Below are 56,102 nucleotides of genomic sequence, written 5' to 3'. Positions count from 1 at the left end.
GATCGCGGACGTCTGGCGGCAGGTGCTGCGCGTCGACCGGATCGGCATCCACGACAACTTCTTCCACCTGGGCGGCCACTCCCTGCTCGCCACCCGGGTCGCCATCCGGCTGCGCGCGGTCTTCGGCTGCGAGGTGGCCGTCCGCACCCTCTTCGAACAGCCCACCGTGGCGCGACTCGCGGTGGCAGTCGAGGACCGGCTGATGGCCGAGATCGCCGCGATGAGCGACGAGGACGTCGAGCAGGCACTGAAGGAGCAGCAGGCATGAGCACCATCCACGGCTTGGTCGAGGCGCAGGTCCGGCGTACCCCGGACGCGGTCGCCCTGGAGTTCGAGGGCGCGGAGCTGACCTACCGCGAGCTGGACCGGCGGGCGAACCGGCTCGCCCACGCCCTGCGCCGCCGCGGCGCCGGGCCCGAGACGGTCGTCGCCGTCGGCGCCCAGCGGTCCCTGGACCTGCTGGTCGTCCTGCTCGGCGTCCTCAAGAGCGGCGCGGCGTACCTGCCGCTGGACCTGGAGCTACCCACCGACCGGCTGACCTACATGGCCGGTCAGGCAGCCGGCGCGGTGGCAGTGGTCCGCGGCCCCGGCATGGACGTCGACCTGGGCCTGCCCGGCCTGCCGGAACTGACTGTCGCCGACACGGCCGGCGAGTCCGCCGAGCCGTGCGACGTCGCCGTGGACGAGCGCAACGCCTGCTACGTCATGTACACCTCCGGCTCGACCGGGCGGCCCAAGGGCGTCGTCGTCGAGCACCGGGGCGTGGTCAACCGGCTGCGCTGGGGCCAGCACGAGTACGGCATGACCTCCGACGAGCGGGTGCTCCAGAAGACCCCGTACGCCTTCGACGTGTCCGTGCACGAGCTGTTCTGGCCCCTGACCGTCGGCGCGCGGCTGATCCTCGCCCGGCCCGGCGGGCACCGGGACACCCGGTACCTGGTGGAGATCATCCGCAGCCGGGAGATCACCAGCGTGCACTTCATCCCCACCATGCTGGCGCTGTTCGCCGGCGAACCCGGCGTCGCCGGATGCCACAGCCTGCGCCGCATCCTCGCCAGCGGCGAGGCGCTCCCCACCGACCTGCAGAACCGGGTGCTGCGCGTCCTGCCCGACGTCGAACTGCACAACCTGTACGGCCCGACCGAGGCGTCCATCGAGGTCAGCGCCTGGGCCTGCCGGCCGGAGTGGACCGGGGCGAGCGTGCCGATCGGCGCGGCCGTCGACAACACCCAGCTGCACATCCTCGACCCCGAACTGCGTCCCGTGACCGGCGACGACCCGGGAGAGCTGTACCTCGCAGGTGTGCAGCTCGCACGCGGCTACGTCGGCCGGCCGGGCCTGACCGCCGAGCGTTTCCTGCCCGACCCGTACGGCGAGCCGGGCGGGCGGATGTACCGCAGCGGCGACCTGGCCGGCTGGCACCGCCCCGGCGTGGTCGACTACCTCGGCCGGGTCGACGAGCAGGTCAAGCTCGCCGGCAACCGGGTCGAACTGGGCGAGATCCAGGCGGTGCTCGACGACCAGCCCGGCGTACGCGCCTCAGTGGTGGTAGCCACCGGCGAGGCCGCCGAGAAGCGCCTCGTCGCCTACGTCGTCGGGGACCGTCTCGACGTCGGCGAGCTGCGGGACCGGCTGGCCGGACGGCTGCCCGGCTACATGGTGCCGTCGACGTTCGTGCCGCTGGCCGAGCTGCCGCTGACCCCGAGCGGCAAGCTGGACCGCAAGGCGCTGCCCGCACCGGACCGTCCGGAGATGGCCGTGGCGTACCGGGCCCCGGAGAACCCGGTCCAGGAACGCCTCGCCAAGGTCTGGACCGACGTGTTCGGCGTCGCCCGGGTCGGCGTCGACGACACGTTCTTCGCCCTCGGCGGGCACTCCCTGCTGGCCGTACGGCTGATCGCCCGCCTGCGCGAGGAACTGGGCGTGGAGGTGTCGCTGCGCGACCTGTTCGAAGGACTGACCGTGTCCGCCCTGGCCGAGACCGTCGCGGACGCGCCCGCCACCGACCCGGCGCCGGCACTGGTCGCCGGAGCCGACGACGCCCCGGCCGTGGCGTCGTTCGGCCAGGAGCGGCTGCTGTTCCTGCACCGCATCCACCCGGACAGCCCCAGCTACGTCATCCCGGTCGCCTGGCGGGTCGACGGGCACCTCGACGAGGACACGCTGCGCCGGGCCCTGCACCGGCTCGCCGCCCGGCACGACGCGCTGCGTACCCGCTTCGCCGGTGACACCCCGGTGGTGGACCCGGAGCCCACAGTCGCGCTGACCCGGCTCGACGCCGCCGCCTGGACCGACGAGGCGGCCGCCGCGCTGATCCGCGAGCCGTTCGACCTGGCGGCCGGGCCGCTGTGGCGCGCCACGCTGGTCCGCCTGCCCGGGCACGACGTGCTGCTGCTCGTGCTGCACCACCTGGTCGCCGACGGCTGGTCGCTCGGCGTCGTCGCGCGCGAGCTGGCCGAGTCGTACGCCGGCGCGACGCCGCCCGCGCCGCCGGTGCGCTACGCCGACTTCGCCCGCTGGCAGCGCGCCGACCTCCGCCCGGACCGCGTCGCCGCCGAACTGGACTGGTGGCGCGACACGCTCGACGGCGTACCCGCGCTGGAGCTGCCCACCGACCGGCCCCGGCCGGCGGTGCTCGGCGCGGACGGCGCCACCCACCGCTTCGCGCTGCCGCACGACGCGCTGCCCCGGCTCGCCGCGCTGGCCCGGGAGCAGCGGACCACAGTGCACACGGTCCTGCTGGCCGCGTTCCAGGCGCTGCTCGGACGGTGGAGCGGCCAGCACGACTTCGCCGTCGGCACCCCGGTCGCCGGCCGGACACGCGGCGAGCTGGAGAACGTCGTCGGCTTCTTCGTCAACACGCTCGCGGTCCGCGCCGACCTGACCGGCGACCCCACGCTGGCCGAGCTGGTCGGGCGGGTCCGCGCGGCCACCCTGGGCGCCTACGACCACCAGGACGTGCCGTTCGAGCAGGTGGTCGCGCAGCTGCGGCCCGAGCGGGACCTCAGCCGCACCCCGGTCTACCAGACCATGTTCGCGCTGCGGGACACTGCGGTGACCGCGCTGCGGCTGCCCGGGCGGACCGTGACCGAGCTGCCGCTGGGCTGGCGCACCGCCAAGTTCGACCTCACCCTCTTCGTCGACCAGGCACCCGACGGCACCCTCACCGGCCTGTTCGAGTACGCCACCGACCTGTTCACCCCGGCCACCGTGGAGCGTCTCGCCGGCGCGTACGCCCGGCTGCTCGACGCGCTGGCCGACGACCCCGGCGTCCGGCTCGGTGACTGGCCGGCCGTCGACCCCGCCGAGTGGGACGCGCTGCGCGCGGCGGGCACCGCCGCGACACCGGAGCTGCCTGCCCGGCCGCTGCACCACCTCGTCGCCGACCGGGTCGCCACCGGCGGCGACCGTCCCGCGGTGGTCGACGGCCCGGTCGTCTGGACGTACGCCGAACTGGACCGGCAGGCGAACCGGCTGGCCCACCACCTGATCGCCCTCGGCGTGGGCCCGGAGACCGTGGTGGCGGTCAGCCTGCCCCGCGGCGCCGGCCTGGTCCGCGCGCAGCTCGCCGTGCTCCGGGCCGGCGGCGCCTACCTGCCGCTGGACGCCGACCAGCCGGCCGGGCGCAGCCGGCACATGATCGCCGACACCGGCGCCACGGTGCTTGTCACCGCCGACGGCCACCACGACGGCGCGGGCCTGGGCTGCCGCGTCGTGGACCTGGTCCGCGACGCCGCCGAGGTGGACCGGCGGCCGGCGACCGACCCGGCGATCCCGGTCGACCCGGAGCAGCTCGGCTACGTCGTCTACACCTCCGGCTCCACCGGCCGCCCCAAGGGCATCGGGATCACCCACCGCGGTCTGGTCCGCACCGTCCACGACGGCGGGTACCTGACCCTCGGGCCGGACGACCGGGTGGCCTTCGCCGCCAACCCGGTCTTCGACGCGGCCACCTTCGAGGTGTGGGCCACCCTGGTCGCCGGTGCGACGCTCGTGGTCACCCCGCCCGACGTGGCGCTGTCCACCGCCGCCCTGGCCGCGCACCTGGCGCGGCACCGGGTCACCACGCTGTTCCTCACCACCGCGCTGTTCCACCAGGTCGCCCGGGAACGCCCGGACGTCCTGGGCGGCCTGCGGCACGTGCTGTTCGGCGGGGAGGCCGCCGACCCGGCCGCGGTGGACGGCCTGCTCGCCCACGGCGGCCCCGGCCGGCTGCTGCACATGTACGGCCCGGCCGAGTCCACCACCTTCGGCACCTGGCACCCGGTCACCGCGCCGGCCGGCGCGGGCAGCGTCCCGATCGGCCGGCCGATGCACCACACCACCGCGTACGTGGTGGACCCGGCGCTGCGGCCCGTCCCGGTCGGGGTGGTCGGTGAGCTGCTGCTCGGCGGCGCCGGGCTGGCCCGCGGGTACGTCGGCGCGCCCGCCCGCACCGCCGAGCGGTTCCTGCCGGACCCGTTCGGCGCGCCCGGTGGCCGGGTCTACCGCACCGGTGACCTGGTGCGCTGGACCGCCGACGGGGTGCTGGAGTTCGTCGGCCGGGCCGACGGCCAGGTGAAGGTCCGCGGATTCCGGGTCGAGCCCGGCGAGATCGAGACGGCGGTCCGCCGCCACCCGGCGGTCCACGACGCGGTGGTGCTCGCCCGTCCCGACCGGGCCGGCGTGCTCAGCCTGGTCGCGTACGTCGCCGCCGACCCGGCGGAACTGGGTGACCTGCGGGCCCACCTCGGACGGACGCTGCCGGCGTACCTGGTGCCGGCCGCCGTGGTGGTCCTCGACGAGCTGCCGCTGACCCGCAACGGCAAGGTCGACCGGGCCGCCCTGCCCGAACCGTCGTACGCCGCCGGCGCGGGCCGCCGCGAACCGGCCACGGAACTGGAGCGGCACCTCGCGGAGATCTTCACCGAGGTGCTGGGCGTCGCCGACCCGGGCATGGACGACGACTTCTTCGCCCTCGGCGGGCACTCGCTGCTGGCCATCAAGGTGGTCGGCGCGGTCGCCGCCCGCACCGGCCGGGAACTCACCTTCCGGGACCTGTTCACCGCCCGCAGCATCGCCGGGCTGGCCCGCCTGCTCGACGACGCCGAGCCGCTCGTCACCCCGATCGGCAGGGGCTCCGCCACCACCGGGCTGCCCGTCTCCTTCGGGCAGGAACGGCTGGTCTTCCTCGACCGGCTGGAGGGCGCCGGTCCGGCGTACACGATCCCGCTGGCCTGGCGGCTGACCGGACCGCTGGACGCCGGCCGGCTGGCCGCCGCGCTCGACGCGCTCGTCGACCGGCACGAGTCGCTGCGTACCCGGTTCACGCTCGCCGACGGCGTGGTCCGCCAGGACGTGGTGCCCGGCTGGGACGGCCTGGACCGGCGCGTCGCCGCCACCGAGGCCGAGGCGGCGGACGCGCTGGCCCGGGAGGCCCGGCGGCCGTTCACGCTGACCACCGGGCCGCTGTTCCGGGCCGTGCTGTGGCGCGCCGGTGACGTCCACCTGCTGCTGCTCGCCATGCACCACGCCGTCTCCGACGGCTGGTCGGCGGCGGTGCTGGTCCGAGAGCTGGAGGCCGGGTACGACGGGACCGCAGTGCCCCGGCCGCCGGTCCGCTACGCCGACTTCGCCGCCTGGCAGCGGCAGCGGCTCGCCGGTGACCGGCTGCGCGGGGAACTGTCCCACTGGCGGCAGCGGCTGGCCGGCCTGCCGACGCTGGAACTGCCCACCGACCGCCCTCGGCCTGCGGTGCGCGACGGCGCCGGCGCGAGCGTCGGCTTCCACGTCGCGCCGGACACCGTGGCCGCGCTGGAACGGCTCGGCGCCGCGCACGGCGCCACGCTGTTCATGACGCTGCTCGCCGCCTACCAGGTGCTGCTGGGCCGGTGGAGCGGCCAGACCGACTTCGCGGTCGGCACACCGGTGGCCGGGCGGGACCGGCCGGAGGTCCGCGACGTGGTCGGGTTCTTCCTCAACACGCTCGTGCTGCGGGCGGACCTGACCGGCCGCCCCACCTTCACCGAGCTGCTCGGCCGGGTCCGCGACGACGCGCTGGCCGCGTACGAGCATCAGGAGCTGCCGTTCGGGCGGCTCGTCGAGGAGCTGAGCCCGGACCGGGACCTGAGCCGTTCGCCGCTGTTCCAGGCGCTGTTCAGCTACAACGACTGGACGCTTGACACGCTGCGGCTCGGGTCCGCCGCCGGCGCCGCCCACCCGGTCGACCGGGGCGCGGCGAAGCTCGACCTGACCCTGGAGCTGGTGCACGGCCCGGACGGGCTGACCGGCTCGCTGGACTACACCACGGACATCTTCGACGCGGACACGATCCGGCGGATGGCCGGGGCGTACCAGCTGGTGCTGCGGGCCGTGGCCGCCGACCCGGCGGCCGCGATCGGCGACCTGCCGCTGGCCGACCCGGTCGCGCCGACGGCGGTGACCAGGCCGGCCGCGCCGTTCCGGTCGCTGCCCGACCGCATCGCCGACCAGGTACGCGCCACCCCGGACGCCACCGCGCTGGTCGGCCCCGGCGGCGAGCTGACCTACGCGGAGCTGGACCGGCGCGCCGACCAGCTGGCCCACCACCTGCGCACGCGGGGCGTCGGCCCGGAGGACCGGGTCGGCCTGCGGCTGCCCCGCGGCGTCGACACGGTGGTCGCCGTGCTCGGCGTCTGGAAGGCCGGGGCGGCGTTCGTCGGACTCGACCCGGACCTGCCGCCGCGCCGCCTGGCGCAACTCGCCGACGACGCCGGGGTACGGCTGGTCCTCGACCCGGAGACGCTGGCCCGGAGCCGGGCCGACGTCCTGCCGGCCGACCCGCCGGCCGTCGCCGTCGACCCGGCCCGGCTCGCCTACCTGGTCTACACCTCCGGATCCACCGGACGACCCAAGGGTGTGCTGGCCGAGCACGGCGCGGTCACCGCGTACCTCGACACCATCCTGGCGCACTACCGGCTGGGCGCCGACGACGTCGTCCTGCAACGGGCCTCGCCCGCCTTCGACGCGTTCCTGCGCGACTGCGTCGGGCCGCTCACCGTCGGCGCGACGGTCCTGATCGCCGAACGGTCCGACCTGTCCACGATCGCCACCGACCTGCCCGGCCGGCCCGCGCCGACCGCGCTGCTGAGCATGGTCCCGTCGCTGCTGCACCAGCTCCTCGACACCGGTGACGTCGCCGCGGCGACGCTGCCCGCGCTGCGGCTGCTGGTGCTCAGCGGCGAGCCGTGCACCCCGGAGCTGCTCGCCAAGGTGCACACCGCGCTGCCCGCGCTGCGCCGGGTCGTCAACCAGTACGGCCCCACCGAGGCCACAGTCACCACCACTGTCGCCGACCTCGACCCGGGGACGCCGCACGAGTCGGTCACCATCGGCGTGCCGATGCCCGGCACGTACGTGCGGGTGCTCGACGAGGCGATGCGCCCGGTGCCGGTGGGCGTCTTCGGCGAGGTGCACATCGGCGGCACCGGGGTCAGCCGCGGCTACCGCAACCGGCCCGGCCTGACCGCGGCGGCGTACCTGCCGGACCCGGCCGGACCGCCCGGCGCGCGGATGTACCGCACCGGCGACGCGGCCCGCCTGCTGGCGGACGGGACGCTGGAGTTCCGGGGCCGGCTGGACCGGCAGGTCAAGGTACGCGGCGTCCGGGTCGAACCGGCCGAGGTGGAGGCCGCCCTGGCCGCTCACCCCGGGGTCGGCGCGGCGGCCGTGGTGGCCCGCCCGGACGGACCGGACGGCTGGCGGCTCGCCGGCTACGCCCAGCGGATCCCGGGCGGCGGCGTCACCGAGGCGGACCTGCGCCGCCACCTGGAGGACCGCCTGCCGTACGCGATGATCCCGGCCGAGCTGCTGGTCCTCGACGCCCTGCCGCTGCTCGGAAACGGCAAGGTCGACCGGGCGGCGCTGCCGGAGATCCGGGTCGAGCGGCCCGCCGTGGACCGGGTGGCCCCGCGCACCGACACCGAGCGGGTCGTCGCCGAGATCTGGGCCGAGCTGCTGGACCGGCCCGACATCGGCGTCGAGGACGACTTCTTCGCCCTCGGCGGCCACTCGCTCACCGCCCTGCGCGTCATCTCCCGGCTGCGCGACCGGCTGGCCGCCCCGATCACCCTGCGCGCCTTCTTCGAAGCCCGCACCATCGCCCGGCTCGCCCGGAAACTGGAGGAGACCCGATGACCGCCCTCACCCCCGCCCAGCACGAGCTGCTCCGCCGGCGGCTCGCCGGAGCGGCTCCCGCGACCGCCCCGGCCGGGATCACCCGGGGCAGCGGCACCCGTGACCTGCCGGTCTCCTTCGGACAGGAACGCCTGGTCTTCCTCGACCGGCTCGACGGCGCCGGCGCGGCGTACACCATCCCGGTCGCGTGGCGGCTCACCGGGCCGCTGGACCGGGAGCGGCTCGACGCGGCGTTCGCGGCCCTGGTCCGGCGGCACGAGTCCCTGCGCACCCGGTTCACCGTCGTCGACGGGGTGGTCCGGCAGGACATCGTGGACGGCTGGGCGGGCGTCGACTGGCGGGTCGCCACCGACGCCGCCGAGGTCGCCGCCGCGGCCCGGGCGGCGGCGGGGGAGCCGTTCGACCTGGAGACCGGCCCGCTGTTCCGGGTCACCGGGTGGCGGCTCACGCCCACCGACCACGTGGTGCTGCTGACCCTGCACCACATCGTCGCCGACGGCTGGTCGATGGGCGTGCTGGTCCGCGACCTGGAGGCGTTCTACACCGGCGACCCGTCGCCCGAGCCACCGGTGCGGTACGCCGACTACGCGGCCTGGCAGCGCCGCACCGCCACCGAGCAGCGGGTGGAGCGGGACCTCGCGTACTGGGCCGACCGGCTGGCCGGGCTGCCGCCGCTGGCGCTGCCCACCGACGGCGACCGCCCGGCCGGACGCTCCACCGCCGGGGCCACCTGCGACTTCACCGTCGGGCCGGAGCTGGTGACCGCGCTGGAGCAACTCGCCAAGGAGCGCGGCGCCACCCTGTACATGGTCCTGCTGGCGGCGTTCGAGGTGCTGCTGTCCCGGCTCTGCGGGCAGGTCGACTTCGGTGTCGGCACCCCGGTCGCCGGCCGGACCCGGCCGGAGGTCGAACAGGTCGTCGGCTTCTTCGTGAACACGCTCGTGCTGCGGGCCGACCTGGCCGGGAACCCGTCCTTCGGTGACCTGCTCGACCGGGTCCGCGCCGACGCCCTCGGCGCGTACGACCACCAGGAGACGCCGTTCGAGCGGGTCGTCGACTGGGTCGGCGCGGACCGCAGCCTCGACCGCACACCCCTGTTCCAGGCCATGTTCAGCCTCGACGACGACGCCGACGACCGCCCGGTACGCCTCGGCGCGGTCAGCGGCGCGCGGTTCGACCTGGACCTCGACGCGGTCAAGTTCGACCTCATGCTGCAGACCGCGCGCCGCCCCGACGGGCTGGCCGCCGCCTTCTTCCACCGGGCGGACCTGTGGCGCCCGGAGACCACGCGGCGCTGGGCGGGGCAGTACCTGCGGCTGCTGGAACAGGCGGTCGCCCACCCGGACACCCCGCTGGCCGAGCTGGACCTGCTGCCCGCCGACGAACGGCACCTGATCGCCGGCTGGACCGCCCCGGTCCGCGCGTACCCCTCGCCGGACCTGCTGCACGAGCGGTTCGCCCGCCACGTGGCCGCCGACCCGCACCGGGTCGCGGTGGTGGCGGGGGAGCAGCGGGTCGACTACGCCGGCCTGAACGCGCGGGCGAACCAGCTCGCGCACCGGCTCCGCGCGGCCGGCGTCGGGCCGGAGACGACTGTGGCGCTCTGCGTGCGCCGCGACGCCGACCTGGCCGTCGGCATCCTCGGCATCCTCAAGGCCGGCGGGACGTACGTGCCGCTGGACCCGGAGCACCCGCGGGACCGGCTCGCGTACGTGGTCGCCGACGCGAGCGTACGCCTGGCCGTCGTCTCACCGGACCTCGCCGACCGGGTGCCGGTGGCGCCGGCCGGGGTGCTGCGCCTGGACACGCTCGACGGTGAGCCGACGACGGATCCCGAGCCGGTCACCGACGCCGACCACCTCGCGTACGTCATCTACACCTCCGGCTCCACCGGCCGGCCCAAGGGCGTGGGCGTCGCGCACCGGCAGGTGGTCCGCCTCCTCGACTCCTGCGTGGACGCGCTGGACCTGCCGCCGGGCGGGGTGTGGAGCCTGTTCCACTCGTACGCCTTCGACTTCTCGGTCTGGGAGCTGTGGGGCGCGCTGACCCGGGGCGGCACCGTCGTGCTGGTCGACCGGGACACCGCCCGCGACCCGGAGCGCTTCGCCGGCCTGCTGGCGCGGGAACGCGTGACGATGCTCAGCCAGACCCCGGGAGCGTTCCGCAACCTGCGCGCGGCGCTCGGCGACCGGCCGCTGGCCGGCCTCGGCGTGCGGCACGTGGTGCTGGGCGGCGAGAAGCTCGACCTGCCCGAGCTGGACGGCTGGCTGGACGGCCCGGGCGCCGGGGTGCGGCTGGTGAACATGTACGGCATCACCGAGACCACAGTGCACGTCACCCACCGCCTGGTCACCGCCGCGGACCTGACCGGCGACGCCGTCTCCCCGATCGGGCGGGCGCTCGGCGACCTGACCGTGCACGTGCTGGACCGGCACCTGCGGCCGGTCCCGATCGGGGCCACCGGCGAGATGTACGTCGGCGGCGCCGGACTGGCCCGCGGCTATCTGGGCCGGCCGGGGCTGACCGCGGAGCGGTTCGTGCCGGACCCGTTCTCCGCCGTCCCGGGGGCGCGGCTCTACCGCACCGGCGACCGGGCCCGCCACCTGCCCGGCGGCGAACTGGAGTACCGGGGACGCGCCGACGACCAGGTGAAGATCCGGGGGCACCGGATCGAGCTGGGCGAGGTGGAGGCCGCGCTGCTGCGTCATCCCGCCGTCGCGCAGGCCGCCGTGGTGGCCCGGGGCGCCCGCAGCGGCGAGCACCGGCTGCACGCGTACCTGGTGGTCGGTGCCGGGCTGACCGGTGAGGAGCTGCGGCGCTGGCTGCGCGACCGGCTGCCCGAGGCGATGGTGCCCGCCACGTTCACCGTGCTGCCGGCGCTGCCGCTGACCGCGAACGGCAAGGTGGACCGGCGGGCGCTGCCCGACGCCGACGGTCCGGCGCTGGACGCCACCCGTGAGCACGTCCCGCCGGCCACCCCCACCGAGCGGGCGCTGGCCGAGGTGTGGTGCGCCGCCCTCGGGGTGGACCGGGTCGGCGTCACCGACCGCTTCTTCGACCTCGGCGGTGACTCGATCCTCGCGCTGCGGGTGGTGGGGCTCGCCGAGCGGCGCGGTCTCACCGTGGCGCTGCGTGACGTCTTCGCCCACCAGGCGCTCGGCGAGCTGGCCCGGGCGGTCGACGCCACCGCCGACGGCGACTCCGCCGTGGCCGGGCCGGTGGAGCCGTTCGCGATGGTCGCGCCGGCCGACCGGGACCGGCTGCCCGCCGGCCTGGCGGACGCGTATCCGCTGACCCGGATGCAGCAGGGCATGCTCTACGAGCTGCTCGCCGACGCCGGCAAGGGCGCGTACCACAACGTGACCAGCTTCCGGGTGCAGGAGCCGGCCGGGTTCGACGCCGCCGCCATGCAGGCCGCTGCGGACGCGGTGGTCGACCGGTACGAGATCCTGCGCACCGGCTTCGACTGGAGCTCCTACGAGGAGCCGCTGCAACTGGTGCACGAGCGGGCCGCGCTGCCGGTCGGGGTGAACGACCTGCGCGGCCTGACCGGTGCGGAGCAGGCCCGGCGGGTCCGGGAGTACCTGCACAGCGAGTCGGTGCGCTGGTTCGAACTGGCCGAGCCGCCGCTGATCCGGCTGCACGTGCACGTGCTGAACGACGCCGAGTACCGGCTCACCATCACCGACTGCCACGCCGTCCTGGACGGCTGGAGCCTGACCTCGCTCATCGCCGAGCTGGTCGACCGGCACCGCCGCGCGGTCACCGGCGCGGGCCCGGAGCCGGCGGCCGGTCCGGTGCCGCGCTTCGCCGAGTACGTGGCGCTGGAACGCGCCGCGGTGGACGACCCGGCGGCCCGGGCGTTCTGGGACGACATGGTGGAGCGGTTCCCGCCGGTACGGGTGCCCCGCTCGGTCGGCGCGGCGCCCGCCGACAAGTCGACGTGCGAGGTGGTACGCGACTACGCGCACCTGCGCGACGGCATCGACGCGCTGGCCGCCCGCGCCGGGGTGCCCCGCAAGACGGTCCTGTTCACCGCCTACTACCACCTGATGGGCCAGCTCGCCGACGGCGAGGCGTACTCGACCGGCTTCGCCACGAACGGGCGGCCCGAGCGGGCCGGCGCGGAGGGCATGCGCGGCCTGTTCCTCAACGTGGTGCCCTTCGGCGTCCGGTCGTCCGCGACGACCTGGCTGGGGCTGCTCCGGGACGTGTTCGCCGCCGAACGGGACCTGCTGCCGCACCGCCGGTTCCCGCTCGCCGAGGTGCAGCGTGGCCGGTGGGCCGGTGAGGTGCTCGTCGACACCGCCTTCAACTACGTGCACTTCCACGCGCTGGGCAGCGAGCACAAGCAGGAGATCGAGGAGATCGCCCGGACCAACTTCGGGCTGATGGTCACCACCGGCCCGCAGGGCGTGTCCGTCGAGGCCGACGCCGGGCGGATGGCACCGGGGGAGGTGGAGCGGATCGCCGACGCGTACTGCGCGCTGCTGGCCGCGATGGTCGCCGACCCGCAGGCGGCGCCGGGCGTACCGGCCGCCGACGGCGCGACCCGGACCCCGGCCGCGGCCGCCGGGGCGGACCCGCGCAGCGTGGTCGACGTGCTGGCCGCCCGGGTCGCCGCCGGGCCGGAGCGGGTCGCGCTGGCCCTCGACGGGACGACGCTGAGCTACGCCGAGCTGGATGCGCGCGCCAACCGCGTCGCGCACCACCTGCGGCGGCACGGCGCCGGTCCGGAGCGGGTCGTCGGGCTCTGCGCGGAACGCTCGGTGGACCTGATCGTCGGCATGCTCGGCATCCTCAAGTCCGGCGCGGCGTACCTGCCGCTGGACCCGCGCGACCCGCGCGCCCGGCTGGAGCTGCTCGCGGCGGACGCCGGGGTGGACCTGGTGCTGGCGCAGCCGGCCTGGCGGCACCTGGTGCCGGCCGGGGCCGTGGTCACGCTGGCCGAGGAGACGTTCGCCGGGGAGCCGGCCGGGCCGCCGGCGCCGGGGCCGGACGCCGACAACGTGGCCTGCGTGCTCTACACCTCCGGTTCCACCGGACGGCCCAAGGGCATCGCGGTGACCCACCGGGCGATAGTGGACTCGTTGCTGGGGCAGGACTTCGCCCACCTCGGCCCGGACGAGACGGTGCTGCACCTGAGCAGCGTCAACTGGGACGCGGCGCTGTTCGAGATCTTCGGCCCGCTGCTGCACGGCGGCACCTGCGCGCTCTATCCGGCGCAACCGCTCACCCCGGCCGGCATCGTGGCCGCGATCCGCCGGCACGGCGTGACCACCGCGTTCCTCACCACCACCCTGTTCAACCTGGCGGTCGAGCAGGTGCCGGCGGAGCTCGGCGAGCTGCGGCAGATCGTCTTCGGTGGGGAGGCGGCGTCCGCGCCGCACTGCCGGGACCTGGCCGCGCGCTGGCCGCACCTGCGCCTGGTGAACGGGTACGGCCCGGTCGAGACGATCTTCGTCGTCACCGCGCACCAGGTCCGTGACCTGCCGGCGGACGCGGTCAGCGTGCCGATCGGCCGGCCGCTGGCCCGGACCACGGTGCTGGTGCTCGACGACGCGCTGCGCCCGGCGCCGGTCGGCGTGGCCGGCGAGATCTACCTGGGCGGCGACGCGCTGGCGCGCGGCTACCTCGGGCAGCCGGGGCTGACCGCCGACCGGTTCGTGCCGGACCCGGCCGGTGGCGGGCGGCGGCTCTACCGCACCGGCGACCGGGGACGCCTGCGGGCCGACGGCACGCTGGACTTCGGCGGGCGGGTCGACGGACAGGTCAAGATCCGCGGCCGGCGCATCGAGCTCGGCGAGATCGAGGCGGCGCTGTCGGCGCGTCCCGACGTGGCGATGGCGGCGGTGGCCGCCCGCGCCGACGAGCCCGGCGACGCCCGGCTCGTCGCGTACCTGGTGCCGGTTGCCGGGCTGGACCTGCCCGAGGCCGACGTGCTGCGCCGCTGGCTGCGCGAGCGGCTGCCCGCCTACCTGGTGCCGTCCGCGTTCGTCGCGCTGGACGCGCTGCCGGTGACCGGCAACGGCAAGCTCGACCGGGCCGCGCTGCCGGAGCCGACGGCGGCGCCGGAACGCCCGTACGTGGAGCCGCGCACCGAGGTCGAGGCGACGCTGGCGAAGCTGTGGGCGGAGACGCTGCGGCTGGACCGGGTCGGCGTGCACGACGACTTCTTCGACCTCGGCGGGCATTCGCTGGCCATCGTGCGGCTCGCCGCCCGCGCCTGCGACCTGGGCCTGCCGGTCGGGGTGGCGGACCTGGTCGAGCATCCGACCGTCGCGGCGCTGGCCACCGCGATCGCCGCCCGCGACCGCGGCCCGGAAGGAGCGGCGGTACGGCACGAGGGCGGCGTGGTGGTGACCCTGCGCGACGGCGACCCCGGCCTGCGTCCCCTGTGGTGCGTGCACCCCAGCGGCGGCAGCGTCGCCTGGTACCTGCCGCTGGCGCAGGCGCTGCCCGCCGGCCGGCCGGTGCGCGGCCTCCAGGCCCGGGGCATCGACGGCGGCGTCGACGCCGACACGATGACCGGTCTCGCCGACGACTACCTGCGCGAGCTGCGCGCGCACCAGCCGCACGGCCCGTACGCGCTGCTCGGCTGGTCGATGGGCGCCAACATCGCCCAGGAGATGGCGATCCGGCTGACCGCCGCCGGCGAGCGGGTGGACGTCCTCCTGCTGCTCGAACCGGCGGTGCCGGACGAGACCGGCATGTTCGCCGTCACCGAGGCGCTGGACCTGCTCGACCGGGCGGTCGCGATGCGCGCGGCGATCCGGGAGCTGACACCGGGCACCCCGGCCCGGCTCAGCCAGGAGCGCGAGCTGGTGGCCACCCTGCTGGCGGCCGGCGTCGACGAGTCCGAGGCGGCGCTGGGCGCCGACTGGCCGGTGGCGATGTGGACGGCGCTGCTCCGCGCCGCCGCCGGCTACCGCCCGCAGCCCTACCGCGGGCCCGCGCACCTGCTGGTCACCGCCGAGGCGGCCACCGCCGGACCGGGCCGCCCCTCGGTGGTCGCCGGGGAGAACGGGTCCGCCTACGAGCGGCGCTGCCGGGAGATGTTCCCGGACGCGCTCACCGTCCACCACCTGCCCGGCACCCACCGGAGCATGGTCACCGAACCGGGCGTGGCGGCCGTCGCCGCCCTCGCCGCCGAGCTGCTGGAGCGTACGGCATGAGCACCGCGATCCTGACCGACCGTTACCTGCTGGACGACGACCTCGTCGCCGACCCGTACCCGTACCTGGCCGCGCTGCGGGCCGCCGAACCGGTGCACTGGAGCCCGGTGCACCGGGCCTGGCTGGTCACCGGATACGAGCCCGCCACGGCCTGCTACACGATGCCGGAGATCTCCGCGGACCGGATCAGCCCGATGCTGGCCCAGACGCCGCTGGAGCTGCTCAGCCCCGAGGCGGCCCGGGCGTTCTCCATCATGGCCGGCTGGATGGTCTTCGTGGACCCGCCCGAGCACCGCCGGCTGCGCAGCGTCTTCCGGGGCGCGTTCGGGGCCCGGCAGGTGCGCCGCAACCGCCCGATGGTGCAGGAGGCGGTGAGCCGGCTGGCCGCCCGAGCCGGAGGCGGCGAGGGTGCCATCGACCTGGTGGCCGACTTCGCCCGCCCGCTCCCGGCGACCGTCGCGGCGGCCTGGATGGGCGTACCGGCCGAGGACACCGCGATGTTCCAGCGCTGGGCGATCGAGGTGGGCGACCTGGCCCTGGGCTCGGTGCAGTCGCCGGAGGAGCACGAGCGCTCGCAGCAGGCGCTGCTGGACCTCTTCGACTACCTGCGGGTGCTGGTGCGGGCCCGGCGGGCCGCGCCCCGCGAGGACCTGATCAGCGCGGCGCTCGCCAACGGCCTGGTGGGCGAGTCGGTGAGCGAGGACGAGTTCGTCGCCATGCTCACCCACGTGGCGTTCGCCGGTGGCGAGACCACCAGCAACCTGATCGCGGTCGGCACCTGGAACCTGCTGCGCCACCCCGGCCAGCTCGCCCTGCTGCGGGCCGAACCGGAGCTGGCCGCGCTGGCCGTGGAGGAGCTGCTGCGCTTCGACGGGCCGTCCAAGATGTCCATCCGGCACGTCAAGGACGACGTCGAGCTGGCCGGGCAGCGGCTGCGCGCCGGCCAGCGGCTCTACGTGGTCACCGCCGGGGCGAACCGGGATCCGTCCCGCTTCGACCGCCCGGACGAGCTGGACCTGCGCCGGCACCCGAACCCGCACCTGGGTTTCGGGCAGGGCGGGCACTTCTGCCTGGGCGCCCCGCTGGCCCGGCTGGTCGCCGGCGCCGCGCTGACCGACCTGCTGGCCGCGGCGCCCGGCCTGGCGCTCGCCGGCACCGAGGTGCGGTGGCAGCCGTCGCTGCTCAACCGCAGCCTCGCCGCGCTGCCGGTCCGGCTCTGACACCGCGGGCCACCCGGGCCCGCGCCGCACACCCCCCGGCCGCCCGGCCGGGATCCGTCCCAACCGAGGAACCGAACGAGAAGGAGAACGGCGATGGCCGTCGACGACGATGACCGCACCTACCGCGTCGTGATGAACCACGAGGAGCAGTACTCGATCTGGTTCGCCGACCGCGAGCTGCCGGCGGGCTGGACCGCCACCGGCTTCGAGGGCAACCGCGCGGACTGCCTCGCCCACATCGACGAGGTGTGGACCGACATGCGTCCGAAGAGCCTGCGCGAGCGGATGGCCGCCGCGCAGGGCTGAACCGCCCACCGGCCGGGGCGGGTCCGCACGGATCCGTCCCGGCCCGGCCGCCGACCGGCGGCCACCCCTGTCCCATCCCGCTGACAACGAGGCGACGGTGATGAAGGTCTACTCCCACGAACGTCTGGCGCGGCTCGCCGGCGCGCGTGGCATGCCCGAGGAATACCTGCACGACCTGCGGGTCGTCTCCTCGGTGCTGCCGTTCAAGGTCAATCAGTACGTCGTGGACGAGCTCATCGACTGGTCCGCCGTCCCGGACGACCCCATCTTCCGGCTCACGTTCCCGCACCGGGACATGCTGCCGCCGGAGATCTTCGACCACCTGTCGGCGCTGCACCTGTCCGCCGCCGAGCCGGGTGTGATCCGCAAGGCGGCCCGCGACGCCCACGCCCGGCTCAACCCGAACCCGGGCGCCCAGCTCGAGGCGAACGTGCCGACGCACCGGGGACGCCGGCTGCTCGGCGTGCAGCACAAGTACGCCGAGACGGTGCTGGTCTTCCCGTCCCAGGGGCAGACCTGCCACTCCTACTGCGGCTACTGCTTCCGCTGGGCGCAGTTCGTCGGCAACGCCGAGATCCGGCAGGCCGCCTCGGACGTCGGCGACGTAATCGCGTACCTGGAGGAGAGCCGGGGCGTCACCGACGTCCTGTTCACCGGCGGCGACCCGATGATCATGAGCGCTGCGGTGCTGGAGCGCTGGGTGTCGCCCCTGCTGGACCCGGCCCTCGACCACATCCGCACGCTGCGCTTCGGCACCAAGGCGCTGTCGTACTGGCCGGCCCGGTTCACCACCGACCCGGACGCCGACGACCTGCTGCGCCTCTTCGAGCGGATCACCGCCGCCGGCCGGCACGTCGCGGTGATGGCCCACTTCTCCCACCCCCGGGAACTGGCCACCGACGAGGTCCGCCGGGCGATCGCCCGGATCCGGGCCACCGGTGCGGTGATCCGGGCACAGGCGCCGCTGATCGCGCACGTCAACGACCGGGCGGGGGACTGGGCCACGATGTGGCAGCGCCTGGTGGAACTGGGCGTGATCCCGTACTACATGTTCGTGGAACGTGACACCGGCGCCCGCAGCTACTTCAGCCTGCCGCTGACCCGGGCCTGGCAGATCTACACCGACGCCGTACGGTCGGTGTCCGGCCTGGCGCGGACGGCCCGGGGGCCGGTCATGTCGGCCGCCCCGGGCAAGGTGCTCGTGGACGGCGTCGTGCGCGTCGGCGGGACCGAGATGTTCAGCCTGCGTATGCTCCAGGCCCGCGACGCGGCCCACGTCGGCCGACAGTTCTTCGCCCGGCACGACCCGGCGGCCGAGTGGTTCGACGACCTGCGTCCCGCCCCCGGCTCCTGGTGGCCGGCATGACCGCCGCCGCCGAACCGGCCCTGACCGCGACCGACGAGGAACAGATGCCGACCGTCACCGATCCGCCGGTGACCGGGCCGGACCGCCCGGTCAGCCTCTGGCGCAACCGCGACTTCAACCTGCTCTGGATCAGCCAGTGCCTGTCCGACCTGGGCACGGCGATGTCGAACCTGGCGATGCCGCTGCTGGTGCTCTTCCTCACCGGCTCGGCCGCGCAGGCCGGTCTGGTCGGCAGCCTGGGGCTGCTCACCACGCTGGCCTGCCGGCTGCCCGCCGGCGTCGTGGCCGACAGGTTCTCCCGCCGTACGCTGCTCATCGTCTGCGACGTGGTCCGGCTGGTGGCGTACCTGGGGCTGGCCGGCGCGGTGCTCGCCGGGGTGGCCGGGCTGCCGATGATCATCGTGGTCACCGTTGTCGGCGCCGCGGCCAACGCGGTCTTCGGCACCGCGGAACACGCGGCGGTCCGCAACCTGGTGCCCGCCGAGCAGCTCACCACCGCTGTCGCGCGCAACGAGGCCCGCTCCTACGGAACTCAGCTCGCCGGGCCGCCGCTCGGTGGCCTGCTCTACGGGCTCGGCCGGTCCCTGCCGTTCGTCGGCAACGCCGTGTCCTATCTGCTCTCGCTGCTGGCGGTGCTGCTCATCCGCCGGCCGATGGAGCAGCCCCGCACCGAGCAGGCGCCGCAGTCCGGCGGCGCGGCGATGGCCGAGGGCATCCGGTTCGTGCTGGCCAACCCGTTCCTGCGGGCGCTGCTGGTGATCGCGGCGCCGCTGAACATGGCCTTCACCGGCATGATCTTCACGATCATCGTGGCCCTGGAGCGGGCCGGCACCGCCTCGGTGGTGGTCGGCCTGGCCAGCACGATCTTCGGTCTGGGCGGGTTCCTCGGCGCGCTGGCCGCGCCGGCGGTCCAGCGCTGGCTGCGGCTGCCGACCCTGGTGATCGTGCTGTGCTGGGCCACCACCGTCCTGATGGCGGCGAGCGCCCTGGTGCCGTCGAGCGTGCTCGCCGCGGTGCCGTTGGCGGCGGCGGTGTTCCTCGCGCCGACCGCCAACGCGGTGCTCTTCGGCTACCAGGCGGCGATCACGCCGGACCGGTTGCAGGGCCGGGTGGTCAGCGTCATCTTCCTGGCCGCCACCTCGGCCGCCGCCCTCGCCCCGGGACTGGCCGGGCTGCTGCTGGCCCGGTTCCCGGTGGCCGTGACCATGCTGGTCTTCGCCGGGCTCGTCGCGGTCTCGGCGGTGACCGCGACGCTGAGCAGCGGGATCCGGTCGATGAACACGCAGGAGTCGCCGTAACCGCACGGGCGCCCGCGGCCGGCGGCCCGCCGGGAGGCAGGATGGCCTCGGGCCGGCCGTCGGCCGGACGGAGGTGGGGGCGGCGTGATCGAGGGGTGGCACGGCTGGTTCGGCACGATCAACGGGGTCGTGCTGCTCACGGTGGCCGCGTGGCCGGCGGCGGCGCTGGTGGTGTGGGTGCTGGCCCGCCGGCGTGGCGGCGGCGGTCCGGCGTGGCGGCGGTCGCTGGCCGAGGTGGGCATCGTCTACGGGACCGTGCCGTGGGTCTGGATGATCATGTTGCCGGGCGACGGCGCCGGTGTGGTCCCCGGCCGGGTGAGCCTGGTGCCGCTGCGGGACCTGCTCACCGTCCTCGCGGGCGGGCCGCTGACGGTGACGGTCCAGATCGTCGGCAACCTGCTGGTGTTCGCGGCGCTCGGGTTCTTCGGCCCGCTGCGGTTCGCGGCGCTGGCGTCGGTGCCGCGGATCCTGGTGCTCGCGGCCGGCTGCTCGGTCCTGGTCGAGGTCGCGCAGTACGCCCTGCGGCTGGACCGGGTGTCCTCGGTGGACGACGTCCTGCTCAACACCGCCGGCGCCGGCCTGGCCGCGCTGGCGTCGCGCCGCTGGTGGCGTGCACCGGCCGAGTCGTCACCGGTCGCGACCGGCCCGGCGCCGGTTCGCTGAGCGGGCGCGGCCCGGACGGGCGGGACGCACGACGGGCCGGACCCGCAGGCCCGGCCCGTCGCGTGCGTCAGGTCGACGCGGTCATCGTCCGCTCAGCAGATCTTCTTGGCCGCAGCGGTGGTGGCGCCGCCGTGCTCGTACGAGACGAGCAGCGAGGTGCCGGCCGGGAGCGCCCCGGTCAGCGGCAGGACGAGGGTGCCGTCCTTCCGCAGCTCGGCCTTGGCCTCCGCCACGACCCGGGTGCCGTCCCAGAGGAAGGCCCGGGCGGTGCCGGCCTTCTTCACCTGGAGCTGCACGGACACCTTGCTCGCGGTGCGGGTGACCTTCTTGATCTTCACCGTGTTGTCCGCCAGCTTGGCGTAACCACCCGGCGCCACCCCGTCCGAGACGGACTGCAGGAGGGTCTGCGGCGAGTCCACGCTCTGCGCCGCGGTGTCCGGCATGATCGGAGCCTTCGGCGCCGACGGCTTCGCCGCCAGGGCCGGCAGCGTCGCGTTGCCCCAGCGCCACGGGTCGGCCCGTACGCCGCTCCAGGTCGACCAGCCGACCCGGGTCTGCGCGGTCAGATCCTGCGTGTCCGAGTCGTTGACCAGGATGTTCAGACCCATCCGGTTCGGGTCGATGGTGTCCGGCAGCACGCTGAACGGGATCTTGACCTCGATCCGGTAACCCGTGTACGGGTTGCTGGTCACCACGGAGGCGATCTCCACACCCGGAGCGGTCTCCGGGCCGCCCTGGTGGTTGTCCCGCTCCCGGGCGAAGCACGGCGGGTTCCCGTTGGCCGGGTCGTTCGTGGCCGGGAAGAGCGCCATGTTGAACACCGTGGAGGTGTTCGCCGAGGTGCCGCGCGGGTCGATGCCGAACTCGATGTTGTCGTTACGCCGCGGACGCTTGCAGTCCTCCGGCGGCAGGACGGTGCCGAGCACGTCATCGGTGATGTTGAAGATGGCGTACAGGGCGTCGTCGGTGTGGGTGAGCTGGGCGGTGCCGGAGATGTCCGACGCCGGGGCGGCGGTGCCCTCCCAGCGGGTCGAGATGTCGATGACCTCGCCGGTGTACTCGTGGTCGTGACCGTGGCCGTCCACCGTCGGCGCGGTGGCGGCCTTCGGGATCGTGGTGACCGGGACCAGGTTGAACGCACCCGGCTCGCTCGCGCTGCCACCGGTGTAGCTGGTCTCGATCTGCACCCGGTAGGCGCCGTTGTCCGGGGCCCGGTTGGCCGTCGGCAGCGACGTGTCGGTGTTGGTGACGGTGAACGTCACCGAGGTGCTGGCGCCAGGCCGGAGCCCGCTGTACGGCACCTGCTGCTCGGCCACCGAGAAGCCGGCGGGGACGTTCAGCTTGACCGCGCCGGACTCGACCCGGGTGCCGTGGTTGGTCAGGTTGACCTTGACACTGCGGGTGCCGCCGCTGGGGATGTTCAGCAGGGACTCGATGAGCGCGTCGAGCTGCTGGGTCTTGTTCCGCACGGTCCAGGCGCGGAAGTCGGCGATCTCCTCCAGCGGCTCCAGGGTGCCGCGCACCGGCGCGGTGCCCTGAACCCGGGCGCTGCTGGTGCCGCTGCCGTCCTTCTTGCTGGTCAGTGTGGCGTCGATCTTGAAGCGGGTGCCCACCTCGACCTGCGCGGGCGGGGTGACCGTGAAGGTCTTCACGACCTCCTTACGCGGGGTCAGCGTGCCCACGTCGCCGTTGCCGCTGACGGTCCAGCCGGCCGGCACGCTCAGGGTGACCTTGGCGCCCGGAACGGCCTTCTCGGCGTACAGGACGGTGTCCACCTTGATGGGCTGGCCGCCGACGGCCTCCCAGGTGCGCGGACGCACGTGGACCTCGGTGCCCAGCGGCAGGCCGCCCGTGGCCCGCAGGGTGGCACCCTGGAGCGCACCGGTGCCGGCGCCCACGTTCGGGTCCGGGTACGGGGTGCGGGTGTCGATCAGCGTCAGCCGGTTGCAGCCGATGGCGTCGGGGTTGGTCGTCGGGAAGGAGCTGTTGCCCCAGCCCTGCGACACGTACTCCCGGCGGGCCCAGGTCTGGACCGTGTTCCACCGGTTGCCGTCGTGGCGCGCCGACTCGTAGCCCTGCCAGGTGCCGAAGACGACGTTGCTGGCCTCGGCCGGCGTGAACGTGGTCTCGCAGGCGGGGCCGTTGCTGGAGGTGCCGCTGCCGCCGGTCTGGAAGATGCGGGAGACCCGCCAGGGCTTGAGCCCCTCGTTCTTGATCTGCTCCGGGAACGCCTTCGGGTCGGCAGCCGCGTAGAAGGCCTCCACGGCCAGCATGGCCGCCTTCTGGTGGTTGCCGTGGTTGCCCTGCGTCGCCGAGGGGTTCATCGTGAGGATGACCTCGGGCTTGGTGGTCCGCAGGACCCGCACGATCCGGGACAGCGTCTCCTGGTGGCCCCAGACCTCCTCGGTCAGGGGAGCGCTGGCGGTGTACCAGAAGTCCAGCGCGTCCAGGTTGTAGATGTGCTCGACGCCGGCCCAGCCGACGGCCTTGCGCTCCTCGGCCTCCCGCAGGATGCCGAGCTCCGGGCCTTCCTCGAGACCGGTGGCGTTGCCGCCGCCCTCGCCGCGGGTGGTGGTGATGACGCCGGCCTTCATGCCGTGATACTCGTTCCAGTATCCGAGCATGCCGAGCTGGCCGGCCTCGTCGTCCGGGTGGGCGCCGATGAACATGATGTCCAGGTCGACCGGCTTGTCGGACTTCTTGGCCTGGGGCTTCGGTGTTGCTTGCTGGGGGTTGGCCTGGGCCGGAGTGGCCAGGCCCAACGACAGCAGACCGCACATGGCGATCGCCGCGCTGGTGCGCCATCTCATGGGCATACCTCTTCGTCTCGAAGCGAGAGTGCTGCGGCTGGGGACGGTCGGCCCGGCACGGGCCGGCTGACACGGTGGCTCGTGCCGGGCCGTGTTGCAGACAGCTGTCCACAGAGGACCGTGAGGTCCTCGGGGGTCGTGGTGCTCGACAACGGGATGGTGGTACTCGCGCACCGTCACGGCGTGAGCGGTACGCACGGTGGCGACGTCGGTCCACCGGAAGGCCTTCGGGCCGTAACCTAGGGATCTTGCGGAGGCGTCGTCAATAGCCCCGGACGACTTTCTTCCTTATCCGAATAAACGATCGTGCCTGCTCAGGGCGATCGCTGGGAGGTCGGCCATGACCTGTGGACAGGCTATGTCCGGTTTTGGGACCCCAATGTGGACCGTAGGGCTCGGTTTTGCGCGTCATGTCGGGCTGGCCCCGGCCCGACCGGCTTGTCGGCCGCAGAATTTTCCCTGGTCGGCGGACCGAGATCATCTCGTTACTTGACGGCAGAATTTTTTCTCACTAGGAAGAAAGTGTGTCTGACAAAGCCCCGACCAGCCCGGTCAGCCGTGAGCGGTCCCGTGAGATCAAGCGTCTCTCGGTGATCTTGGCCGCCCGGCAGGCCCGGCGGCTGTCCCGAGTGGACCTGGCCGAGATGACCGGCCTCTCGGCGGCCACGGTGACCGCTCTCGTGCGGGAACTCGTCGCCGAGGGCTACCTCATCGAACGCGGGCCCGGCGCACCCACCACCGGCCGGCCACGGGAGATGCTCGAGTTCAACCCCCGCGCCGAGCTCGTCGCGGCGGTGTCACTGGAGCCACCCCGGATCAGCTGCGAGATCGCCGACAGCGAGGGCGCGGTCATCGCGCACCGCGTCGCACGGCTCGGCGCGAACGTGGTGGAGACCGTCTGCGAGTTCGTCCTCGACCTGGTCGGCGACAACCTGCCCTCGCTCCGCGGCGTCGCCATCGCGGTGCCCGGCGTGTCCAGCAACGGCGCGGTACGCCTCGCGCCGTCGGTCGGACTGGTCGAGGCGTGGCCGATCGGCGAATCCGTGCAACGGCGGCTCGGCGTACCCGTGGTCGTCGACAACGACGTGAACCTCATGGCCGCCGGCGAGTGCGTGGCCGGCGCCGGCGCGGACGTGGCGAACCTGCTGCTGATCCACGTGGCCGACGGCATCGGCGCCGGCCTCGTGCTCGACGGCAAGGTCCGCCGCGGCGCCAGCGGCGCCGCCGGCGAGGTCGGCTTCCTGCCGTTGGGCGGCGCGACCGAGCGCCCCTACAGCGGCGTCGGCGAGTTCGAGGCCCGGTGGTCGGTGAACGCCATCGCGGAGCGGGTCGTCGCGCTCAACCCGGGCCGCCGGCCCGAGTCACCGGTACGGGAGCTGAGCGGGCTCGCCGCGACCTCGGCGCCCGCCCGCGAGTACCTCGACGAGGTCCTCGGCGCCTGGGCCGGGCTCATCCTCTCCTGCGCCTGCGTCGTCGATCCGGGGCTGGTGCTGCTCAGCGGCGCCGCGGCGGAACTCGACGACGCGGCCCTCGGCCAGCTCCAGACCCTCGTCTCCGCCCGGACCCCGGCTCCCACCGAGGTACGCCGGGCCACCCTCGGCGACCAGGCCGTGCTGCACGGAGCGATCAGCTACGCGCTCTCGGCAGCGGTGCCCCGCCCCTCGCTTCCCTGACCGAACCCGGCCCCCGACGACCCCCGACCCCGACCCCGCACCCACCACCCCGACCCACCACCCACGTCACCGAACGCCGTCGCGGCGACCCGCGTCCGTACCCACTGACGACAGGTCGCGGCGCGATGCGTCGCGCCCCGGTACGGCGCGACGCGCTGATCTTCCTTCCCCGCTTCCGATAGATCCCCCGCACAATGGAGGTACCAATGAAACGTCGTTTGGCCCTGGCCGTCGCGTTCAGCGCGCTGCTGGCCGTGAGCGCGTGCGGCAGCAGCGACGACGACAAGGACACCGGCTCCTCCGGCTCCGCGCCGGCTGAGAAGGTCGTCATCTACAGCGCCCGCGACAAGTCGGTCACCGACTACGTCGTCGAGCAGTTCACGGCCAAGAACCCCGAGTACAAGGGCAAGGTCGAGGTGCTCAACATGGGCGCCCAGGAGGTGCTCGAGCGGGTCCGCGCCGAGAAGGCCAACCCGCAGGCGTCGGTCTGGTGGGGCGGCACCCAGCAGGGCCTCGCCGCCGGCGCGTCCGAGGGCCTGCTGGAGTCCTGGCAGCCGTCGTTCGCCTCCAAGATCGACGCGCGGTACAAGGACGCCGAGGGCCGCTGGTTCGGCGAGATCCTGCTGCCCGAGGTCATCATGTACAACAACAAGGCGCTCACCCCGGAGACCGCGCCGAAGGACTGGGACGACCTGGTCGACCCGAAGTGGAAAGACAAGATCATCATCCGGGACGTGGCCGCCTCCGGCACCATGCGCTCGATCTACGCCTCGATGATCCAGCGCTTCACGGCCGACGGGTCCAACCCGCAGCCCGGCTACGACTGGCTGCGCAAGCTCGACGCCAACACCGTCGAGTACGCCGCCAACCCCAGCGACCTCTACCTGAAGATGTCGCGTGAGCAGGGCGTGGTCAGCGCCTGGAACCTCCAGGACATCCTGCTGCAGGCCAACGAGAAGATGCCGTTCGGCTACGTGATGCCGGCCTCCGGTGCGCCGGTCCTCGTCGACGGCGTGGCCGCCGTCAAGGGCGGCAACAGCGAGGGCGCGAAGAAGTTCCTCGAGTTCCTGTTCGACGACTCGCTGCGGGCCAGCCTCGCGAAGGACTACTTCCAGATCCCCGCTGTCGAGATCGCCGAGAAGCCCGAGTGGCTGACCAAGCTCGACCTCAAGCCGATGGACGTCGACTGGAACGTGATCGGCAAGAACGAGACCGCCTGGATCACCCACTGGAACGCCCAGATCAAGGGCAAGGGCTAAGACGCTCGGAACCGGGCCGTGCTCCGGCACGGCCCGGCTTCGTCCTGGAAGGACCCACGAAATGATCGATGTCCGACTGACGGCGGTCAGTAAGCGCTTCGCCAAGTCGAGCGACTCCGCGGCGGTCGATGACGTCACCGTCACCATCGGGGCCGGCGAGTTCTTCACGCTGCTCGGGCCGAGCGGTTGTGGCAAGACGACGACGCTGCGCATGGTGGCCGGCTTCTACTTCCCGACCTCCGGTCACATCCACTTCGGCGACGACGACGTCACCCACTGGACGCCGAACAAGCGGGACACCGGCATGGTGTTCCAGAACTACGCCCTGTTCCCGCACATGACGGTGGCGCAGAACGTCGCGTACGGGCTCAAGGTCCGCCGGGTCTCGCGCGCCGAGCAGGCCCGCCGGGTCACCGAGGCGCTCGAGCAGGTGCACCTCGCCGGGTACGGCGACCGGCGCATCGACGCGCTCTCCGGCGGCCAGCAGCAGCGCGTCGCGCTGGCGCGGGCCCTGGTGATCCGTCCCCGCACCATGCTGCTCGACGAGCCGCTGTCGAACCTCGACGCGAAGCTGCGCGAGGAGACCCGCGCCGAGATCCGGCGCATCCAGCGGGAGAGCGGCACCACCTCGATCTACGTCACGCACGACCAGGCCGAGGCGATGGCGATGTCGGACCGGATCGCCGTGATGGAGTCCGGCCGGGTCCAGCAGGTCGGCACCCCGCACGAGGTCTACTACCAGCCCGCGAACGCGTTCGTGGCCCGGTTCATCGGACGCAGCAACGTGCTGAGCCTGCCGGTGACCGGCGCGGCGGAGCAGCGCGTCCACGTGCGCCTGCCCGGCGGCGCCACCATCGAGATCGGCGCACCCGCCGGACACGGGCTCACCGAGGGCGACACCGCACTGGTCTCCGCGCGCCCCGAGCACATCGCGCTCGGCGGCGACGACGACACCGCGGCCATGCGCGGCCGGATCAGCCACGTCGAGTTCACCGGCATGGCCACCCACGTCACCGTCGACGTCGACGGCGACGAGGTGATGGCCGCCCTGGTCGACGCGCCCGCCGGCATCCAGCTCGGCGACGTCGTGGGCCTGCGGCTCACACCCGAGCGGCTCTGGGTGGTCAAGCCGTGACCGCTGCGAACCCGACCGCCCCCGGCTGGGCGGCGGCCCTCGGCCGGCGCCTGGCCGGCGGGGCGAACTCCCGATGGTTCCCCTACCTGCTGGTGCTGCCGCTGGTCCTGGTGCTGTGGGGCTTCGTCGTCCAGCCGATGTTCGCCACCTTCCGGGAGAGCGTCAGCGCCAACGGCACCGACAACTACCTCCAGTTCCTCTCGTCCTCCGGGGTGGCCCGCGAGTCGCTGTTCACCTCGCTGTTCATCTCGGCCGCGAGCGTGCTGCTCTGCGGCGTCGTCGGCGTGGCGATGGCGTTCCTGCTCAAGCGGTTCCACTTCCGCGGCCGGCGGCTCATCGAGGCGTTCATCCTGGTGCCGGCGGCCCTGCCGCCGCTGATCGGCGCCGTGTCGTTCCAGCTGCTCTACAGCAACATCGGCATCGTGCCGCGTGGCCTCCAGGCGCTGCTCGGCACCGACAAGCCGATCCTGGCCTTCGACGGCATCGCCGGCGTGCTGGTGGTGCACACGTTCACCATGTACCCGTTCTTCTACCTGGCCGCCTCCGCGGCGCTGGCCGGGATGGACCCGTCGGTCGAGGAGGCGGCGTACAACCTCGGCGCGGGCCGGGTACGCGTGTGGCGCACCGTCCTGCTGCCGATGCTCACCCCGGCGCTCATCTCGGCGTCGCTGCTGGTCTTCATGACGTCGCTGGCGTCCTACACCGCGCCACTGCTGTTCAACGTCAGCCAGACCATGACGATGCAGATCTACATCAACCGCACCAACGGCGACCTGCCGATGGCCTCGGCGTACGCCTCCGTGCTCGGCATCGTCTCGATCATCTTCCTGCTCGGCATGCGCTGGTACGAGGGACGGCGCAACTACCAGTCGCAGTCCAAGGGCGTCTCGGCGGTCCGGCGGGAGATCACCAACCCGATCGGCCGCTGGCTCGCCCCGCTCGCCTCGGTGCTGGCCACGCTGGTGCTGCTCGCCCCGGTCGGCGCGATCGCGCTCGTCGCGTTCTCCGAGGACCGGTCCTGGACCACCGAGGTGCTGCCGCCGACGTACACGTTCGAGAACTTCGTCACCATCTTCACCGACCCCAAGGCGTTCCAGCCGATCCTCAACTCGGTGCAGATGAGCCTCCTCGCGGTCGTCGGCTGCGTGGTGATCGGCGTGCTCATCGCGTACGCGGTGCGGCGTCTGACGTTCGTCGGCCGCGGCCTGCTCGACGTGGCCGTGATGATCGCCTGGGCGCTGCCCGGCACGGTCGTGGCGATCAACCTGATCTCGGCGTTCAGCACCGGCAACGCGTTCAGCTTCGGGCAGGTGCTGGTCGGCACGTTCTGGATCCTGCCGCTCGCCTACTTCGTGCGGTTCCTGCCGATCGTGTTCCGGTCCAGCTCGGCGACGCTGGCGCTGATCGACCCGTCTCTGGAGGACGCCGCCCGTAACCTCGGCGCCTCCTGGCTGCGCGCCTTCTACACCATCACCGTCCGGTTGATGCTGCCCGGTGTGCTCGCCGGCGCGCTGCTGGCGTTCGTGCACGGCGTCGGCGAGTTCGTCGCCTCGGTGCTCATCTACACCTCGTCGACGGTGCCGATCTCGGTCGCCATCAACAACCGCATGTACAGCTTCGAGCTGGGCACCGCGGCCGCGTACGGCATGCTCCAGGTGCTGCTCATCTTCGTGGTGATGTGGTTCTCCGGGCGGCTGGAGAGCAGCCGCACCGCGACCCGGAGGGCCGAGCAGTGGACGAACTGATCGAGCGGTGGCGGACCGGGGGAGGGCTGCTCCCGGTCACCCGGGTTCCCGGGCACGCGTTCGCCGCCGTGACCGAGGCGGCCGACCTGGCGGTGCTGCCGGTCGGCGCGGTCGAGTGGCACGGTCCGCACCTGCCGATCGGAACCGACCTGATCCTGGCCGAGGGCTTCGCCGGGGAACTGGCCACCGGGTCCGCCCGGGCGGTGCTGTTCCCGGCCACGCCGTACGCCGCCTGCCCGGGCCAGACCCGGCAGTGGCCGGGCACCGTGGCGCTGCGGCCGGAGATCGCCGTCGGCTACCTCGCCGACGTGCTCGCCGGCATCGTCGAGGCGGGCTTCACCCGGGTGCTCGTGGTCAACGGGCACGACGCCAACATGTCCACCGTCCGCGCGGCGATGGAGTGGGTGTCCGGCCGGCACCGGGCCAGCATGATGCTGGTGAACTGGTTCCAGCTCGTCGGCCCGGACGAGACCACCGAGATGTTCGGTGAGCTGCCGGCCCGGGGACACGGCGGCGCGTACGAGAGTTCCGCGGTGCTCGGCTTCGACCCGGCCGCGGTACGCCTGGACGCGGCGCCGGACCTGCCGCCCAAGCCGAAACTGCCCACCCCGTACCCGTACGTGCTGGTGGAGTCGCGCCCCGACCCCTGGCAGGGCTGGTCGGGCCACGTCTCGCTGGCAGGTGAGGAGGCCGGCGGCCGGATCCGCGCCACCGCCGGCGCCCGCCTGCGCGAGCTGGTCGGGGCGTGGCTCGCCGCGCCGCTGCCGGGGCCGCCCGGCGCCGACCGGCCCGACCAGCCGACCGGATGACAGTCACGCCCCAGGACCACGCACCACCTCGGGAGGCCTCCATGAGCCCGTCACTGACCGTCTACCAACAGCACCACCTGCGCGTCGTGTTCGACCACCACGTCGCCAACCTCTACCCGGCGATGGTCACGGCCAGCAAGGCCCACGTCGTCATGCTCGCCGAGCAGGGGCTGATCTCCGACGAGGCCGCCGCGACGATGCTGCGCGGCCTGGTCGCCCTCGCCACGGACCGGCCCGGGGAACTGGAGTACGACGGCAGCGTCGAGGACGTCTACTACACGCTGGAGAAGCGCCTCGCCGCCGCGGCCGGCATCGAGGTGTCGCAGTTGAGCGTGCAGCTCGCGCGCAGCCGCAACGACCTCGACGCCGGCGTCTTCCGGATGGTGCTGCGCGACCAGCTGCTCCAGGTGCTCGACGCGCTGCTGGCGACCGGCCGTACCGTGCTGGACCGCGCGGACCGGCACGCCGACGTGGTGATCACCGGATACACGCACCGCCGCCCGGCCCAGCCGACCAGCATCGGGCACGTCTTCGCCGGCTACGCCGAGGCGCTCGCCGGCGAGGCCGCCGCGTACGCCGGCCTGCTGGACGAGATGAACCGCTCGCCGCTGGGCTCCTGCGCCTTCGCCGGCACCGACCTGGACATCTCGCCCCGCCGGCTGGCCGACCTGCTCGGCTTCGACCAGCTCATCGTCAACTCGTACGAGGCGGTGGCCGGCGCCGACCACCTGGTCCGGGTCGCCACGCTCAACGCGCAGGCGCTCGCCACCGGCGCCCGGCTCGCCCGCACCCTGATGGACTGGCTGAGCTGGGGCTGGGTGGTCACGCCCGGCGAGTTCACCCAGGGCAGCAGCATCATGCCGCAGAAGCGCAACCCGGTGGTGCTGGAACACCTCGTCTCGATGGCCGGCGCCGCCGCCGCCGACGCGGCGAGCGTACTGAACAACGTCGGCGCCGCCTGGTGGGAGGACTCGAACAACGCCACCACCGACGTGCAGTCCCGCCTCTGGGAGGGCGACGACCGGGCGTACCGGTTCTTCTCGCTGCTCGGCGGCCTGATCGAGAAGCTCGATCCGCAGCGCCCGCCGTCCGGAGAGGAGATCGTCGCCTCCGGCGCCACCACCACCGCGGCGGCCGACGCGCTGGCCCGCCGCGGCGTGCCGTTCCGGGGCGCCCACTCGCTGCTCGGCCGGCTGGTGCGCGGCGGCGCGCCGGCGACCTGGACCGAGGAGCTGGTCCGGTCCACCGCGGCCGACCTCGGCCTGGCGCTCGACGACGCCGCGGTACGGGACCTGCTGGCCGCCGCGGTCCGCCCCGAACTCGTGCTGCGCCGCGCCCAGGCCGACGGCCCCGGCGAGGCGGCCGTCCGGGACCAGGTCGGACGACTGTCTACAATGCTCGACGCGGTGCAGGAGCGGGCGCAGGCGTTGCGCGAGCGGCTGACCCGTGCCGACGCGGCTCTCGCCGAGGCGGTCGCGGCGAGGGTAGGCCCGTGACGGGGCGGCAGACGCAGCTGGCCGTGGTCGCGGACGTCGTGTCGCGGCGACCACGTGATCTGGACCGACGGCCCGAAGGGCGATCTGACATCACCATGGAACGACCGGCAAATCCGCGCCTGCTCGGCATCGACTTCGGCGGCACCAAGATGGCCATCGGCGTGGGCGACACCGACGGCCGGCTGCTCGTCTCCGAGCGCCTGCCCACGATCGCCGAGCAGGGCGCGCAGCAGGCCCTCTCCCGGGCCCTGGACCGGGCGTGCGAACTCGCCGAGCAGACCGGCGGCACGATCGTCGCGGCGGGCATCGCCTCGCCCGGCGTCGTCCACGACGACGGCATCGAACTGGCACCGAACGTGCCCGGCTGGGAGCAGTTGCGGCTGGCCGAGGCGGTCCGCGCCCGCCTGAACCTGGCGCACGTGCGGGTGACGAACGACCTGAAGGCGGCGGCCCACGCCGAGTTGCGGCTCGGTGCGCTGCGCGATGCCGATCCGGGACTCGTCGTCGGGCTCGGCACCGGGGTGGCCGCGGCGGTGACGGTGAACGGCGAGGTGCTCCCGGGCCGCCACGGCGCGGCCGGCGAGATCGCCTACGGACTCACCGACCTCAGCTGGCCGCCCCGGCTGGAACCGATGCTGGAGGCGACGTTCTCCGGCCGGGCCCTCGACGAGCTGGCGCAGCGCCTCGGCGTCGACGGCCGGGCGGCCGGCCTGTGCGCGGCAGCGGAGCAGCCCGGCCCGGTACGCGAGCAGCTCCGCCTGCGCGTCGACGAACTGGCCCGCCAGCTGGTCACCTGCTGCCTGCTGCTCGACCCGCAGCGGATCGTGCTGGTCGGCAGCGTCGCCGGCAACGACCTGGTCCGGGAGCTGCTGACCGAACGGCTCACCCACACGCTGCCGTACCCGCCGGAGGTCGTGCTGTCGGACTTCGCGCAGGACGCCGCGTTGCTCGGCGCGCTCGCCCTGGCCACCGAGGCCCAGCCCGCCGCGGTCTGACCGCCACCACCGTGAAACGCCGGGCGGGGCGCAGCGGTGCGCCCCGCCCGGTCCGGTGCGGCCGGATCACCTGCGGAACGCGGCCACCGCCTCCTGGATCGCCGGCCCGGTCGCCGAGGACGCCTGCGCCCACGACCCGAACTCCAGGGAGGCGGCGAAACCGGCCGTCTCCGCGGTGCGCACCGACCCCGACTTCGACACCGTCGGCAGGCGGATCGCCAACGCCGTTCGGCGAGCGCACCGACGAGGTGCTCTCCGCCGACCTTGACGTCTCCGCGTGCGTGGGCGTCGCCGCCGCGGTGGGGGTGAGCCGCACCCCGGTACGGGAGGCGCTGCGCCGGCTGCACGCCGAGGGCCTGGTGGACTGGGAGGCCAACCGGGGCGCCACCGTCCCGGCCTGGCGCGAGCAGGACCTGGAGGAGATCTTCGAGCTGCGCGCCCTGCTGGAGGGGTACGGCGCCGAGCTGGCCGCGACCCGGATCACGCCGGAGGAGATCGCCCGGCTGCGCGAGCTGTGCGCCGGGATGGAGGGCTACGCGGCCGGGCAGCGCCGGGACCGGGCGGACCGGATCGCGGTCTGCAACGCGCAGTTCCACGAGATCATCCTGGGCGCCCGCGCCACCCTCGGCACGCCCTGACCCACGCCGGGCCGGGACACGTCGTACCCGTCGACGGGCCCCGGCCCGGCGTCACGCATCAGCCGGCGGACGCCTCGGCGCGGCGTACCACCTCGGTGGCGGCGCGCACCACCGCCCGGTCCAGCAGCCGCCCATCGGCGTCGGTGGCCACCCCGGAGCCGCCGCGTTCGGCCTGCTCCAGCGCCGCCAGCACGGCCCGGGCGGAGGCCACCTCGGCTTCGGTGGGGGTGAACACCTCGTTGATCGTCGCGATCTGCCCGGGGTGGATGGCGCTGCGGGCCCGGAAGCCCTGCCGCAGCAGCACCCGGGTGGTCCGCTCCAGCCGCTCCGGGTCGCGCAGCGTCGTCTCCACCGGCCCGACCGCGGGGGCGATGCCGGCGGCCGCCGACGCGACGACGACCTGGGAGCGGATCGGTGCGAACTCGGCGCGGTCCGGCCCCGGCTGCAACCCCAGCTCACCGGCGAGGTCCGCCTCGCCGAGGCCGAGCCGCAGCACCCGTGGCGCTTCGGCCACCCGCGGCGCGGTGAGCACGCCCCGGGCGGTCTCGATCAGCGCCACCACCCGGAACGCCGGGGCGTCCGGGCCGAGCCGCCGCTGCACCCGGGTCAGCGCGGCGTCGACCTCGGCGAGCAGGTCCGGCTCGGCCTTCGGCACCCAGACCCCGGCCGCGGCGGGGGAGAGCACCTCGACGTCCGCCTCGACCTGGTCGCTGTTGATCCGCACCCACAGCCCGGGCCCGGCCGGCGCGGCGGCGCCCAGGTACCCGGCGACCGTCTCCCGGGCCTGCGCCTTGCGGGCCGGCGTGACCGCGTCCTCCAGGTCGAGCACGAGCGCGTCCGCGCCCCGCCCGGCCGCCTTGTCCAGCAGGTCCGCCCGGTCGCCCGGCACGTACAGGTAGCTGCGCGCCACCGCCGCCATCAGTCGTTCCCCCTACCGCTGCGGGCGGGCGAGGTAGCGGCCGGTCGGCTCGCCGGTCACCTTGCCGTCGACGAGCACGTGCTGCCCGCGGACGAAGGTGTCGGTGACCCGGGCGGTCAGCTCGAAGCCCTCGAACGGCGTGTACTCCTGCGTCGACTCGGAGTCCTCGGCGCGCACCGTCCAGGTCGAGTTCGGGTCGACCAGGCAGATGTCGGCGTCGTACCCCTGCGCGATGGCGCCCTTGTTGCGCAGGCCGAAGCGCTGGGCCGGGTTCCACGAGGTCAGCTCCGCCACCCGCTGGTACGACAGGCCGCGCCGGTTGCCCTCGGTGACCAGGCCGGGCAGCAGGTACTCGGCGCCGCCGAAGCCGGACTTGGCGACGAAGATGTCGTCGCGCGGCTCACCGAACTTGACCTCGTCCTTGCAGCAGGCGTGGTCGCTGACCACCCAGTCGATCTTGCCGTCCAGGACGTACCCCCAGAGCGCCTCGACGTCGGCGCGCGGGCGTAGCGGCGGGTTGACCTTGCCGCCCAGGCCGTGCGCGGTGTCGATGTCGGCGACCAGGTGGCCGATGGTGACCTCGCGGCGGAAGTCGATGTGCGGGAACGCCCGCGCCATCCGCAGCGCCGCGTCGACAGCCTTCTCCGACGTCAGGTGCAGCAGGTTGATCTTCGGCAGCCCGGTCTCGTGCGCCAGGTACGACGCGATCGACACGGCCAGTCCCTCGGAGTGCGGCGGCCGCGACGCGTGGTACGCCTCCAGCCCGCGCAGCGTGCCGTCCTGCTCGACCTGCTTGGTGTACGCGCTCATGATCTCGGCGGTCTCGCAGTGCAGCGACAGCGAGATCTCGTCGGCCAGCTCGGGGAAACGCTCCCGGGCCGCCTGGACGCCCCGCATCACGAACTCGAAGTGGGCGTAGTCGTACCGCTCGCCCTCCGGGATCATCAGGAACGAGTTCTGGTCGGCGGACCGGCCGTGCAGGCCGTGGCTGCCGTAGAACATGAAGATCTTGAACGAGGTGACGCCGTGCTCCTCGACCAGCGACGGCACCTCGCCGATGTGCTCCCGCGACATCGGCGCCAGGTGGAAGCCGTAGTCGATGTAGGAGCGGCCCTCGGTCGCGGACAGCACCTCGGGGAAGAAGTCGGCGTACCGGCCGCCCCGGTTGAGGTAGTACTGCCCGGTGCGCATGTAGTTCAGCGCCGTGGTGACGCCGCCCTGCACCGAGGCGCGGCTCTCCGAGACGGCGTCCTCGCTCAGCGGGTTGTAGATGCCCCAGTGCTGGTGCGCGTCCACCACGCCGGGGAAGGCGAGCCGGCCGCCGCCGTCGACGACCTGGGCGGCCTCCGCCTGGTCGATCTGCGGGGCGACGCGGCTGATCCGCCCGTCGGTGACGCCGATGTCCATCAGCTCGGGTTCGGGCCGGTCGTGCCGGACCACGCGGACGTTCGTCAGCAGCAGGTCGTAGGTGCTCATGGTGTCGCTCCTCGTGCTCGGTTCAGCGGCGGTTGATCAGGCCCATCAGGCCGTGGACGTCGGGGGCCCGGTCCAGCCGGTGGACCTCCTCGGTGATGCGGTCGGCGGTCGCCTCCGGCAGGGCGGCGGCGTTGGTGCGGAACTTGACCGCCAGTTCGGCGTCGCTGAGCGGACGCTGCGGCCCGCCCCGGTTGGCGAGCACCTCCTGCACCCACTCCCGCCCGTCGCGGGTGACCACCCGCAGCACGGCCGGGAACTGGTGCGGGAAGATCGCGTCGCACCGCTCGTCGCCCACCACGTCGACAAGCGCCATCAGCGCCCGCCGCTGCGGGTCGTGCGCGAGGGCGTCGGTGAAATCGGCGAGGTCCACGCCCAGACCGCCGCCGCCGATCAGGCCGGCGACCACCGCGTACGGGCCGCTGAACTGCGCCTCGTAGCCGGTCTGCGGCGCCCGCTTGCGCTCGATGGGCTGGCCGATGGTGCGCACCGTCGGCGTCGGCACGCCGAGGGTGATCGACTCGATCTGGTCCAGCGGCAGCCCACGCTCGCGCAGCGCGATCGCCGCGTCGATGGCGGCGTGGGTGAAGTGGTTCGCCGGGTACGGCTTGAAGAAGATGCCCGGTACCGCCCAATCGGTGCCGAGCCCGCGGACGATCTCGTCGCCGTCGAACTCGCCGCGCAGGAACGCCTGGAAGAAGCCGAAGCGTCCCTCCAGCACGGTCGGCGGCCCGGTCACGCCGTGCCGGGCCAGCTGCGCGGCGCTCACTGCCGCGTGCGCCGCCCAGCCGCAGTGGATCCGCTTGACGGTGCCGCCGTTGCGGTTGGACTCGATCAGACCGGCCGCCATCGAGGCGGACACGCCGAGCGCGTCGAGCGCGCCGTCGGCGTCCAGCTTCAGCAGCCGGGCCGCCGCCACCGCGCCGCCGAGCGTGCCGCAGATCGAGGTGGCGTGCTGCCCGTGCTCGAAGAAGACGGAGTTGCCGGCGGCCGGGTCGTACCCGGCCATGCCGAGCCGGACGCACACCTCCAGGCCCACCGCGATGGCCGCGACCGTCTCCCGCCCGGACGCCCCGGACGCCTCGGCGGCGGCCAGCGCGGCCGGCACCACCGACGCGCTGGGGTGCAGCACCGACGGCAGGTGCGTGTCGTCGTAGTCGAGCGAGTGCGCCAGCACGCCGTTGGCGAACGCGGCCAGCGCCGCGGGCGCCTTCTCGTCCAGGCCGACGACGGTGGCCTGGCCGCGGCCACCCTGCTCCTCGACGTAGGCGAGGGCCGCCTGGCTGGTCGGCAGCGGCCGGGCCGCCACGCAGAGGCCGAGCACGTCCAGGACGCGGGCCCGGACGCTGGCGACCACCTCGTCGGGCAGCGTCTCGGCGGCGGTGTCGGCGGCGAAGGTGGCCAGGTGGCGGCCCAGGGTCGGCTCAGCCACGGCTGATCACCGCCAGCGGGCGCACCGGGGAGCCGGTGGCGCCGTACAGCGGCAGCGGCGCCATCACGAAGGTGAACTCGTGCACCCCGTCGCGGGCCAGCTCCTCCAGTGCCATCGTCTCGATCAGGTAGATGCCGTGCTCCACCAGCAGGATGCGGTGCGCCGGCAGCGAGCTGTGGCCCTTGCCCGGGTGCAGGCACTCGAAGGCGATGGTGTCGGCGCCGGCCGCGTGTACGCCGCGCTGCGCCAGCCAGGTGGCGCCGTCCGCGCCGACCCCGGGTACGCCGGAGTCCTTGCCGATGTACTGGTTGCGGTCCTCGTGGTCGAACAGCCGGCCCCACCCGCTGCGGATGAGCACGACGTCACCGGCGCCCACCGGCGTGCCCTGCCGGGACACCGCGGCATCCAGGTCGGCGGGCGTGATCTCGTAGCCGGGCTCGCAGGCCTCCACGCCCAGCGCGGCGGGCACGTCCAGCAGCACGCCGCGGCGGACCATCGGCGCGACGGTGTGCACGCCCAGCTCGTCGAACCGGCCACCGACCTGCGCGTCGGCGGCGTCGGCGCCGCCGTGCAGCCGGCCGTCCTGGGAGACGTGCGCGAGCGCGTCGACGTGCGTACCGACGTGCGTGCCCATCACCAGCAGGTCGTTGGCGGCGGAGCCGCCGTCGGCGCGCACCATGTCGCCGTGGCGGCGCGGCAGGGTGAGCCCGAACGCCGGGTGGTTCGGTGACTGCGGCATGCCGACGGTCAGCCGCCGGCCCAGGTCGTAGATCGTGACACCGGCCTGCACGGCGTCGAGCAGGCGGTCGGCGGTTCTGGCTGTGGTGCCCACGGGGTTCCTCGCGTTTCGGCTGTCGGCGTCGTCAGGCGACGACGCCACGGGCTTTCAGGTCGGCGATCTCGGCCGGGTCGCAGCCGAGTTCCTCGACGAGCAGGGCGTCGGTGTCGGCGCCGGGGGAGCGTCCGGTGAACCGGATCCGGCCCGGCGTCTCCGACATCCGCCACATGACGTTGTGCATCCGCATCGGGCCGAGGTCGGGATCGTCGACCGTGGTGATCATCTCGGTGGCCTGCACGTGCGGGTCCTCGACGATGTCCTTGGCGCTGTAGACCGGTGCGACGGCGGCGCCGGCCTCGGCGAACGCCGCGGCCACCTCGTCGCGGGTGCGCTCGGCGATCCACGAGCCCACGTACTCGTCGAGCAGGTCCGCGTGCGCCACCCGCCCGACGCCGGTACGGAACCACGGCTCGTCGATCACCTCGGGGTGGCCCACCAGCCGCAGCACCCGCTCGGCGATGGCCTGGGCGCTGGTGGAGATCGCCACCCACGACCCGTCCTTGGTCTGGTACGTGTTGCGCGGCGCGTTGTTCGTCGAGCGGTTGCCCTGCCGCTGCTCCACCACGCCGAGCTGGTCGTAGACGGTGGGGCCGGGACCGACAGCGGTCATGATCGGCTCCAGCAGGCTCATGTCGACGACCTGGCCCCGGCCGCCGGAGCGCTCCCGGTGCCACAGCGCCATCATCACCGCCGACGAGGTGGCGATGCCGCAGATGCTGTCGGCCAGCCCGAACGCGGGCAGCGTCGGCGGGCCGTCGGCCGTGCCGGTCAGGTGGGCGAAGCCGCTCATCGCCTCGGCCAGCGTGCCGAACCCGGCGCGGGAGGCGTACGGGCCGGTCTGCCCGAAGCCGGTGATCCGGGCGATCACCAGACCGGGGTTGACCCGGTGCAGTTCCTCCGGGCCGACACCCCAGCGCTCCAGCGTGCCCGGCCGGAAGTTCTCCACCAGCACGTCGGCCCGCTCGGCCAGCCGCAGCAGCAGCGCCGCGCCCTCCGGCGCGGACAGGTTCAGCCCGACCAGCCGCTTGTTGCGGGAGATCTCCTTCCACCACAGGGGATGACCGTCCTTGGCCTTGCCGTGGCCGCGCATGCTGTCACCCATGGTCGGGTGCTCGATCTTGATCACGTCGGCGCCGTAGTCGCCGAGGATCTGACAGCACAGCGGCCCGGCGAGGATCGTCGAGACGTCAAGCACCCGCAGGCCCGTCAGCGGTCCGTCACTCACCTGTTCCACCTCCCCAGTTCTGTTCCTGACCCGTCCGGCCGGCGACGCGCTGCGCCGGCGGCCGGAAACCCAGTTCGGCGGAGATCTCCGCCGCCGCCGCGGCGACCAGCGCACCGTGCGCGGCGCACACCTCCGGGGTGAACCGGTTCTGCGGCCCGCACAGCGAGATCGAGCCGAACACCTGCCCGGTCGCGTACCGCACCGGCGCGGCCACGCTCCCCGCGCCGTTCTGCCGTTCGCCCATGCTCACCGCGTACCCCTGACGCCGGATCCGGGCCAGGTCGGCCCGCAGCTTGGCGGTGGAGGTGATGGTGGCCGGGGTGACCGCGTCGAGCGGGTGGTGGCCGAGGTAGTCGTCGACCTCGGCGTCCGGCAGCGCCGCCAGGATCGCCTTCGACGACGACCCGGAGTGCAGCGCGTGGCTGGTGCCCAGGGACACCGACATCCGGACCTCGTGCGGCGAGAGCACCTGGTCGATGTAGACGCGCGACCAGCCCTGCCGCACCGACAGCGTGGCGGTCTCGCCGCTGTCGCGGACCAGCCGGACCAGGTACCGGCGCGCGATGTCCGGCACGTCCAGGGCGCGCAGCGCGGCCAGGCCCACCGCCAGCGCGCCGGTGCCGAGGCGGTACCGCTTGGTCTCCTCGTTGAAGGTGAGGAAGTTGTCGGCCACCAGCTCCTTGAGGATCCGGTGCGCGACCGCCTTCGGCAGGCCCAGTTCCCGCGCGATCGTCGACACGCCGAGGGTCTCCGGTGCCCGTTCGGCGATGATGTTGACGATGTCGAGGGCGCGGCCCAGACCGGAGCGGGTCCGGCCGGCACTGCTCTCGACGACCGTTGTCGTGATCATCTCTCTTCCTCCACTGTCGACGTACGTGCGTGGGGTCGTCGGGCGTCAGGCGGGCGCGACGGGGGTCTTCCCGGGTGGCAGGCCGTCGGCCTGCCGGGGTCGCTCCCGCGCGATGACGAGCGCCACCGAGGCGAGCACCACGGCACCGGCGAGCACCTGTCGTCCGGACAACGATTCATCCAGCACCATCATGCCGAGCAGGACCGCCACCACCGGGTTGACGTACGCGTAGGTGGACGCGAGCTGGATCGGCGCGTTGCGCAGCAACCACGTGTAGACGCTGAAGCCGACCACTGTGCACACCAGCATCAGGTAGGTCCACGCCAGCCAGGACCGGCCGGTCACGCCGGCCGGGTCGAACCGTCCCAGCTCACCGCTGACCACGCTCGCCACCGCCACCGCGACGCCGCCGACGAGCATCTGCCAGCCGGTGCCGACCAGGTGGTCGGCCGGCATGTGCAGCCGCTGCGACAGCGTCGAGCCCAGCGCCCACACCATCGTGGAGACCACCAGCAGCAGCATCCCGCCGAGGTGCCATCCCTTCGTCGGCACCGAGAACAGCAGCGCCAGCCCGGCCACCCCGCCCAGTACGCCCACCGCCGCGAGCGCCGACGGCCGCGGACCGACCGCCAGCCGCAGCACCAGCACCCACAGCGGCATGCCGGCCACCACCAGCGACGTCAGCCCGGTAGGCACGTACTGCTGGCCCAGGGCGAGCAGCGCGCTGCCCGCACCGACCATCAGCAGCCCGCTGGCGCCCACCCCGCCCCACTGCCGCCGGGGCAGCAGCAGCCCGGCCGGTCCCCGGCGCAGCGCCGCCACCGCGAACAGCAGCAGCGCGGCGGCCAGGAACCGGGCCGACGTGGCGACCAGCGGCGGGATGCTGTCCAGGGCCACCCGGTTGCCCAGGTAGGTCGAGCCCCAGATCAGGTAGACCGCGCCGAGCCCGACGGCCAGGGCCATCGGGCCGGCGGGCCGCTGCGGATCCGCCGGGTGGCGGACCGCAGCGGGCCGGGTCAGGTCAGCGGTGGCCATCGACCCGGATCGCCACCGCGGTGTTGCCCCGCAGGGCGTTCGAGTAGGGACACATCCGGTCGGCCAGCTCCACCGCGCGTTCCAGGTCGGCCTGCGGGCACTGCGGCGCGGACACGTCCAGCACCACGGCGATCGCGTACCGGCCGTCCTCGGTCTGCCCGAGGGAGACCGAGGCGGTCACCGTCGTCGGGCCGGGCTTGACGCCGGCCTGCCGGGCGGCGACCGCGAGCGCGCTGTCGAAGCAGGCCGCGTAGCCGGCCGCGAACAGCTCCTCCGGGTCGGTGCCGGGCGCGTCCGGACCCCGCTGGGCGGGACGGGTCAGGTCGACCCGCAGCGAACCGGTCAGCGACCGGGCGCTGCCGCCGCGGCCGCCGGAGACCTCGACGGCGGCGGTGTAGAGCGTGTTCGCCGGTACGACCTTCGCCTCGGCGGCCGGGGTGCCGACGCTCATGCCGCCACCTCCCGTCCGAGGTCGGCGTGCACCCGCGCGGCGACCGCGTCGGCGAACGCCTCCGGCTGCTCGTCGGCCACGAAGTCGGTGCCGCCGGGGATGGTGACCAGCTCGGCGCCGGGCAGCGCGGCCCGCACCTGCGGCGTCATCCGGTCCAGCAGGTCGTCGGCGCCGTGCAGCAGCACGATGGGTAGCGCGTCCAGGGCGGCGGTGTCGACGTGGTGGTCGAACACCGCCCGGTACGCGGTGGCGTAGTCCGGTCCGGTCAGCAGGTACTCGGTGACCTGGCGGTCCGCCTCCTCCGGGGTCAGGCGCGGGTACAGGCCGTACACCCGGTCCCAGATGACCTTCAGGTGCCCGCCGTCGCGGGCCGGCACGTAGCCGGGCGCGTACGACCGCTTCTTCTCCGCCCGCTCCTGCTCGTCGTAGAGCGGGATGCCCTGCAGGATCAGCCGGTGCACCCGCTCCGGCGCCGACATCAGCGCCTCCGCGCCGACGATCGCGCCGGTGTGCTGCCCGAGCAGGTGCACCCGGGACAGCCCGAGGGCGTCGGCGAACTGCCACACCCCGGCCGCGTACTCCGGGATCGACCACGGGCGCGGCGGCGCGTCGGACATGCCGAACCCCGGCGTGTCCGGGGCGATCACCCGCAGGCCGCGGCGGGCCAGCGGCTCGATCACCGCGTCGTAGGTGGCCGAGGAGAGCGGGGACTGGTGCAGGATCAGCAGCACCGGGGCGTCGGCGTCGCCGCCGTGCCGGTAGTGCACCTGACCCCACGGCACGTCGACGTAGGCGCGGCGGGCCACGCCGCGGGCCCGGGTCACTCGGCCACCGCCAGCGCCGCCATGACCTCGATGACGTGCTTGATGCCGGCCTTGTAGTCGTCCAGCCGGATGTTCTCGTTCGGGCCGTCCACACCGGAGTCGGCGCGGGACACGCCGACGCCGACGATCGGCCGGTCGGCGATCACGCCCTGGTTGCCGATCCACTGCGTGTACGGCTCGATCACCGGTTCGGTCCCGTACACCCGGCGGGCCGCGTCGGCGACCAGCGCGACGAACGGGTCGCGGTGGTCGGTGAGGTTGGGCCGGCTGGTCGCCATCACCTCGATGCGCAGGTCACCGAAGCCGGTCGCGGCCAGGTGGTCGCGGATGCAGCCGAGCACGCGGTCCGGGTCCTGGCCCGGCACCAGCCGGATCTCCAGCTTCGCCGAGGCGGTGGACGGGATGCCGAGCGTCACGTCGTCGCGCATGTCGCCGCCGGCGAAACCGGCGACGGTGAGCGTCGGCACGGTACGGATGGCGACCGCGGCGCCCTGGTCGTCCAGGTCACCGGTGAACCGGTCGACCTGGGCCCGCTTGCGCAGGAAGTCCCCGTCGAACGCCACCTTCTCCAGCAGCGCCCGCTCCTCGTCCGTCGGCGGCCGGGCGTCGTCGGCGAAACCGGGGATCGTCACGGTGCCGTCGGGCCGCTGCAACTGCGCCAGGGCGGCGGCCAGCCGGGCCGTGGCAGCCGGCAGCAGCGCGGTGTTCTGGCTGGTCAGGTCGCGCGGCAGGGTCTGTGCGGTGAGCCGCAGGTAGAGCACGCCCTTCTCGGCGAGCTTGAGCAGCAGCCGGTCCTCGCCGTCGAGCCAGGAGTTCTCCCACAGCGCGGCGTCGCTGGCGAGCCGGTCGGCGTGCGCCTCGACGAACGAGCCCAGACCCGGGCTGTGCAGCCACTTCTTGCCCTCGAAGATGATCCGGTTGGTCACCGGCGGGGTCAGCCCGGCCAGCTTCCAGGCCGCCGCCGCGTGGATGCGGGACATGACGACGCCCTTGTCGTCGGCCACGCCCCGGGCGTACAGCCGGCCGTCGTGGATCTCCGCCGCGTACGGCGGGCTGATCCAGTCGGCGTCGTCACCGGCCGGCTCGACCTCCACGTCGTAGTGGGTGAAGTGCAGCAGCGCCTTGTCACCCTCGCCCGGCACCTCGGCCAGCACGTACGGGTACGACTGCTCCCACGGGATGATCTCGGCTTCGCCGCCCCAGCGGCGGACCGACCCGGCGATGAACTCGGCGGTGGCCTCCATCTGCTCCGGCTCCTGGCGGCGGCTGCGGATGCGGCACAGCTGCTGGAGCTCCTCGACGAACTCGTCGAAGTGCGCGTCGACGGCCGCGAGAGCGGCTGCGGTATCCGGTTTGGGCATGGTGGTCCTCACAGAAGGGGTCGGGGGGAAAGTCAGTGGATGGTGACGCCGCCGTCGACGAAGATCGTCTGCCCGGTGGTCATGGCGGCGGCGTCACTGAGCAGGTAGGCGACCGCGTTCGCGACGTCCTGCGGCAGCGCCATCCGGCCCAGCGGGATGGAGGCCATCTTGTCGGCCAGGTACGCGTCGTCGCCGCGGACGTCGGCGGTCATGTCGGTGGGCACGATCGTGGGTCCGACGGCGTTGACCCGGATCCGGTCCGGTGCCCACTCCAGCGCCAGCACGCGTGCCATGTGCATCACGCCGGCCTTGCTGACGCAGTATCCGAGCGTGTTCAGCACCGCGACGTGCCCGTTCGTGGAGCCGATGTTCACCACCGCGCCGCGGGTCTGCCGCAGCGCCGGGTACGCGGCCTGGCTCATCCGGAACGTACCGGTCAGGTTGACGTCCAGGACGGTGGTGAAGTCCTCCTCGGACATCGTCGCGGCGGGCCCGCGCCGGACGATCCCGGCGTTGTTGACGAGCAGGTCGAGGCGCCCGTGGGCGTCCACGACCTCGGCCACCAGGCCGGCGCAGGAGGCGGCCGACCGGACGTCCACCCGGTGCCGGGTGTGGGCGCCGCCGGTCAGCTCGGCCTCCGCCCAGTCGTCGAGCAGGTCGGCCTGCGCCACCGTCGCGCCGCGCTGTGCGAGGGTCGCGGCGATGCGGGCGCCGATGCCGCGGGCCGCGCCGGTGACCAGTGCCACCCGCCCGTCGAACCGGTTCGGATCGGTGTTCATGTCTCGTGTCCTGCCTTTCCCGTTCGGCCACCGGCCGGGCGGGCGTGAACCACGTCCGGCCGGTGCTCCGCACGCGTGACGGCGGTCCCGTCAGCTGCCGTCACGCGCCGATCACCTTCGTGTCCTCGGCCCAGAAGGCCAGCCGCTTCTGCAGCAGCCGGATCACGAAGTGCGCCACCAGACCCATCACCGACAGGACCACCAGGACGGCGAACATGCCGGCGATGTCGAAGTTGTAGTTGGTCTGCAGCAGCAGGTAGCCCAGGCCCTCCTTGGCGCCGATGAACTCGCCGACGACCGCGCCGAGGATGGCGAAGACGATGCCGATGTCCAGGCCGGCGAAGATGAACGGCAGCGCACTGGGCAGCCGGACCATCCGGAAGATCTGGGTCTTGCTCGCGCCGAACACCGTCAGCATCTGGATCTTGTCGGCGTCGGCCGCCCGCAGGCCCTCGATGACGTTCACCAGCATCGGGAAGAACGAGATCACCGCGGCCATGACCACCTTGCTGGTCAGGCCGAAACCGAACCAGACCACGAACAGCGGGGCCAGGGCGACCTTCGGCACGGTCTGGAAGGCCACGATGTACGGCATCAGGGTGGCTTCGACGATCTTGATCTGGGAGATGAACGTGCCGAGGACCAGCGCGGCCCCGACACCGATCACGAACCCGAGCAGCGCCTCCTGGGTGGTCACCCAGAAGTGACCCCAGAACTGGTCGTCGCCGAGCTGCTGCCACAGCGACTCGACCACGCTCGACGGCAGCGGCAGAACGTACTCGTCGACGCCGATGAGCTGGACGCCGTACTCCCAGGCCAGCACGACCACGACGAAGACCGTCGGGACCAGCCAGAGCTGGGGCTTCTCGCGGAGGTCGAACTTGCGCCGGGCGGGCTTGGTGGGCCGGGCGGACGGCGCCGGTGGCTGGGCCGGCTCGCGGACCAGGTTGCTTGTTGCCATGGCTGTCCCTCGTCAGTCGATAACGCCGGCGGCGTTGAAGTGTCGGCGGATCCGCTCCACGTAGACCCCGGCCCGGTCGGACGACATGACGCCGAGGTCACGCGGCCGCTCCAGGTCGATGTCCATGACCTCCGCGATCCGGCCCGGCCGGGGGCTGAGCACGACCACCCGGTCGGAGAGGAAGACCGCCTCCGGGATGGAGTGCGTGACCAGCACGATCGTCTGGTTGCTCTCCTGCCAGATGCGCAGCAGCTCCACGTTCATGTACTCGCGCGTCATCGCGTCGAGCGCGCCGAACGGCTCGTCCATCAGCAGTACCGCCGGGTCGTGCACCAGCGCCCGGCAGATGCCGGCCCGCTGCTGCATGCCGCCGCTGAGCTCGTGCGGGTACTTCTGCTCGAAGCCGTTGAGACCGACCATGTCGAGCAGTTGCTGGGCGCGTTCCCGGTGCCGGCGGGGATCCAGTCGCTGGATCTCCGCCGGCACCATCACGTTGTCGAAGATGGTGCGCCACGGCAGCAGCGTCGGTGCCTGGAACACCATCCCGACCTCGGGAAGGGGCTTCGTCACGTCCCGCCCGGCGATCCGTACCGCGCCGCCGGACTTCGGGCTGAGCCCGGCGAGGATCTTCAGCAAAGTGGTCTTGCCGCACCCGGACGGTCCCACGACCGAGATGAACTCGCCGCGACGTACCGTCAGGTTGATGTCGCTCAACGCCTGGGTCGGTGCCGACTTCCGGGGCCGGTACTCCTTGTCCAGCCCGTCGATCTCGATCCAGGAGTCTTCCGACACCGATGCCGGAGCCTGCGTCTGCGCCCGGCGGGCCGTCGCCTTGATGGCCATCGAAATCCCTTCCGCTGTCCGCTGCCTAGGCGGTGTAGTTCGCGGCCTTGCTCAGCACCGCGGCCTTGTCGAAGTTGTTGGCGCCGGAGAGCAGACTCGGGTCCCACAGCTTCTTGAGGTCGACCTCGCCGGTGATCTGCCCGGCCTCCTTGGTGTACGCCTGGGTCTTCGCCCACTCCTCGTCGCTGATCGCGCCCCAGTCGCCGAACTGCTCCGGGTCGCCGCTGGCCGGGGTGGCCGTCTTCAGCCAGGCGGTCAGGCTCTCGGTGTCCGCCTTGAGGCGCTCGTCGGCGGACTTGCCGGCGAGGATCTGCGGGAACACCTTGTAGCCGATCTTCATGGCGGCCTCGGGGTTCTTGGCCGAGAAGAGCATCGCCTTGTACGCCGCGCGCAGGAACCGCTCGTAGGAGTCCTTCTTGGCGTCGAAGTCACGGGCGCCGACGCTGAAGGTGAGCGACCGGATGCCGGAGAACACGTCCGGGTTGGTCAGGTACTTCAGCTCGGTGCCGGCGTTCTCGATGACCGCGTACGCCTGGGTGTAGAGCGCCAGCATGTCGACCTTGCCGTCGTTGAGCGCGGCGGCGGCCTGCGCGCCGACGCCCACCGGCAGCAGCTCGACGTCCTCGGCCGGGTCCAGGCCGGCGGCCTTGACGTAGGCGCGGGCGTACGGGGCCGAGCCGGAGGCCAGGCTGATCACGCCGATCTTCTTGCCGCGCAGGTCCGCGCCGCCGGTGATCGGGGAGTTCGGCTTGACCGCCATCACCCACGGCCAGTTCTGCACCAGGCCGCCGACAGCCTTGATCGGCACGTTCTTCTCCACCGCGCCGAGCGCCGAGCCGGCGTCGGCGGGGGTGATGTCGCCGCTGCCGGACGCGACCGCCTGGAGGGCGGCGACCGAGCCGTCGGCGTTGATCGTCTCGACGGTCAGCTTCTCCTCGGCGAAGTAGCCGAGTTCCTTGGCGACCGCGTAGACGGCCACCTCCTCCTTCGGGCCGATCACGGCGGAGGCGATGGCCATGGTCAGCTTCGCCTCCTTGCCCTCGCCGCCGGCCTCGTCGTCGGAGCCGCCGCCGCACGCGGCCAGGACCAGCGCGGTGGCCAACGCCGCCGGGAGCAGGGCCCACTTTCGTTTCATATGCACACACCTCGTCATGAGTCGGGGGAGACCACCTCCGCCGCCGGAGCGGCGGAGGTGGGGGAATCAGCTGTCGCGCTGCCGCGCGACCGTTGTCCGTCAGGCGTCGCGCTGCTGCGCGACGAGTGCCAGATCGTTGTAGACGTGCTGCTCGACGATCAGTCCGCCGTCGAGCACGAAGACGTCCGCGTAGCGGATGTCCTCGAACGGAGTGCCGTCGAGCCATTCCCCGTACAGCCGCCCGAGCGAGGTCACAGTGACCCGCCCGTCGGCCTCGCCCACCAGGTAGCGGTCCCGGTGCTTGCGCACCCACCGGTAGGTTCCGGTCGACGCGGCCGCCATCTCCCGCAGCGACGAGTACTCCCGGCCGCCCGGGAAGACCAACCGCGCCCGCTCCGCGAGAAAGCGCCCCGCTTCGTCGAGTTCGCGGTCCTCGCACAGCTGCAGGTAGCTGTCGATCAGACCGGGCGCGTCCGGTGTGCTCATCAGCCGGTCTTCTCGCTCAGCGCCGCCTCCCACTGGTCCCGCAGCGGGTGCTCCGCGGGGCCGTGCTCGGTGAGGATGCGCATCAGGCGGGCCAGCAGTGCGTCCCGCTCCCGGTCGAGGACCTGCTGCTCCTCCTCGGTGGAGACGAACTCGTCGACGGCGCCCGCGGTGAGCGCGCCGGAGCGGGTCAGCAGCGCCTCGACGACGCGTACTCGCTGGCGGGTCACGTGCAGCTCCGTGGACAGCTGCAGCACCAGGTCGAGCAGCTTGCCGACCTTGGGGTCTCCGAAGTAGTCGAACTCGTTGCTCATCACGCCTCCGGCTTGGTCGCGGCCAGTACGGCCCAGGGGAAGTGCCACTCGGGACGGTCGCCCCAGCCCTGCGGCTGGACGCCGTTGCGGCGCTCGTCGAACGGGGTCCACGACACGTCGGTCAGACCGGCCTCGGTGCAGACCTCGATCAGGTCGGAGCCGAACAGGTCGTGGAAGAACGGCTCGTTGTTGCGCTCGGCGTGCTCGTAGACGGTGGCGTCGCGCAGCGGGTCGCCGGTGAGCATGAACTCCAGGAAGCGCAGCGAGCCGCCCGGCTTGAGCAGGCGCGCGGCCTCCAGGATCGTCTCCCGGATCGCGGCGGCCGGCATCTCGTGCAGCACCATCGTGCCGGTGACCACGTCGCAGCTGTCCGGCTCGATGCCGGTGGCCCGGCCGTCGGCCTGCCGGTAGTCGATCGCGAGTCCGGTCGCCTCGGCCTCGGCGTGGGCCAGGCGCAGACCCGGCGCGGCCAGGTCCACGCCGATCACCTGCGCGGTCGGGTACTTGGCCGGCAGCGGGCGGGTGCTCTTGCCGAAACCGCACCCGATGTCGACGATCCGGGTCGCCGCCGGCAGTTCGGGCAGCGCGGTCTTGGCGAACAGCGTGTGGAACTTGTAGCCGTCGTTGTCGCGCAGCATGACGATGCGCGCGCCGAACTCGTACACGTAGGCCGACATGTCGTCGGAGAAGAAGCTGCCGGGCTGGATGTGGATGTCGTAGTCGGTGTACCAGTCGGGCAGTTCCAGGTCGGGGTTCAGCTCCAGCGAGCCCTTCGGCTGCTCGGGCAGCGAGGTGAGCTGGTCGGTCAGCTCCTCGCGGCGGCTGAGCACCGCGTCGCCGGCGACCTTCCAGAGCATCTTCTGCTGCACCCGCTCCAGGTGGCTGAACCACGGGTAGAGCGGAAGACCACGCAGCACCTGGCCGGCGTCGGCGACGGTGGCGGCGGACGCCCCGGTGGCGCCGTACTCCTCGCGCAGCGCCGGGTAGACGGTGTCCGCCCAGCGCTTGCGCAGGCCGAGGACGAAGTCCACGGCGGAACGCTCATCCAGGGTGAGGCGCTCCTCGATGTCCAGCATGCTTGTCTCCTCTACAGGTGGGGGAGGTCCGGTCCGCGGTGCACCGCGACCGGGGTGGACGGGTCAGTGGGCGTACCGCACGCGCTGGGCGGACGCGGTGTCGAAGGCGCCGAGGAACGCGCCGGCCATCCGTCCCTCGTAGACGGCCTCGAAGGCGGTGCGGGGGGCGTTCGCGTCGCCGACGACGTGGATGCGGGGGCCGTCGGGCAGCGCGTCGAGCTGCCGGTACAACTCGTCCGCGGCCTGCGCCGAACCGCCGTCGACGACCGTGGTGACGTCCTCGACGAGCGTGTCGCCGCCGGCGAGCGGGCCGCCGAGGGCCACCGTGGTGGCGCCCGCGGCGCGGGCGGTCCGCATCGGGTGGACCGCGATCCCCAGGTCCGCGAAGCGCTTGAGCAGCGCGAGCCGCGAGTACGTGGTGATCTTGGCGCTCACCGTGGCGGTGGGGGAGACGAGGTGGACGCGGGCGCCCCGCCGGGCGAACGCCTCCGCCACCGACGCCGCCGACCAGGTGCCCTCGTCGTCGAGCACGACGACGGTGCCGGCCGGCCGGTAGCCGGGGTCGGCCAGGTGGTCGACGGCCTGCCAGATGTCGATCACCGGCGGGCCGCCGGGCAGGTCGCGGCGGGCGGGCCGGGAGCCGGTGGCGAGGACGACGTCCTGGTAGCCGCCGGACAGCACGTCCTCGACGCCGGCGTGGTGGCCGAGCCGGACCGGGATGCCGGCGGCCGCCACGTCGCGGGCCAGGTCGCGGGTGAGCAGGCCGAGCCGCTCCCGGCCGGGTACGCGCGCGGCCACCTCGACCTGCCCGCCGAGCCGGTCGCGTGCCTCGACCACTGTCACCCGGTGCCCGGCCCGGTGCGCGGAGAGGGCTGCCTCCAAGCCGGCCGGACCGCCGCCGACGACCAGGACGTCCCGCGCGCCGGACGGTCCGGGCAGTTCCGGCCAGGCGTCGGCCCACTCCCGCTCGGCGCCGACCTCGGGGTTCACCACGCAGGAGATGGGCAGGCTGCTCTCCAGCCGGCCGATGCAGCCCTGGTTGCAGGCCAGGCAGGCGCGTACCTCGTGCTGGCGGCCCTGCTCGGCCTTGCGGACCAGGTGCGGGTCGGCGATGTGCGGGCGGGCCAGGCCGACCAGGTCGGCCTCACCGGCGGCGACGAGTTCGGCCGCCTCCGGCAGGCTGTCCAGCCGGCACACCGCGAGCACCGGCAGGTCCGGGAACTCCCGCTTGAACAGCGCCGCGTGGTGCCGGAACGGGGCGTGGCCGAAGCTCATGTCCGCCATCTGCGTCGCGAGCGAGAAGCTGCCGTGGTAGGCGGAGTGGCTGACGTGCACGTAGGCGAGGGGGAACTCGGCGCGCAGCTTCCCGACGATCTCCAGCACGGCGGCCGGGTCGAGGCCGCCGGGCAGGAACTCGTCGGCGCTGACCCGCAGCCCGACGGGCAGGTCGGGGGCGGCAGCGAGAACCGCCGTGAGCACCTCGCGGGTCAGGCGCATCCGGTTGTCGAGGCTGCCGCCGTACGCGTCGTCGCGGGTGTTCGTGTGCGGCGAGAGGAACTGCTGGAGAAGGTGGCCGTGGCCGGCGTGCACCTCCAGGCCGTCGAAGCCGGCCTCGCGCATGCGCCGCGCGGCGGCGGCGAACGCCTCGACGACGACGGCGATGTCCCGGCGTCCCATCGCGTGCGGCACGTGCGAGCCGGCCGCCCACGGCACCGGCGACGAGGACCAGGCGGCGGTACGCGTCGCGTCGCCGTTGGCCTGCCGTCCGGCGTGCATGATCTGGGCGAACATGCGGGCCCCGTGCTCGTGCACGGCCTCGGTCACCGCCGCGTACGCCGGGATCGACGAGTCGTCGAAGCTGCCGAGGCTGATGCTGCGGCCCGCGCTCGTGGGGTGCACGCGGATGGCCTCGGTGATGATCAGGCCGGCGCCGCCGCGCGCCCGCTCCGCGTGGTAGGCGACGTGGCGGGCGGTGGGCACATTGTTCAGTCCGAAGTTGGTGGTGTGGCCGGGGACGAAGACCCGGTTCCGCAATGTGAGACGACCGAGCCGGGTGGGGGAGAGAAGAGCGAGAAGCTTGTCGTCGAGCATGCCTCGGACTTCCTGTTTCGGGCCGCACTCGGCGAGGCCGAGAGCGTTCGGATGAACCGTACGCCGTTCGATTGAGTGGAACGGTAGGGCCGGGTTCACATGCCGTCAACGGGCTACTGAGCAGTAACTTAGTTCGCCGCACCGCCCCTGAGCTGCTGTTCCACTAGGCGGAACGCTGACCGACGATGACCGTCGATGCGGCGGTCGATCGTTCGGTTCCTCCTGATCGGACGACCGTGCCGGCCGCCGCTCGCCGGTCGGCGGCCCGTGCCCGATCGTTCGGACGGCCCGTCGGACCGTGTCGGCGGCCGTCCGCCGGGAACGGCGGCGCGTGCCGGCGCCGGCTCCGGACACGCGACGGCCCGGGCCGGCGCCCGGCCGCACCGGTGGGTGCGGCCGTCGCGACGACCCGGGCCGTCGTCCGTCAGCGGATGTGGTGGAGGCGCGGTCGCCGGCCGTCCCGGAGGGGGGCGGTCAGCCGGCGTCCGGACGCAGGTACGGCGTGAGCAACTCGCGGGCGAGGCTGGTGGCCGCCGGAAGGTCGAGACCGTTCTCGATCATGCGGCTCAGGGCGTAGACGACCGACTGGACGAGTTCCGCCATCCGGTCCGGGTCGCTCGCCCCGTGCTCGGTGAGCGCGGCGCGCAACGGCGCCTCGAGGCTGTCGTGCAGCAGCCGGCTGGAGGTCGCCAGCACCTCGCTGTTGCCCGCCGACGCCAACGCCCGGGCCAGCGCGTGGTCGCCCCGCGCGACCAGCTGCAGGTTGGCCTCGACGTACGCCAGGATCCTCGCGCCCGGCGTGCGGGCCTCGGCCATCCGCTTCTCGACGAAGGCCGACCACCGGGGGAACGTGTCGGCGACCAGCACGTCGAACATGTCGGTGCGGGACTTGAAATACGAGTACGCGCTGGACCGGGCCAGCCCGGCGTGCCGGGCCACGTCGGCCAGGCTCGGGATCTGCTCCGGGTGCTCGGAGAGCAGGGTGCGGGCGGCGTCGAGCAACGCCGCCCGCTGCGCGGCCCGGTGTTCCGCGACGGTCGAGGCTTGGATCTTCGGCACCGCGACCTCCCCGTGTCTCCCGCCGCCCGTGTCCGGTCCGCGTCGCTCCCTGCTCGTCGCGGTCAGCTGCTCGTGGCGAGCTTGCCGTCGATCATCTCGTAGATGGTGTCACAGTATTGCAGCACGTCGTGATCGTGAGTGACCATCACGACGGCCACCGAGCGCTCCCGCGCCTCCTGGGCGAGCAGCTGCACGATGTCGTGGCTGCGGGCCCGGTCCAGCGCCGCCGTCGGCTCGTCCACCAGCAGCACCGACGGCTCGGTCATCAGCGCCCGGGCGATGCCGACGCGCTGGCGCTCGCCGCCGGAGAGCTGGTGCGGCCGCCGGTCGGCCTTACCGGCCAGGCCGACGTGCGCGAGCATCTCCAGCGGGTCGCGTCCGGTCCGCTCCCGTCGCCCGCCCAGCCGCAGCGGCAGGCGCAGCTGGTCGGCGGCGGTCAGCGCTGGCAGCAGGTTGCCCGACTGGAACACGAACCCCACGTGCCGGCGGCGCAGCTCGGTGCGCGCCCGGCGGCTGGACACGGTCATGTCGTGCCCGGCCACGGTGACGGTGCCCTCGTCGGGGCGGGCCAGCCCGCCGGCCACGGCGAGCAGGCTGGACTTGCCCGCGCCGGACGGCCCGACGATCGCGGCCAGCTCACCCGGCGCGACGGTCAGATCCACGTCGTCGAGCGCGTGCACGGTCTCCGCGCCGTCGCCGTGCCGCAGGTGGACGCCGCGCATGACCAGGCCGAGGTCGGCCGGGGCGGTGCCCGCCGTCGAGGGGGACGCTGTGGGCCGGCTGCTCATCGGTTGCCTCCCAGGGCGGTCGCCGGGTCGATGGAGGTGAGGCGGACGACGGCGGCTGCCGCGCCGACCAGGCCGAGCACGAGCAGGCCGGCCGCGGCGGCGGCGATGCTCTGCGGGTGCAGCGCGAACGGGACGTTGCCGCCCGAGATCAGCGCGCCGAGACCGAGGCCGATCCCCATGCCGACCGCGATGGCGACTGCCAGCAGGATGAGTGCCTGGGTGAGCGCGTCGCGCAGCACCCAGCCGGTCGAGGCACCAAGTGCCCGCAGCACGGCGACCTCCTGCCTGCGCTGGATCGCCCAGACCGCGAAGAACGCGCCGGCCACGAGCGCCGAGATCGCGTAGAGGAAGCCCTGGATCAGCTGGAGCGTGGTGGTCTCGGCGGTGTAGCCGGGCGAGGCGCCGTACGACTCGTCGAGCGTCAGGCTCTCCGTGCCCGCCGCCTTGTCACCGGCGGCCAGGTCCACCGAGGCGCCGTCGGCCGCGCGGACCGCGACGGCGGTGATCTCCTGGGCGGCCTGGGCCGGCACCTGTGCGCCGGCCGGGGTGCCGGACTTGACCTCCTGCCACGTCGCCAGCGGCACGTACGCCACGTCGACGTGGCCGAACGTGTCCTGCTGCTCGGTGACGCCGACGACGCGCAGCCGCGTGCCCAGCCGGTCCACCGTCACCGTGTCGCCGACCCGCAGGCCCGCGTCGATAGCGGTGGGGCTCACCACGATCCCGTCCGCCGGGCCGAGCCGGTCGCCCTCGCTGACGGCGGGCGACAGGAACGATCCGGTCTCGACGCCGAACAGCGCCAGGTCGACCTCGGTGCCCCCGTCGGTACGCCCGTTGATGAGCGTGTTGCCGAACGGGGTCGCCTCGGCCACGCCCGGCTGGTCGCGCCAGGTGTCCACCGCCGAGGCGTCCACCACGCTGCGCGAGAACGCCGAGTCGTGCTGCACGCCGTGGGCGAAGGCGAACGAGGTGACCGGCAGGTTCTGCAGGCCGGAGACGCCGTCACGGACCAGCCCGACGGACAGGCCGGACAACATCACCATCAGCACCGAGATCAGCGCGATCACGGCCCCCATCAGGGCGAACCGCAGCCGCGCGAACCCCAGCTCGCGAATGGCCAGGAACATCAGCCGCCACCTCTCAATCTTGTCGACACCATGTCGCCATGTTAGCAACACGGTGTCGGCAAGATGGTGGTGGTGGTTGTCTAGCCGGCCACACTCCGTGACGGGACCGGCGATGCGCGGCCTGCCGCGCCCGGCGTCAGGCGGTTACCGGGCCCGCGGTGGCGCGGCGCGCGCGCCGTCCGAGGACGGTCACCGCGACCACGATGATCGGCGCGAGCGTGAGGTGACACGCGGCCAGCGTGATCTTGCTGGTGGCGTCCAGGTCGGCGGGCAGCGTCATGGTGGCGATCGTGAGCACCGCGAGCGCCGGGCCGACGATCAGCGCCGCCCGGACCACCCAGGCGAACCGGGGCGCCAGCACGGCGACGGCGGTGAGGCCGAGCGCCAGCGGCAGTGCGCTGAAGCCCGCGACGGTCACCGCGTCGACCTCGACCCGCCGGTCGTCGGCGGTGAACAGGAAGCTGCCGCCGGCCGCCCGGCCGATCGCGTACACGATCAGGTTGACGACCACCGCGACGGCGGTGGCGAGGGCGACGACGGCGGTGCGGGGCAGGTCAGCCACGGGATGTCTCCTCTGCGTGCTCTCGGGTCAGGTACGCCTCGATGCGGGCGAACGCCCCCGTCCAGACCTCGCCGACGAAGAAGTCGCGCAGCTGCGGGGTGGGGAAGCCGCTCTGCACCACAGTCATCAGCGTGCCGCCGTCGCGCGCCTCGAAGGTGACCTCGATGCGCGTGGTCATGGTCGTGCCGTCCGGGCCGGTGCCCGTCGACTCGGTGACCAGCCGGTGCGGGCGGTCGATCTCCAGGAACGTCTGCGTCTCGCGGAACAGCATGTCGGGGGAGGGGCCCCAGACCGCGGTCTGCCTCCCACCGACCCGCAGGTCGACGTCGATCTCCACGATGCCGGGCTCCTCGTCGAGGATGCCGAACCAGATCTTCTGTTTGCCGGCGTCGGTGTAGGCGTCGAACGCCTCGTCAGGGGTGCCCGGAAGGTGTCGTGTCACTCGCATGTGGAGCGTCATGGTCGCGGTCCTCCGTGGTGAGTGTGAGGTAGGCGTCGAGGCCGTCGAGACGACGGGCCCAGAGCCGTCGGTAGAAGGCGATCCAGGCCATCGCCGAGTCCAGCGGTGCCTCGCTGAGCCGGCACTGCCGGGACCGGCCGACCTTGCGCGTCACCACGAGGCCCGCGTCCTCCAGCGCGCGGACGTGCTTGCGCATGCCGGTGAGGGTCATCCCGGTGGGCTCGGTGAGCTCGCTGATGGTGGCCGGGCCCGCGCCGAGCCGGATCAGGATGTCACGCCGGGTCGGGTCGGCCAGGCTGGCGAACACCCGGTCGAGCGTCTCTTGCTGAACCACGAGGTTCACCGTACGACACTGAACCGATCGGTTCAACGTTTTGGCCGGAGGTGGGGCGTGCGGCCCCGGTTGCGGGCCTCTGCGGATCTGGGTGCCGCCTGCTGCTTAGTGGTCTGACCACTTGGGCGAATCGTGGGTGGTGGTGGGGTGGATCGCGGTCGCTCACCCGTTCGGCGCGACGGCCTCGGGCGTTCGGTCCGGCCTGGCTCCGTTGTCCGGCCCTGCGCGCCCATACCCGTCCCGACCTGCGGGAATGTTCCCCGATTCGGGTAACGGAAAGGTCACGAGGTATTCCTGCGACGCGGTCGCGCTCGGTACGTTCCACGAGGCATGAGGTCAGACCTCGATCCTCATGCCTCTAGCTGACGAGGTGAGCAGACCAGTGCAGGAACCCGCCCCCCGCTACGCCGGATACCGGTCCTTCGACTACCTGGTGCCGCATGTGGACTACAAGGTCTTCGAGCTCGCGCCGCAGATCGGCCGGGTGCCGGAACACGACCTCGGCCTGAGCGACGAGCAGCGAGCCCGGGTCTCCCGGCTGCTGCGTGAGCACATGGCCATCTCGCTCCACGAACACCCGAAGATCCTGCCGGCCGACGTGACGCAGTTGCGCGACTACAACCGGACCGGCCGTAACGCCTTCGGGTTCGAGGGCCTGGCCCGCTCCGGCATGACCGCGGTCTTCGACAACTTCATGAACGGCACCGGCTGCGTGACCAGCGAGCACGCCTGGAAGTGGGACGACGTCATCTACGACATCGGCCTGCGCTTCGCCGACGTCGCCAAGCAGGACCACGTGGTGGTGGCGACCACGCTCGAACAGATCTTCGAGGCCAAGCGCAACGGGCAGATCGCCCTGGTGGCCGGCCTGGAAGCAGCCACGATGATCGAGAACGAGCTGGACCGGATCGACATCCTCTACGGCTTCGGCGTACGCCAG

General features: G+C 73.3%; 43 protein-coding genes. 17 read left to right on the top strand and 26 right to left on the bottom strand.

Annotated elements, in window-relative coordinates:
• The 8 genes from OC439_RS02540 to OC439_RS02505 all read left to right on the top strand — a co-directional run.
• A partial coding sequence (locus tag OC439_RS02540; RefSeq protein WP_262011989.1) for a phosphopantetheine-binding protein occupies nucleotides 1-268 on the top strand: 268 nt, incomplete at its 5' end.
• Nucleotides 265-8,154, top strand: coding sequence for a non-ribosomal peptide synthetase (locus tag OC439_RS02535; protein ID WP_262011988.1), 7,890 nt, complete (start codon nucleotides 265-267; stop codon nucleotides 8,152-8,154). The genes OC439_RS02540 and OC439_RS02535, both read left to right, overlap by 4 nt.
• Nucleotides 8,151-15,329, top strand: coding sequence for a non-ribosomal peptide synthetase (locus OC439_RS02530; protein WP_262011987.1), 7,179 nt, complete (start codon nucleotides 8,151-8,153; stop codon nucleotides 15,327-15,329). Before OC439_RS02535 ends, OC439_RS02530 begins: the two co-directional genes overlap by 4 nt.
• The gene (locus OC439_RS02525; protein ID WP_262011986.1) at nucleotides 15,326-16,549 is read left to right on the top strand and encodes a cytochrome P450; all 1,224 of its coding nucleotides are present in this window, start codon (nucleotides 15,326-15,328) and stop codon (nucleotides 16,547-16,549) included. The genes OC439_RS02530 and OC439_RS02525 overlap by 4 nt, the downstream gene beginning before the upstream one ends.
• A gap of 93 nt (nucleotides 16,550-16,642) precedes the next feature.
• Nucleotides 16,643-16,855, top strand: coding sequence for an MbtH family protein (locus tag OC439_RS02520; RefSeq protein ID WP_135240728.1), 213 nt, complete (start codon nucleotides 16,643-16,645; stop codon nucleotides 16,853-16,855).
• Between the two features lie 100 nt (nucleotides 16,856-16,955).
• Nucleotides 16,956-18,221 carry a KamA family radical SAM protein gene (locus tag OC439_RS02515; RefSeq protein WP_262011985.1) on the top strand — a complete coding sequence of 422 codons (1,266 nt, stop codon included), beginning with the start codon at nucleotides 16,956-16,958 and terminating at the stop codon, nucleotides 18,219-18,221.
• The gene (locus OC439_RS02510) at nucleotides 18,218-19,519 is read left to right on the top strand and encodes an MFS transporter (protein WP_262011984.1); all 1,302 of its coding nucleotides are present in this window, start codon (nucleotides 18,218-18,220) and stop codon (nucleotides 19,517-19,519) included. The genes OC439_RS02515 and OC439_RS02510 overlap by 4 nt, the downstream gene beginning before the upstream one ends.
• 84 nt (nucleotides 19,520-19,603) lie before the next feature.
• The gene (locus OC439_RS02505; protein WP_262011983.1) at nucleotides 19,604-20,182 is read left to right on the top strand and encodes a VanZ family protein; all 579 of its coding nucleotides are present in this window, start codon (nucleotides 19,604-19,606) and stop codon (nucleotides 20,180-20,182) included.
• Between the two features lie 92 nt (nucleotides 20,183-20,274).
• Here the strand turns inward: OC439_RS02505 and OC439_RS02500 are convergent, their stop codons facing one another.
• A complete protein-coding gene (locus OC439_RS02500; RefSeq protein WP_262011982.1) occupies nucleotides 20,275-22,992 on the bottom strand; it encodes a sugar-binding protein in 2,718 nt (905 codons plus the stop codon).
• A 524-nt stretch (nucleotides 22,993-23,516) separates the two neighbouring features.
• Between OC439_RS02500 and OC439_RS02495 the strand changes: the two genes are divergently transcribed.
• The 7 genes from OC439_RS02495 to OC439_RS02465 all read left to right on the top strand — a co-directional run bounded on the left by OC439_RS02495 (nucleotide 23,517) and on the right by OC439_RS02465 (nucleotide 32,104).
• Complete coding sequence (locus OC439_RS02495; protein ID WP_262011981.1) at nucleotides 23,517-24,665, top strand: ROK family transcriptional regulator; 1,149 nt, start codon at nucleotides 23,517-23,519, stop codon at nucleotides 24,663-24,665.
• Nucleotides 24,666-24,871: 206 nt separating this feature from the next.
• Nucleotides 24,872-25,924 carry an extracellular solute-binding protein gene (locus tag OC439_RS02490; RefSeq protein WP_262011980.1) on the top strand — a complete coding sequence of 351 codons (1,053 nt, stop codon included), beginning with the start codon at nucleotides 24,872-24,874 and terminating at the stop codon, nucleotides 25,922-25,924.
• Between the two features lie 61 nt (nucleotides 25,925-25,985).
• The gene (locus tag OC439_RS02485) at nucleotides 25,986-27,059 is read left to right on the top strand and encodes an ABC transporter ATP-binding protein (RefSeq protein WP_262011979.1); all 1,074 of its coding nucleotides are present in this window, start codon (nucleotides 25,986-25,988) and stop codon (nucleotides 27,057-27,059) included.
• Complete coding sequence (locus OC439_RS02480) at nucleotides 27,056-28,804, top strand: ABC transporter permease (RefSeq protein WP_262011978.1); 1,749 nt, start codon at nucleotides 27,056-27,058, stop codon at nucleotides 28,802-28,804. The genes OC439_RS02485 and OC439_RS02480 overlap by 4 nt, the downstream gene beginning before the upstream one ends.
• Nucleotides 28,792-29,613, top strand: a complete 822-nt coding sequence (locus OC439_RS02475; RefSeq protein WP_262011977.1) for a creatininase family protein — start codon at nucleotides 28,792-28,794, stop codon at nucleotides 29,611-29,613. Before OC439_RS02480 ends, OC439_RS02475 begins: the two co-directional genes overlap by 13 nt.
• Nucleotides 29,614-29,654: 41 nt before the next feature.
• A complete protein-coding gene (locus OC439_RS02470; protein ID WP_262011976.1) occupies nucleotides 29,655-31,109 on the top strand; it encodes an argininosuccinate lyase in 1,455 nt (484 codons plus the stop codon).
• Nucleotides 31,110-31,204: 95 nt separating this feature from the next.
• Nucleotides 31,205-32,104: an ROK family protein gene (locus OC439_RS02465; protein WP_262011975.1), complete on the top strand. Its 900-nt coding sequence runs from the start codon at nucleotides 31,205-31,207 to the stop codon at nucleotides 32,102-32,104.
• 66 nt (nucleotides 32,105-32,170) lie between these two features.
• Here the strand turns inward: OC439_RS02465 and OC439_RS02460 are convergent, their stop codons facing one another.
• Nucleotides 32,171-32,305, bottom strand: a complete 135-nt coding sequence (locus OC439_RS02460) for a hypothetical protein (protein WP_262011974.1) — start codon at nucleotides 32,303-32,305, stop codon at nucleotides 32,171-32,173.
• 47 nt (nucleotides 32,306-32,352) lie between these two features.
• On the opposite strand from OC439_RS02460, the gene OC439_RS02455 reads away from it, so the two are divergent.
• Nucleotides 32,353-32,742, top strand: coding sequence for a GntR family transcriptional regulator (locus OC439_RS02455; protein ID WP_262011973.1), 390 nt, complete (start codon nucleotides 32,353-32,355; stop codon nucleotides 32,740-32,742).
• Nucleotides 32,743-32,800: 58 nt separating this feature from the next.
• On the opposite strand, the gene OC439_RS02450 is transcribed toward OC439_RS02455, so the two are convergent.
• The 24 genes from OC439_RS02450 to OC439_RS02335 all read right to left on the bottom strand — a co-directional run bounded on the left by OC439_RS02450 (nucleotide 32,801) and on the right by OC439_RS02335 (nucleotide 55,162).
• Nucleotides 32,801-33,661, bottom strand: a complete 861-nt coding sequence (locus OC439_RS02450) for an HpcH/HpaI aldolase/citrate lyase family protein (RefSeq protein WP_262011972.1) — start codon at nucleotides 33,659-33,661, stop codon at nucleotides 32,801-32,803.
• Between the two features lie 12 nt (nucleotides 33,662-33,673).
• The gene (locus OC439_RS02445) at nucleotides 33,674-35,137 is read right to left on the bottom strand and encodes a dihydroorotase (protein WP_262011971.1); all 1,464 of its coding nucleotides are present in this window, start codon (nucleotides 35,135-35,137) and stop codon (nucleotides 33,674-33,676) included.
• 22 nt (nucleotides 35,138-35,159) lie between these two features.
• Nucleotides 35,160-36,566 carry an MmgE/PrpD family protein gene (locus OC439_RS02440; protein ID WP_262011970.1) on the bottom strand — a complete coding sequence of 469 codons (1,407 nt, stop codon included), beginning with the start codon at nucleotides 36,564-36,566 and terminating at the stop codon, nucleotides 35,160-35,162.
• The gene (locus OC439_RS02435; protein ID WP_262011969.1) at nucleotides 36,559-37,398 is read right to left on the bottom strand and encodes a cyclase family protein; all 840 of its coding nucleotides are present in this window, start codon (nucleotides 37,396-37,398) and stop codon (nucleotides 36,559-36,561) included. Before OC439_RS02435 ends, OC439_RS02440 begins: the two co-directional genes overlap by 8 nt.
• Before the next feature lie 31 nt (nucleotides 37,399-37,429).
• Nucleotides 37,430-38,629 (bottom strand): CaiB/BaiF CoA transferase family protein, encoded by a 1,200-nt coding sequence (locus OC439_RS02430; RefSeq protein ID WP_252448003.1) that lies wholly within the window; start codon nucleotides 38,627-38,629, stop codon nucleotides 37,430-37,432.
• Nucleotides 38,622-39,479, bottom strand: coding sequence for an IclR family transcriptional regulator (locus tag OC439_RS02425; RefSeq protein ID WP_262011968.1), 858 nt, complete (start codon nucleotides 39,477-39,479; stop codon nucleotides 38,622-38,624). Before OC439_RS02425 ends, OC439_RS02430 begins: the two co-directional genes overlap by 8 nt.
• A 45-nt stretch (nucleotides 39,480-39,524) precedes the next feature.
• The gene (locus tag OC439_RS02420; RefSeq protein WP_013286897.1) at nucleotides 39,525-40,514 is read right to left on the bottom strand and encodes an EamA family transporter; all 990 of its coding nucleotides are present in this window, start codon (nucleotides 40,512-40,514) and stop codon (nucleotides 39,525-39,527) included.
• On the bottom strand, nucleotides 40,501-40,965 hold the full coding sequence (locus OC439_RS02415; protein ID WP_262011967.1) for an Ohr family peroxiredoxin: 465 nt from the start codon (nucleotides 40,963-40,965) through the stop codon (nucleotides 40,501-40,503). The genes OC439_RS02420 and OC439_RS02415 overlap by 14 nt, the downstream gene beginning before the upstream one ends.
• Nucleotides 40,962-41,789: an alpha/beta fold hydrolase gene (locus OC439_RS02410; protein ID WP_013286895.1), complete on the bottom strand. Its 828-nt coding sequence runs from the start codon at nucleotides 41,787-41,789 to the stop codon at nucleotides 40,962-40,964. Before OC439_RS02410 ends, OC439_RS02415 begins: the two co-directional genes overlap by 4 nt.
• The gene (locus OC439_RS02405; protein ID WP_013476397.1) at nucleotides 41,786-43,150 is read right to left on the bottom strand and encodes a M20/M25/M40 family metallo-hydrolase; all 1,365 of its coding nucleotides are present in this window, start codon (nucleotides 43,148-43,150) and stop codon (nucleotides 41,786-41,788) included. Before OC439_RS02405 ends, OC439_RS02410 begins: the two co-directional genes overlap by 4 nt.
• 32 nt (nucleotides 43,151-43,182) lie before the next feature.
• Nucleotides 43,183-43,929: an SDR family NAD(P)-dependent oxidoreductase gene (locus OC439_RS02400; protein WP_262011966.1), complete on the bottom strand. Its 747-nt coding sequence runs from the start codon at nucleotides 43,927-43,929 to the stop codon at nucleotides 43,183-43,185.
• 100 nt (nucleotides 43,930-44,029) lie between these two features.
• Nucleotides 44,030-44,890, bottom strand: coding sequence for an ABC transporter permease (locus OC439_RS02395; RefSeq protein ID WP_262011965.1), 861 nt, complete (start codon nucleotides 44,888-44,890; stop codon nucleotides 44,030-44,032).
• A 12-nt stretch (nucleotides 44,891-44,902) separates the two neighbouring features.
• Nucleotides 44,903-45,733 (bottom strand): ABC transporter ATP-binding protein, encoded by an 831-nt coding sequence (locus OC439_RS02390; RefSeq protein ID WP_262011964.1) that lies wholly within the window; start codon nucleotides 45,731-45,733, stop codon nucleotides 44,903-44,905.
• A gap of 25 nt (nucleotides 45,734-45,758) precedes the next feature.
• Nucleotides 45,759-46,868 (bottom strand): ABC transporter substrate-binding protein, encoded by a 1,110-nt coding sequence (locus OC439_RS02385; RefSeq protein ID WP_262011963.1) that lies wholly within the window; start codon nucleotides 46,866-46,868, stop codon nucleotides 45,759-45,761.
• Between the two features lie 99 nt (nucleotides 46,869-46,967).
• On the bottom strand, nucleotides 46,968-47,354 hold the full coding sequence (locus OC439_RS02380; protein ID WP_013286889.1) for a nuclear transport factor 2 family protein: 387 nt from the start codon (nucleotides 47,352-47,354) through the stop codon (nucleotides 46,968-46,970).
• On the bottom strand, nucleotides 47,354-47,665 hold the full coding sequence (locus OC439_RS02375; protein ID WP_194799033.1) for a hypothetical protein: 312 nt from the start codon (nucleotides 47,663-47,665) through the stop codon (nucleotides 47,354-47,356). The genes OC439_RS02380 and OC439_RS02375 overlap by 1 nt, the downstream gene beginning before the upstream one ends.
• Entirely contained in the window at nucleotides 47,665-48,741 is a 1,077-nt protein-coding gene (locus tag OC439_RS02370; RefSeq protein ID WP_262011962.1) for a class I SAM-dependent methyltransferase, read from the bottom strand. Before OC439_RS02370 ends, OC439_RS02375 begins: the two co-directional genes overlap by 1 nt.
• A 63-nt stretch (nucleotides 48,742-48,804) precedes the next feature.
• Nucleotides 48,805-50,832, bottom strand: a complete 2,028-nt coding sequence (locus OC439_RS02365) for an FAD-dependent oxidoreductase (RefSeq protein WP_262011961.1) — start codon at nucleotides 50,830-50,832, stop codon at nucleotides 48,805-48,807.
• Nucleotides 50,833-51,306: 474 nt separating this feature from the next.
• Nucleotides 51,307-51,891, bottom strand: a complete 585-nt coding sequence (locus OC439_RS02360) for a TetR/AcrR family transcriptional regulator (protein ID WP_262011960.1) — start codon at nucleotides 51,889-51,891, stop codon at nucleotides 51,307-51,309.
• Nucleotides 51,892-51,953: 62 nt separating this feature from the next.
• Nucleotides 51,954-52,679, bottom strand: coding sequence for an ABC transporter ATP-binding protein (locus OC439_RS02355; RefSeq protein WP_262011959.1), 726 nt, complete (start codon nucleotides 52,677-52,679; stop codon nucleotides 51,954-51,956).
• Entirely contained in the window at nucleotides 52,676-53,806 is a 1,131-nt protein-coding gene (locus OC439_RS02350; protein ID WP_262011958.1) for an ABC transporter permease, read from the bottom strand. The genes OC439_RS02355 and OC439_RS02350 overlap by 4 nt, the downstream gene beginning before the upstream one ends.
• A gap of 136 nt (nucleotides 53,807-53,942) precedes the next feature.
• Nucleotides 53,943-54,368, bottom strand: a complete 426-nt coding sequence (locus OC439_RS02345) for a DUF6069 family protein (RefSeq protein ID WP_262011957.1) — start codon at nucleotides 54,366-54,368, stop codon at nucleotides 53,943-53,945.
• On the bottom strand, nucleotides 54,361-54,828 hold the full coding sequence (locus tag OC439_RS02340) for an SRPBCC domain-containing protein (RefSeq protein WP_262011956.1): 468 nt from the start codon (nucleotides 54,826-54,828) through the stop codon (nucleotides 54,361-54,363). Before OC439_RS02340 ends, OC439_RS02345 begins: the two co-directional genes overlap by 8 nt.
• The gene (locus OC439_RS02335) at nucleotides 54,782-55,162 is read right to left on the bottom strand and encodes an ArsR/SmtB family transcription factor (RefSeq protein ID WP_262011955.1); all 381 of its coding nucleotides are present in this window, start codon (nucleotides 55,160-55,162) and stop codon (nucleotides 54,782-54,784) included. Before OC439_RS02335 ends, OC439_RS02340 begins: the two co-directional genes overlap by 47 nt.
• A gap of 370 nt (nucleotides 55,163-55,532) precedes the next feature.
• On the opposite strand from OC439_RS02335, the gene OC439_RS02330 reads away from it, so the two are divergent.
• The coding region (locus OC439_RS02330) for a membrane dipeptidase (protein ID WP_262011954.1) at nucleotides 55,533-56,102 on the top strand (570 nt) is incomplete at its 3' end.

The sequence above is a fragment of the Micromonospora sp. Mcm103 genome, from assembly GCF_024519755.1.
Taxonomy (GTDB): Bacteria; Actinomycetota; Actinomycetes; order Mycobacteriales; family Micromonosporaceae; genus Micromonospora; species Micromonospora aurantiaca.
The sequence above is the reverse complement of the archived record's forward strand: the minus strand, read 5'-3'. Positions and strand labels throughout refer to the sequence as shown.

Bases quoted from the DNA above. Each gene is read 5' to 3' on its own strand.
- OC439_RS02535 (WP_262011988.1), top strand. From the start codon at position 265: ATGAGCACCATCCACGGCTTGGTCGAGGCGCAGGTCCGGCGTACCCCG.
- OC439_RS02530 (WP_262011987.1), top strand. From the start codon at position 8,151: ATGACCGCCCTCACCCCCGCCCAGCACGAGCTGCTCCGCCGGCGGCTC.
- OC439_RS02525 (WP_262011986.1), top strand. From the start codon at position 15,326: ATGAGCACCGCGATCCTGACCGACCGTTACCTGCTGGACGACGACCTC.
- OC439_RS02520 (WP_135240728.1), top strand. From the start codon at position 16,643: ATGGCCGTCGACGACGATGACCGCACCTACCGCGTCGTGATGAACCAC.
- OC439_RS02515 (WP_262011985.1), top strand. From the start codon at position 16,956: ATGAAGGTCTACTCCCACGAACGTCTGGCGCGGCTCGCCGGCGCGCGT.
- OC439_RS02510 (WP_262011984.1), top strand. From the start codon at position 18,218: ATGACCGCCGCCGCCGAACCGGCCCTGACCGCGACCGACGAGGAACAG.
- OC439_RS02500 (WP_262011982.1), bottom strand. From the start codon at position 22,992: ATGAGATGGCGCACCAGCGCGGCGATCGCCATGTGCGGTCTGCTGTCG.
- OC439_RS02490 (WP_262011980.1), top strand. From the start codon at position 24,872: ATGAAACGTCGTTTGGCCCTGGCCGTCGCGTTCAGCGCGCTGCTGGCC.
- OC439_RS02485 (WP_262011979.1), top strand. From the start codon at position 25,986: ATGATCGATGTCCGACTGACGGCGGTCAGTAAGCGCTTCGCCAAGTCG.
- OC439_RS02470 (WP_262011976.1), top strand. From the start codon at position 29,655: ATGAGCCCGTCACTGACCGTCTACCAACAGCACCACCTGCGCGTCGTG.
- OC439_RS02465 (WP_262011975.1), top strand. From the start codon at position 31,205: ATGGAACGACCGGCAAATCCGCGCCTGCTCGGCATCGACTTCGGCGGC.
- OC439_RS02450 (WP_262011972.1), bottom strand. From the start codon at position 33,661: ATGGCGGCGGTGGCGCGCAGCTACCTGTACGTGCCGGGCGACCGGGCG.
- OC439_RS02445 (WP_262011971.1), bottom strand. From the start codon at position 35,137: ATGAGCACCTACGACCTGCTGCTGACGAACGTCCGCGTGGTCCGGCAC.
- OC439_RS02425 (WP_262011968.1), bottom strand. From the start codon at position 39,479: ATGATCACGACAACGGTCGTCGAGAGCAGTGCCGGCCGGACCCGCTCC.
- OC439_RS02420 (WP_013286897.1), bottom strand. From the start codon at position 40,514: ATGGCCACCGCTGACCTGACCCGGCCCGCTGCGGTCCGCCACCCGGCG.
- OC439_RS02415 (WP_262011967.1), bottom strand. From the start codon at position 40,965: ATGAGCGTCGGCACCCCGGCCGCCGAGGCGAAGGTCGTACCGGCGAAC.
- OC439_RS02405 (WP_013476397.1), bottom strand. From the start codon at position 43,150: ATGCCCAAACCGGATACCGCAGCCGCTCTCGCGGCCGTCGACGCGCAC.
- OC439_RS02400 (WP_262011966.1), bottom strand. From the start codon at position 43,929: ATGAACACCGATCCGAACCGGTTCGACGGGCGGGTGGCACTGGTCACC.
- OC439_RS02395 (WP_262011965.1), bottom strand. From the start codon at position 44,890: ATGGCAACAAGCAACCTGGTCCGCGAGCCGGCCCAGCCACCGGCGCCG.
- OC439_RS02390 (WP_262011964.1), bottom strand. From the start codon at position 45,733: ATGGCCATCAAGGCGACGGCCCGCCGGGCGCAGACGCAGGCTCCGGCA.
- OC439_RS02385 (WP_262011963.1), bottom strand. From the start codon at position 46,868: ATGAAACGAAAGTGGGCCCTGCTCCCGGCGGCGTTGGCCACCGCGCTG.
- OC439_RS02380 (WP_013286889.1), bottom strand. From the start codon at position 47,354: ATGAGCACACCGGACGCGCCCGGTCTGATCGACAGCTACCTGCAGCTG.
- OC439_RS02375 (WP_194799033.1), bottom strand. From the start codon at position 47,665: ATGAGCAACGAGTTCGACTACTTCGGAGACCCCAAGGTCGGCAAGCTG.
- OC439_RS02370 (WP_262011962.1), bottom strand. From the start codon at position 48,741: ATGCTGGACATCGAGGAGCGCCTCACCCTGGATGAGCGTTCCGCCGTG.
- OC439_RS02365 (WP_262011961.1), bottom strand. From the start codon at position 50,832: ATGCTCGACGACAAGCTTCTCGCTCTTCTCTCCCCCACCCGGCTCGGT.
- OC439_RS02355 (WP_262011959.1), bottom strand. From the start codon at position 52,679: ATGAGCAGCCGGCCCACAGCGTCCCCCTCGACGGCGGGCACCGCCCCG.
- OC439_RS02350 (WP_262011958.1), bottom strand. From the start codon at position 53,806: ATGTTCCTGGCCATTCGCGAGCTGGGGTTCGCGCGGCTGCGGTTCGCC.
- OC439_RS02340 (WP_262011956.1), bottom strand. From the start codon at position 54,828: ATGACGCTCCACATGCGAGTGACACGACACCTTCCGGGCACCCCTGAC.